Annotated in this window: 44 protein-coding genes and 1 tRNA gene (1 of these 45 running past the window's edge); 20 read left to right on the plus strand and 25 right to left on the minus strand. The window is 45.9% G+C overall.

Translation table 11 applies throughout. The annotated features are described in order from the left end of the window. Window positions 1-149: 149 nt before the first annotated feature. Window positions 150-1,052 (minus strand): LysR family transcriptional regulator, encoded by a 903-nt coding sequence (locus H8K36_RS17465; protein WP_186917814.1) that lies wholly within the window; start codon window positions 1,050-1,052, stop codon window positions 150-152. Window positions 1,053-1,485: 433 nt separating this feature from the next. On the opposite strand from H8K36_RS17465, the gene aceB reads away from it, so the two are divergent. The 3 genes from aceB (at window position 1,486) to H8K36_RS19655 (ending at window position 5,883) form a co-directional block, all read left to right on the plus strand. Then, window positions 1,486-3,072 (plus strand): malate synthase A, encoded by a 1,587-nt coding sequence (gene aceB / locus H8K36_RS17470; protein WP_186917815.1) that lies wholly within the window; start codon window positions 1,486-1,488, stop codon window positions 3,070-3,072. A 247-nt stretch (window positions 3,073-3,319) separates the two neighbouring features. After that, window positions 3,320-3,961, plus strand: a complete 642-nt coding sequence (locus tag H8K36_RS17475; RefSeq protein WP_186917816.1) for a hypothetical protein — start codon at window positions 3,320-3,322, stop codon at window positions 3,959-3,961. A gap of 305 nt (window positions 3,962-4,266) precedes the next feature. Further along, window positions 4,267-5,883 carry a methyl-accepting chemotaxis protein gene (locus H8K36_RS19655; protein WP_186917817.1) on the plus strand — a complete coding sequence of 539 codons (1,617 nt, stop codon included), beginning with the start codon at window positions 4,267-4,269 and terminating at the stop codon, window positions 5,881-5,883. Between the two features lie 68 nt (window positions 5,884-5,951). Here H8K36_RS19655 and H8K36_RS17485 read toward each other — a convergent pair whose 3' ends face one another. Together H8K36_RS17485 and argA are read right to left on the minus strand one after the other, a co-directional pair. Beyond that, window positions 5,952-6,224 carry an oxidative damage protection protein gene (locus H8K36_RS17485; protein ID WP_186917818.1) on the minus strand — a complete coding sequence of 91 codons (273 nt, stop codon included), beginning with the start codon at window positions 6,222-6,224 and terminating at the stop codon, window positions 5,952-5,954. An 86-nt stretch (window positions 6,225-6,310) separates the two neighbouring features. Beyond that, complete coding sequence (gene argA, locus H8K36_RS17490) at window positions 6,311-7,621, minus strand: amino-acid N-acetyltransferase (RefSeq protein ID WP_186917819.1); 1,311 nt, start codon at window positions 7,619-7,621, stop codon at window positions 6,311-6,313. Between the two features lie 230 nt (window positions 7,622-7,851). Here argA and hrpA point away from each other — a divergent pair, with 230 nt between their 5' ends. Beyond that, on the plus strand, window positions 7,852-11,790 hold the full coding sequence (hrpA, locus tag H8K36_RS17495; protein ID WP_186917871.1) for an ATP-dependent RNA helicase HrpA: 3,939 nt from the start codon (window positions 7,852-7,854) through the stop codon (window positions 11,788-11,790). Between the two features lie 66 nt (window positions 11,791-11,856). On the opposite strand, the gene H8K36_RS17500 is transcribed toward hrpA, so the two are convergent. The 5 genes from H8K36_RS17500 to H8K36_RS17520 all read right to left on the minus strand — a co-directional run bounded on the left by H8K36_RS17500 (window position 11,857) and on the right by H8K36_RS17520 (window position 16,290). After that, a complete protein-coding gene (locus H8K36_RS17500; protein ID WP_186917820.1) occupies window positions 11,857-12,522 on the minus strand; it encodes a TetR/AcrR family transcriptional regulator in 666 nt (221 codons plus the stop codon). Window positions 12,523-12,547: 25 nt separating this feature from the next. Next, entirely contained in the window at window positions 12,548-13,198 is a 651-nt protein-coding gene (locus tag H8K36_RS17505; protein WP_186917821.1) for an NAD(P)H-binding protein, read from the minus strand. Window positions 13,199-13,213: 15 nt separating this feature from the next. Continuing rightward, window positions 13,214-13,999, minus strand: a complete 786-nt coding sequence (locus tag H8K36_RS17510; RefSeq protein WP_186917822.1) for an SDR family NAD(P)-dependent oxidoreductase — start codon at window positions 13,997-13,999, stop codon at window positions 13,214-13,216. A gap of 260 nt (window positions 14,000-14,259) precedes the next feature. Beyond that, entirely contained in the window at window positions 14,260-14,742 is a 483-nt protein-coding gene (locus H8K36_RS17515; RefSeq protein ID WP_186917823.1) for a DUF6882 domain-containing protein, read from the minus strand. A 339-nt stretch (window positions 14,743-15,081) separates the two neighbouring features. Then, a complete protein-coding gene (locus H8K36_RS17520; protein ID WP_186917824.1) occupies window positions 15,082-16,290 on the minus strand; it encodes a DUF5009 domain-containing protein in 1,209 nt (402 codons plus the stop codon). Window positions 16,291-16,595: 305 nt separating this feature from the next. On the opposite strand from H8K36_RS17520, the gene H8K36_RS17525 reads away from it, so the two are divergent. Continuing rightward, window positions 16,596-17,834: a sugar ABC transporter substrate-binding protein gene (locus H8K36_RS17525; RefSeq protein ID WP_186917825.1), complete on the plus strand. Its 1,239-nt coding sequence runs from the start codon at window positions 16,596-16,598 to the stop codon at window positions 17,832-17,834. Here H8K36_RS17525 and H8K36_RS17530 read toward each other — a convergent pair. The 5 genes from H8K36_RS17530 to hpnD form a co-directional block, all read right to left on the minus strand. Further along, complete coding sequence (locus tag H8K36_RS17530; protein WP_222611264.1) at window positions 17,831-18,502, minus strand: response regulator transcription factor; 672 nt, start codon at window positions 18,500-18,502, stop codon at window positions 17,831-17,833. The two genes, H8K36_RS17525 and H8K36_RS17530, sit on opposite strands and share 4 nt — an antisense overlap. Before the next feature lie 7 nt (window positions 18,503-18,509). Next, on the minus strand, window positions 18,510-20,153 hold the full coding sequence (locus tag H8K36_RS17535) for a sensor histidine kinase (protein WP_186917826.1): 1,644 nt from the start codon (window positions 20,151-20,153) through the stop codon (window positions 18,510-18,512). 352 nt (window positions 20,154-20,505) lie between these two features. Then, window positions 20,506-23,178 (minus strand): TonB-dependent receptor, encoded by a 2,673-nt coding sequence (locus H8K36_RS17540; RefSeq protein ID WP_230404788.1) that lies wholly within the window; start codon window positions 23,176-23,178, stop codon window positions 20,506-20,508. A 214-nt stretch (window positions 23,179-23,392) separates the two neighbouring features. Then, the gene (gene hpnE, locus H8K36_RS17545; protein ID WP_186917827.1) at window positions 23,393-24,793 is read right to left on the minus strand and encodes a hydroxysqualene dehydroxylase HpnE; all 1,401 of its coding nucleotides are present in this window, start codon (window positions 24,791-24,793) and stop codon (window positions 23,393-23,395) included. An 18-nt stretch (window positions 24,794-24,811) separates the two neighbouring features. Further along, window positions 24,812-25,645 (minus strand): presqualene diphosphate synthase HpnD, encoded by an 834-nt coding sequence (gene hpnD / locus H8K36_RS17550; protein ID WP_186917828.1) that lies wholly within the window; start codon window positions 25,643-25,645, stop codon window positions 24,812-24,814. Between the two features lie 308 nt (window positions 25,646-25,953). On the opposite strand from hpnD, the gene H8K36_RS17555 reads away from it, so the two are divergent. Further along, window positions 25,954-26,796 (plus strand): hypothetical protein, encoded by an 843-nt coding sequence (locus tag H8K36_RS17555; protein WP_186917829.1) that lies wholly within the window; start codon window positions 25,954-25,956, stop codon window positions 26,794-26,796. A 57-nt stretch (window positions 26,797-26,853) separates the two neighbouring features. Here H8K36_RS17555 and H8K36_RS17560 read toward each other — a convergent pair whose 3' ends face one another. Together H8K36_RS17560 and hpnC are read right to left on the minus strand one after the other, a co-directional pair. After that, window positions 26,854-27,561 (minus strand): M24 family metallopeptidase, encoded by a 708-nt coding sequence (locus H8K36_RS17560; RefSeq protein WP_186917830.1) that lies wholly within the window; start codon window positions 27,559-27,561, stop codon window positions 26,854-26,856. Between the two features lie 18 nt (window positions 27,562-27,579). Further along, window positions 27,580-28,389 (minus strand): squalene synthase HpnC, encoded by an 810-nt coding sequence (gene hpnC / locus H8K36_RS17565; RefSeq protein WP_186917831.1) that lies wholly within the window; start codon window positions 28,387-28,389, stop codon window positions 27,580-27,582. A 278-nt stretch (window positions 28,390-28,667) separates the two neighbouring features. Between hpnC and H8K36_RS17570 the strand changes: the two genes are divergently transcribed. From H8K36_RS17570 to lon, 7 genes are all read left to right on the plus strand, one after another. Next, complete coding sequence (locus tag H8K36_RS17570) at window positions 28,668-29,840, plus strand: efflux RND transporter periplasmic adaptor subunit (protein WP_329604241.1); 1,173 nt, start codon at window positions 28,668-28,670, stop codon at window positions 29,838-29,840. Continuing rightward, the gene (locus tag H8K36_RS17575) at window positions 29,837-32,941 is read left to right on the plus strand and encodes an efflux RND transporter permease subunit (RefSeq protein ID WP_186917832.1); all 3,105 of its coding nucleotides are present in this window, start codon (window positions 29,837-29,839) and stop codon (window positions 32,939-32,941) included. The genes H8K36_RS17570 and H8K36_RS17575 overlap by 4 nt, the downstream gene beginning before the upstream one ends. A gap of 259 nt (window positions 32,942-33,200) precedes the next feature. Then, window positions 33,201-33,287 (plus strand) — tRNA-Leu (locus H8K36_RS17580). A 26-nt stretch (window positions 33,288-33,313) separates the two neighbouring features. Further along, window positions 33,314-34,657: a trigger factor gene (gene tig / locus H8K36_RS17585; RefSeq protein WP_186917833.1), complete on the plus strand. Its 1,344-nt coding sequence runs from the start codon at window positions 33,314-33,316 to the stop codon at window positions 34,655-34,657. Between the two features lie 9 nt (window positions 34,658-34,666). Continuing rightward, entirely contained in the window at window positions 34,667-35,293 is a 627-nt protein-coding gene (gene clpP / locus H8K36_RS17590) for an ATP-dependent Clp endopeptidase proteolytic subunit ClpP (RefSeq protein WP_304941540.1), read from the plus strand. Window positions 35,294-35,480: 187 nt separating this feature from the next. Beyond that, window positions 35,481-36,746 (plus strand): ATP-dependent Clp protease ATP-binding subunit ClpX, encoded by a 1,266-nt coding sequence (gene clpX / locus H8K36_RS17595; RefSeq protein ID WP_186917834.1) that lies wholly within the window; start codon window positions 35,481-35,483, stop codon window positions 36,744-36,746. Window positions 36,747-36,999: 253 nt separating this feature from the next. Then, entirely contained in the window at window positions 37,000-39,408 is a 2,409-nt protein-coding gene (gene lon / locus H8K36_RS17600; protein ID WP_186917835.1) for an endopeptidase La, read from the plus strand. Between the two features lie 149 nt (window positions 39,409-39,557). Here lon and lexA read toward each other — a convergent pair whose 3' ends face one another. Next, the gene (gene lexA / locus H8K36_RS17605; RefSeq protein WP_186917836.1) at window positions 39,558-40,211 is read right to left on the minus strand and encodes a transcriptional repressor LexA; all 654 of its coding nucleotides are present in this window, start codon (window positions 40,209-40,211) and stop codon (window positions 39,558-39,560) included. Window positions 40,212-40,490: 279 nt separating this feature from the next. On the opposite strand from lexA, the gene rpsF reads away from it, so the two are divergent. From rpsF to H8K36_RS17640, 7 genes are all read left to right on the plus strand, one after another. Then, window positions 40,491-40,859 carry a 30S ribosomal protein S6 gene (gene rpsF / locus H8K36_RS17610; RefSeq protein ID WP_186917837.1) on the plus strand — a complete coding sequence of 123 codons (369 nt, stop codon included), beginning with the start codon at window positions 40,491-40,493 and terminating at the stop codon, window positions 40,857-40,859. A gap of 48 nt (window positions 40,860-40,907) precedes the next feature. Beyond that, window positions 40,908-41,222, plus strand: coding sequence for a primosomal replication protein N (priB, locus tag H8K36_RS17615; RefSeq protein ID WP_186917838.1), 315 nt, complete (start codon window positions 40,908-40,910; stop codon window positions 41,220-41,222). Between the two features lie 9 nt (window positions 41,223-41,231). Further along, entirely contained in the window at window positions 41,232-41,516 is a 285-nt protein-coding gene (gene rpsR / locus H8K36_RS17620) for a 30S ribosomal protein S18 (RefSeq protein ID WP_186889822.1), read from the plus strand. Window positions 41,517-41,553: 37 nt separating this feature from the next. Further along, window positions 41,554-42,006 carry a 50S ribosomal protein L9 gene (gene rplI / locus H8K36_RS17625; protein WP_186917839.1) on the plus strand — a complete coding sequence of 151 codons (453 nt, stop codon included), beginning with the start codon at window positions 41,554-41,556 and terminating at the stop codon, window positions 42,004-42,006. A 177-nt stretch (window positions 42,007-42,183) separates the two neighbouring features. Continuing rightward, window positions 42,184-43,572 carry a replicative DNA helicase gene (locus H8K36_RS17630; protein WP_186917840.1) on the plus strand — a complete coding sequence of 463 codons (1,389 nt, stop codon included), beginning with the start codon at window positions 42,184-42,186 and terminating at the stop codon, window positions 43,570-43,572. Window positions 43,573-43,680: 108 nt separating this feature from the next. Then, entirely contained in the window at window positions 43,681-44,307 is a 627-nt protein-coding gene (locus H8K36_RS17635; RefSeq protein WP_186917841.1) for a DUF47 domain-containing protein, read from the plus strand. Window positions 44,308-44,373: 66 nt separating this feature from the next. Then, entirely contained in the window at window positions 44,374-45,375 is a 1,002-nt protein-coding gene (locus H8K36_RS17640) for an inorganic phosphate transporter (protein ID WP_186917842.1), read from the plus strand. Window positions 45,376-45,457: 82 nt separating this feature from the next. Here H8K36_RS17640 and H8K36_RS17645 read toward each other — a convergent pair whose 3' ends face one another. From H8K36_RS17645 to H8K36_RS17685, 9 genes are all read right to left on the minus strand, one after another. Further along, window positions 45,458-46,042 (minus strand): hypothetical protein, encoded by a 585-nt coding sequence (locus H8K36_RS17645; RefSeq protein ID WP_186917843.1) that lies wholly within the window; start codon window positions 46,040-46,042, stop codon window positions 45,458-45,460. A 12-nt stretch (window positions 46,043-46,054) separates the two neighbouring features. Further along, window positions 46,055-48,643 carry a YHYH protein gene (locus tag H8K36_RS17650; protein WP_186917844.1) on the minus strand — a complete coding sequence of 863 codons (2,589 nt, stop codon included), beginning with the start codon at window positions 48,641-48,643 and terminating at the stop codon, window positions 46,055-46,057. A 55-nt stretch (window positions 48,644-48,698) separates the two neighbouring features. Continuing rightward, window positions 48,699-51,203, minus strand: a complete 2,505-nt coding sequence (locus tag H8K36_RS17655) for a DUF4214 domain-containing protein (RefSeq protein WP_186917845.1) — start codon at window positions 51,201-51,203, stop codon at window positions 48,699-48,701. A 27-nt stretch (window positions 51,204-51,230) separates the two neighbouring features. Then, complete coding sequence (locus H8K36_RS17660; RefSeq protein ID WP_186917846.1) at window positions 51,231-53,459, minus strand: DUF4214 domain-containing protein; 2,229 nt, start codon at window positions 53,457-53,459, stop codon at window positions 51,231-51,233. After that, window positions 53,456-53,659: a hypothetical protein gene (locus H8K36_RS17665; RefSeq protein WP_186917847.1), complete on the minus strand. Its 204-nt coding sequence runs from the start codon at window positions 53,657-53,659 to the stop codon at window positions 53,456-53,458. Before H8K36_RS17665 ends, H8K36_RS17660 begins: the two co-directional genes overlap by 4 nt. Window positions 53,660-53,738: 79 nt before the next feature. After that, complete coding sequence (locus tag H8K36_RS17670; RefSeq protein ID WP_186917848.1) at window positions 53,739-55,010, minus strand: ATP-binding protein; 1,272 nt, start codon at window positions 55,008-55,010, stop codon at window positions 53,739-53,741. A 128-nt stretch (window positions 55,011-55,138) separates the two neighbouring features. Beyond that, complete coding sequence (locus H8K36_RS17675) at window positions 55,139-55,834, minus strand: response regulator transcription factor (RefSeq protein WP_186917849.1); 696 nt, start codon at window positions 55,832-55,834, stop codon at window positions 55,139-55,141. A 328-nt stretch (window positions 55,835-56,162) separates the two neighbouring features. Beyond that, on the minus strand, window positions 56,163-56,921 hold the full coding sequence (locus H8K36_RS17680) for a LytR/AlgR family response regulator transcription factor (protein WP_186917850.1): 759 nt from the start codon (window positions 56,919-56,921) through the stop codon (window positions 56,163-56,165). A 55-nt stretch (window positions 56,922-56,976) separates the two neighbouring features. Continuing rightward, window positions 56,977-57,671, minus strand: partial view of a sensor histidine kinase gene (locus H8K36_RS17685; RefSeq protein ID WP_186917851.1) — the 3' portion only. The gene runs 634 nt beyond the window's last position; the window shows 695 of its 1,329 coding nt (coding positions 635-1,329); the start codon falls outside the window, past its right edge — the gene reads right to left on this strand; its stop codon occupies window positions 56,977-56,979.

The raw sequence follows: 57,671 nt of genomic DNA on the forward strand, positions 1-57,671 counted from the left end.
TACCCAAGGCGACATATCCCATCGGGCCCTCTAAATATTCTTGCACTACACGGTACTTAAATTCTTCTGCATGTTTCGTCATTAAAAAACCCCAAAAGTTGGTGTCCAACTTTTGGGGTTCAGTTCAATTTGCCCTTTTTTCTTTCATTTTACGGTTGCCAGTAATTTGGTTTGCTATAGGCTGCGCGCAAATAATCAACAAAGGCGCGAATACGTAATGGCAGATGGCGACGTTGAGCAAAGATGGCGTAAATATCGTTACCTGGCGCATTGTATTCATCAAGTACCGTGATTAGCTTTCCTTGTTCAATTTCACTTCCGACTTCCCACATCGAGCGCCAAGCGAGTCCTTTGCCAGAGAGTGCCCAATCATGCAGTACGGCGCCATCGTTGCACACCATGTTGCCTTCGACTTTGAGCAAAATATTCTTACCATTATCTCGGAAAGTCCAACCTCGTTGACTACCATCGCTACTGAACGTCAGACAGTTGTGCTTGCTTAAGTCGTGCAGATTCATCGGCTTGCCGTGTTTTCGAATGTAGTCTGGGGAGGCTACCACCACACGCTTATTGTCTGCAAGCTTAACGCCAATAAGATTAGAGTCGGTCAGGGTCGCAATACGAATCGCAACGTCAACGCCTTCACCGATGAGGTCCACCACTCGGTCATTCAAATTCAGGGTCAGTTTGACTTCTTGATGTTCTGCGAGAAAGGCGGGAATCAACGGCGCCACGTGTTGTCGACCAAATCCTGCTGGCGCAGAGATCGTTAATTGACCACTTGCTTTAGCACTTCGCTCGGAAACTGAGGTTTCGGCTTCTTCGAGTTCCGTCAAAATGCGTTGGCAGTCCTCCAGAAAGGCGGCGCCTTCTATCGTAAGCGCGATTTTTCGCGTGGTACGTTGTAAAAGTTTAACGTTGAGTCTTTCCTCTAAAGCATCGAGCCGACGGCCGATCATCGCAGGTGCGACCCCTTCGGCGCGCGCCGCGGCCGACAAGCTGCCGCGAGTAGCGACCTCAGCAAAAGTAGAAATTTGTTTGAATTGATCCACCGCTTCTCTCCTAATTCTTTGGGAATTGCCCTTGTTCTGACAGGGCAAGCGCCAAGGGTCTCTTTTTTTATTGGATTTCCATGCTCGATTTACCGCTCGTGAGTAGCGAAAACGATTAAAGAGCTTTAGTTTTTTAACTAAAGTCTTTTTACAAAAAACACTTATATATTTGCATAGTAAAGCTCATTTGCAACTAAAATGCAAAAATACTGTGATATTTCGACGTATTATGTACACGGAAATGTTGAATATACTGTGTTTCAACAGTTCAATTTATTCTTTATGTGACGTGTTTTTTTGTTTTTTTTAAATAATTTTTAGTTTTATGAATGATTTAGTCATTTATCCAGCTAAATATCGTTACAGATAAAAATATGTTGCGGTGCGATGAATAAATCCGAAACGGCGGTTTTTCTTTGATAGTGAGGTCAGCATGACACAATTACATTTACCAAACGGTTTGCAAATCACGGGCGATATCAAGCCCGGCTTCGAACAGATTTTGACGAGAGATGCGCTGAACTTAGTCGTCAAACTCAGTCGTCATTTCGAGAACCGCCGACAAGAACTCCTTGGACTGCGGGTAGAACGAGCCAAGCGTATGGATGCAGGCGAACGCCCAGATTTCCTTCCTGAAACCGCACACATTCGTACAGGTGATTGGACAATTGCGCCGATTCCTAAAGCTTTGGAATGCCGTCGTGTCGAAATTACGGGGCCAGTCGAACGTAAAATGATTATCAATGCGCTCAATTCTGGTGCGGATAGTTACATGACAGATTTCGAAGATTCCAATACTCCTAACTGGGATAATCAAATATCGGGACAAATTAATTTGCGCGATGCTGTGCGTCGCACGATTAACTTGGAGCAGAACGGTAAGAGTTACCAGCTCAATGACAAAATCGCGACACTGGTGGTGCGTCCACGTGGTTGGCATCTCGATGAGAAGCATGTGCTGGTCGATGGCAAGCGTGTGTCAGGCGGTATTTTTGATTTTGCTCTCTTTATGTTTCATAACGCGAAAGAACAAATCGCACGCGGCGCTGGGCCGTTTTTCTATTTGCCCAAAATGGAATCGCATTTGGAAGCGCGATTATGGAACGACATTTTTGTGATGACACAAAATGAACTGGGTCTTCCACAAGGCACGATCAAGGCAACGGTTCTGATCGAAACCATCGTTGCTGCTTTTGAAATGGATGAGATTTTGTATGAGCTGCGCGAACATAGTTCCGGCTTGAATGCTGGACGTTGGGATTACATCTTCTCGTGTATCAAAAAGTTTAAGAATGATGGGGATTTCTGTTTAGCAGATCGTGCGAAAGTGACGATGACTTCACCGTTTATGCGCTCTTATGCGTTGTTGTTGTTGAAGACCTGCCACAAGCGTAGTGCTCCCGCAATCGGCGGAATGGCAGCATTAATTCCGATTAAGAATGATCCGGAGAAAAATGAAGTGGCGATGGCTGGTGTTCGCAATGATAAAGCGCGTGATGCAACCGATGGTTATGATGGGGGATGGGTTGCTCATCCAGGATTAGTAGATTTGGCGATGGCAGAATTCAAGAAGGTATTAGGTGATGCTCCAAATCAAATTCACAAACAACGCCCAGACGTGAACGTGACAGCGCAAGATTTGTTGAACTTTCAGCCAGAGACACCAATTACAGAAGCTGGTCTGCGTTATAACATTAACGTTGGCATCCATTACCTTGGTGCATGGCTTGCAGGTAATGGTTGCGTGCCTATCCATAATTTAATGGAGGATGCTGCAACGGCGGAAATTAGCCGTTCTCAAGTATGGCAATGGATACGTTCTGCAAAAGGTTTGCTGGAAGATGGTCGTAAGATAACTGCTGACATGGTCAAGGCAATGATCATTGAGGAATTGGTGAAAGTGAAGCAATCGGTAGGCGAAGGAACGACCTACGATCGTGCGGCGAATATTTTTGAAGAAATGTCGACGTCTTCCGCATTCGCAGAATTTTTGACATTACCTTTGTATGAAGAGATTTAAGTCGCATTTCTGCGCTAGTGGTCAAATCGAGTGGGAACGAGGAGATACGTCACTATCTGAATCATCGGGAAGATAGACGTAAAATCGAAGAGAGTGAGATCAAAAGTCTCACTCTTTTTTTTTCGCGGAAAGCGGGTGTTTACTCTACAATGAGCTTCGTAGGAATTATTCTTGTGATAGTAAAAACTATGTCAATCGCGCCAGCATTTGGCAAACCCATATTAAACGGCGACCGGAAAGATAAGCGATGAAGAAAATTAGTGTGGTACTCATGATGTTTTTTTGCGTACTTAACGTTGCATACGCAGAAAAGAAGAAACCTGAAACAACAACTGTCGATCAAATTACTTTCACCAACGAGATGTTTGATTTCAGCATCAAGAAGCCAGAAACGTGGGTCGCACAGAATACGACTGATTTGTTAGCCTTGCAGCAAAAAGGTTCGGCCCTTATGGCAGGCGATAACAAAACAATGAAAGCCGCACTCGATAGAGCCTTGGATACATCATTGCCCTTGTTTTCTTTTCTGAGTCATCCCTTAGGTACGAAAGGTCAAGCGATCATTAGTGTGGTATCTGCGGCTGAAAATGTGAAAGCGGCGCCAGTGTCATTGACTGCGTGTGATTACCTTGAACATGTGAAAACGCTCATGGCAAAAGCAGCGGTGAAATCGACAATGTCGGATAAATGCCAAGTGCTAGATACTGGAAATGCGAAATTATCCTATTTTGATTCGAAAATGGAGGTCAATGGTGTAGTCATCCAACAGCGTTTCCATGCTTGTCGCAAGAGTGGATATATGGTGAACGTTGTGCAATCTTTTTTGGATGAGAGTGGTCGACAACAAACTACAGATATCGTGAAAACCTTGAAAATTCGTTGTGATTAATCTCAATGATCGTTTTTGTTCGTAACGCAGGCCGTCAACTTTCCATGTACTTTTAAAGTTTGTGATTTTTAATTCTTAAATTATTAATGCTGTCGATTGCAATGCACTTGCTATGTGCGGTATTCGCATCGTTGTTCAATCTTTATCGGCGTGCGCGCTTCCCATCCGTATTAAACGTAGTAGACTAGGAGCAACTATCTCTCCAGTTCATCCACTTTTATTTTCTATTTTCACGACATCTGTCATCGCTAACGCGAACACGTAGTCAGTCATACTCGCTAGTTTTGTGAATTCATGGGGGCTTTATGCTACAGAATCTTTCGATCAAGAGCAGCTTGTACTTTGTATTGTCTATCCTGTTGATCATGCTGACGACGAATGGAATTGTCAGTATCGTCGGGCTTAACTCTGTTAATGAATCATTACGAACGGTGTACGATGATCGATTAGTGGCAATGGGGCAACTTGATCAAGTGATTCGCCTAGAAAGCGAGAATCATTTTTTAGTGGCAAAAGCGTTGAGTGATGATCCTGCACAAATAAAACAAGTGATCGATCAAATTGAAAAGAATAAAACGACTGCAGCTAAAGTTTGGGCCGAGTATTTGGCGACTTATTTGACCCCGGAAGAGAAGCAACTTGCCGCGGTGTTTTCTATGGCTTTTAAGACGTTTAATGATGATGCTCTTAGTGCTGCCGTCACGGCGCTGAAAGCGCAAGATATAGAACAAACATCTAAGCTTTTGAGTGGTAAGTTGGCACAACAATATGCAAAATTGATTGAGCCTATGAATGCGCTCATTCAGTTGCAACTCAATGTCGGGAAAGCGGAATATGAGCAATCACAGAGCTTCTTTGGGAAGTTCAAGATTTTCTCGATTGTTCTCATCTTGTTAGGAATTTTGGTTGGGGCAGTCATCGGCTATTGGTTGATCTCCCGAATTACACAGCCTTTAAATTATGCTGTAGAGATTGCACAAACGGTCGCCGCAGGTGACTTGCGCCAAAAAATAAACGTAGATAGCGAAAACGAAACCGGCCAGCTTTTAATCGCACTGAAAGGCATGAATGAAAGTTTGATTCAAACTGTGTCGCAGGTACGTTTTGGTACCGATACAATTGCCGCTGCTTCAAAGGAAATTGCAACAGGAAATATGGACTTATCTTCGCGGACCGAGTCGCAGTCGTCTAGCCTCGAGCAAACAGCGTCAGCCATGGAAGAGTTGACCTCTACAGTGCAGCAAAATGCTGATAATGCACGACAAGCAAATCAATTGGTTTCTCGCGCTTCGGATTATGCAACCAAGGGCGGGGATGTGGTTGATCAAGTAGTAATGACAATGGGATCAATTAAAGAGAGTTCACGAAAAATTGTCGATATTATTGGCGTGATCGATGGAATCGCTTTTCAGACAAACATTTTGGCGCTCAATGCTGCAGTGGAAGCGGCAAGGGCGGGGGAACAAGGACGAGGCTTTGCTGTTGTCGCGAGCGAGGTACGTAGTCTCGCTCAACGTTCTGCAAGCGCTGCAAAAGAAATTAAGGAGTTAATTGGTGACTCGGTTGAGAAAGTGGAGGCCGGTGGTCGTCTTGTAGACGAAGCTGGCGTTACGATGGGACATATTGTTACCTCAGTAAAACAAGTAGCGGACATCATGGCAGAGATTGCAGCAGCGAGTGGCGAGCAAAGTGACGGAATCGCGCAGGTCAATCAGGCTGTAATTCAAATGGATACGACGACCCAACAAAATGCAGCCTTAGTTGAACAGGCTGCCGCTACGGCTGCTAGTCTAGAAGAGCAGGCGGCTAATTTGGCCGAAACGGTAGGAGTTTTTAAGCTAGATCTAAATCATACGGTGCATGTTGTAAAGAATGTAGTCTCATCGAGGAGAAGATCCGACTCGTATCAACTTTCTGCTTAAACGAGGCTTCACAATGTAAAAAGCGAGCTCGAAGCTCGCTTTTTTTATTCACAAATGACCTTTAAGCTTTAGGCGCTTGGTGGCACATAACCTTGAGCAGCATCCGCGCCGTCGCCAAAGAAATGCTTTTCCATTTGTGTTGCCAGATATTTGCGTGCACGTACATCGGCCAAGTTCAAACGATTTTCATTAACCAACATGGTTTGGTGTTTGAGCCAAGCAGCCCAAGCTTCTTTGGACACGCCTTCGAAAATCTTTTTGCCGAGTTCGCCAGGATACGGTGGAAAGTCTAAACCTTCAGCTTCTTTATCTAATTTAATGCAGTGGACCATGCGGGCCATAATCGGTACTCCCTTATATCATTTGTCATTCAAAATGCAGGCTGGATTATACGTTTGATTCTTAAATTCCGTTGAACATTGGTGATTTAGAGTTGCTTGATCAAAACCAAAGACTTACGCTGCCAGTTGTACATCTTTTGACGATCTTTGGGTAAATCGTCGACTGTAGCTTGAACGAAACCTCGTTTCAAGAACCAATGTGCAGTGCGAGTCGTGAGTACGAACAAAGAATGGAAGCCAGCGCGACGTGCGCGTTTTTCGATGTGCTTCAAAATACGTTCGCCATCACCCTGGCTTTGCACTTCTGGATTCACCGTCAAGCATGCCATTTCCCCCATTTTGTCGAAGGGGAAGGGATACAATGCCGCGCAACCGAAGATCACGCCATCATGTTCGATGACTGAGAAGTAGTTAATCTCGCGCTCGATCAGTTCACGACCGCGTTTGACGAGCGTACCATCGGCTTCGAGTGGCTCGATCAATTTAATAATACCGCCGACATCTTCAATGGTTGCTTCGCGCAAGCTTTCGAGATTTTCTGTTGATACCATGGTACCAACGCCATCATGGGTAAATAATTCGAGTAAGGCGGATCCGTCGATTTTATAGGGCACGATGTGGATACGTGGCACACCACCGCGGGATGCTTTCACTGCATGTTCGAGGTAGAAGCTCGCATCAGCAGGTAAGTATTTTTTCTCGAGTTCGATTTCTGCTTGCTTGTAGGAGAGCTCGCGAATTTCGTCGCCATCTTGATCCATCATCATCGGTGTTTCAGAAATGATGATGAGCTTGTCAGCGCGTAATGCACTCGCCGCAGAAACCGCTACGTCTTCCATGGTTAAGTTGAACGCCTCGCCTGTTGGCGAGAAACCGAGCGGTGACAATAATACTAAGCTACCAGCATCGAGAATACGACCGATGGTGTCATAAGCAATTTTGCGCGTGACTCCGGTCAATTGGAAGTCAACACCATCAACGATACCGATCGGTTTGGCCGTAATGAAATTGCCGGAAATGATGCGAATCGCGGAGTGGGCCATTGGTGTGTTAGGCAAACCTTGGCTAAACGCTGCTTCAATATCTAAACGTAATTCACCTGCTGCTTCTTTCGAACACTCAAGCGCTGCTGTATCGGTAATACGTACGCCGTTGTGGAAGCGGCCTTCGACATTACGCAGAGCCAGCTGCTCAGCGACCTGCGGGCGTGAACCGTGGACAATGACAATTTTGATGCCCAGTGCATGTAAAAGCGATAAATCCTGTGCCAAAACGGGCAGGGCGCCAGCCACCACTAACTCCCCCGGAAAGGCAACCACAAAGGTTTTCCCACGGAAGGCATGAATATACGGCGCGACGGAGCGCAGCCATTGAACGAATTGAACAGAATTTTCCATAGACGAATTATAATCGCAGGACTATGTCATCTAACAAAACTACGAAAAATTCTCCGGAAAAAGTCGCTTCCGATCTGCGTCAACTACGCGATAAGCTGCGCCAGACCGCTCAAGAGGCCGTAAAACCCAATAAATTCCATAGCAAGGCAAAGCCAGCTGCGGTCAAAGATAGTCGAGATCTTGATAAAAATAATGCGGAAAAAGCAATAAAATCGAGCGCACAGAGCCCGATGAATAAGCAGAATCCTCAGCCTGAGTCGCAAAAGCGGACTGCAAAGCCTTTGCCCAATGAGCGCAAGCAAGAGCCCGCAACCACCTTTCGTAACCCGATTCCCACAATAACTTATCCGGAAGAGTTACCGGTTTCTGGGCGTCGACAAGAAATTGCGACTGCCTTGCAAGAAAATCAGGTCGTGATTGTGTGTGGTGAAACGGGCTCAGGAAAAACGACCCAATTGCCGAAAATTTGCCTCGAACTCGGACGAGGGCAAAAAGGGTTGATTGGGCACACGCAGCCACGTAGGATCGCCGCTTCATCAACGGCCAAGCGTATCGCGCAGGAGCTTAATTCTCCACTCGGGGAACATGTCGGTTTTAAAGTACGCTTTACTGATACCTTGAGCAAAGGTGCCTCAGTCAAATTGATGACCGATGGTATTTTGCTGGCGGAGACGCAGAATGATCCTTTGCTGCGTCAGTATGACACCATCATCATCGACGAGGCACATGAACGTAGTCTAAACATCGATTTCTTGCTGGGATATCTCAAGCAAATCTTACCGAAACGTCGTGATCTGAAAGTGATCATTACTTCAGCGACCATCGATGCGCAACGCTTCGCCAATCATTTTGCTGATGGCGGTAAAGCCGCACCCATCATTGAAGTGTCAGGGCGCTTGTATCCGGTAGAAGTTCGTTACCGCCCCGTACAAGAAGGTGAAAAAGACAAAGAGCGCGATTTGATGGTGGCGATCACCGATGCAGTTGACGAGTTGTGCCGTTTAGGATCCGGCGATGTCTTGGTGTTTCTGCCAGGTGAACGTGAAATTCGCGATGCCGCGGAAGCCTTACGTAAGCATCATCCACCGCATGTAGAAATTTTACCTTTGTTTGCTCGTCTTTCTGCGCAAGAGCAAGAACGGGTGTTCAAAACTTCGAATGCGCGACGCATTGTGCTGGCGACCAACGTTGCAGAAACATCTCTGACAGTGCCAGGAATTCGTTACGTGGTCGATGCGGGATTGGCTCGTGTGAAGCGCTACAGCTATCGCAATAAAGTCGAACAATTACAGATCGAGCCAGTTGCACAGTCGGCGGCTAACCAACGCGCAGGTCGTTGCGGTCGTGTGGCAGCAGGTGTTTGCATACGGCTTTATGACGAACAAGAATTTAAACAGCGCCCGCCGTTTACTGAGCCAGAGATTTTACGCTCGTCTTTAGCGGCGGTTATCTTGCGCATGAAGTCTTTGCGTTTGACTGATGTAGAAACTTTCCCCTTTATCGAACCACCGATGGGGCGTGCCATCGCAGACGGTTACCAACTCTTACAAGAGTTAGGCGCCATGGATGACAGCAATCAGTTGACGGCTGTCGGTCGCGAACTCGCTAAGCTTCCGCTTGATCCTAGAGTGGGTCGCATGATCTTGGCTGCGCGCGACAACCAAGCATTAAGCGAAGTGCTGATCATTGCTGCGGCTTTATCGGTGCAAGACCCGCGCGATAGACCGATGGATGCGCAGAGTGCAGCAGATCTCGCGCATAAAAAATTCGCAGATGAAAAATCTGAGTTTTCTTCTTACCTAAAAATATGGAAGTGGTTTGAAGATGCTGTGGAACACAAGAAAACCAATCGCCAATTGCAAGAAAATTGCCGCAGTAATTTCTTAAGCCAAATGCGCTTGCGCGAATGGCGTGAAGTTCATTCGCAATTGCTGACGATCGTGAAGGAACAAGGCTGGCGTTTAAACGAAGCTCCCGCGACCTACGAGCAATTACATCTCGCTTTGTTGACTGGTTTGCTCGGTAATATTGGATTCAAATCTGAAGAAGATTCTCACTATCTTGGCGCGCGTGGCATCAAATTTTATGTGTGGCCCGGTTCTTATCTGGCGAAGAAAGCTGGTAAGTGGATTATGGCAGCGGAGTTGGTTGATACCACACGTTTGTATGGACGCTGCCTAGCACAAATTCAACCTGAATGGTTAGAAAAGGTCGGCGGTCATCTTCTGAAAAAATCATATGGTGAGCCGCGATGGGAAAAGCGTACAGGGCAGGTCTCAGGCTTTGAACGGGCAACGCTATACGGTTTGGTGGTGTATAGCCAACGGCGCATTCAATATGGATTGACCCATCCAGCAGAAGCACGAGAAATCTTCATTCGTGAAGCCTTGGTTGAAGGGGATTTTGACACACGTGCACCATTCCTCGCCTATAACCAGAAACTGGTACGTGAAATCGAAAACATTGAACATAAATCACGACGCCAAGACGTCTTGGTCGATGATCATTTGATTGCGGCATTCTACGACAAGCACCTGCCTGCGGATGTATATAACGCTGTCTTGTTCGAGCAATGGCATAAAGAAGCGACGAAGAATAATCCGAAATTACTCTATCTAAATAAAGACGAATTGATGCGGCATGAGGCGGCTGGTATCACCACTGATGTCTTTCCTAAGACTATGCAGGTGTCGGGTGTTGCTTTGCAGTTGTCCTATCATTTTGAACCGGGTAGTCCACGTGATGGCGTCACTTTGTGGGTGCCTTTATTCTCCTTGAATCAAGTGTCGAACGAGCGTTGTGAGTGGTTAGTGCCGGGTATGGTTAAAGAGAAAGTACAACTCTTGCTGAAATCTTTGCCACAAAAGATTCGTCGTCATTGCGTTCCTTTGCCAGACTACGCTGCTGGATTTTGTGAGCGCAATGATTTCGGTAAAGGGAACTTTCTTGATACGCTTATCGCCGATATACGTGATCAAAAAGGCTTGCAGTGTTTGACGACAGACTTCAAGTTCGAATTGCTACCGCCCCACTTGACGATGAACTTCAAAGTAATCGATGAGCATGGACGTCAGTTAGAAATGGGGCGCAATCTGGCGAGCTTGCGCGCCGAGTTTGGCGCACAAGCGCGAGAAAGTTTTCAAAAAATTGCGAGCGCTGATAAATTGGCTTTATTGGAGGGTGGAAAGCTCCTTGCGAATAAAGATACAACGAGCCATGCATCTAGCCCAGCAAATAAGTCAGCAAATAAGCTAGAGCATAAGCATGCGGCATCTTCGCCGCGATCAGACGCGCTCACTGCACAGCCAGCCGCTATGGCGCAGGAGAACATCACCGCCTGGACTTTCGATGAATTACCTGAGTTACTTGAGGTTCAGCAGGGAAAACAGACTCTAATTGGTTACCCAGCATTGGTCGACAAACAAACGCATTGCGTGATTGAGGTATTTGATGATCCTGATGAAGCAGCTCGGATACATCACATAGGCTTGCGCCGTTTGTTTGCATTGCAAATGCGTGAACAATTGAAATTCCTAGAAAAAAATGTTCCTGGCCTGCAGCAAATGGGGATGCAATTTATGTCCTTGGGTTCGCAGGAAGAATTGCGCGAGCAAATTATTACGACTGCTTTAGACCGCGCGTTTATGCAGTCGCCATTGCCTAAGAATTCTGGGGAGTTCAATCGACGCCGTGAAGAAGGTAAGGCAAGGTTGAATCTGTTAGCCAACGAAATTGCACGGCTCGCGGGATTAATCTTGGCCGAATATTACAGCCTGCCGAAAAAGCTGCAAGGACTAAAAGCCCATGTGCAAGCTGCCGCAGATATGCAACAACAGCTACAACAACTAGTGACCAAACGATTTATTGCAGAAGTCGATTTTGTGCAGTTAGCCCATTATCCGCGTTATTTGAAAGCGATCACGGTGCGCATGGATAAATTACGCGCTGATCCAGCGCGCGATTCAAAGTTGATGACAGAGTGGAATACGGTTGCCGCTCCATGGCAAAGAACACCACGCCGATCAGGTGCTGATGCCGATCCAAAATTAGTTGAGTTTCGCTGGTTGTTGGAAGAGTTGCGCGTGTCCTTGTTCGCACAAGAGTTGAGGACGCCGATGCCGGTATCGGTGAAGCGCTTGCAGAAGGTGTGGGAGAGTTTGTTGCGTTAAATATTGACCACTGGACGGGCTGCTTGCAGCATCGTCGTTAGTTTTTACCTATGTAGGTTACTAAAGCTAAGTCAATGCACCAGACCAATACTCGCCCAATGCCGCTCGCAGTTCGGTATGAAATTCTGGACGAATCGGTTCGAACATTTTATGTGCCAACAACTGCTGTAGATGGTCGGGATAGTCGAGTGATTGCCATAGACCTCGCATGAGTGCGTAGGTGCGCATTAGTAGCGTGACGCCACGGCCCGCTTCGAGGGCGAAGATTAGATCGACTTGCTTTCCGGTGTCGACCAGAGCGCGCGTGAGTTCAAACTTAAAGGCATACAAAAAATCATCGCTGAGATTCTGCTCCAAAACGCTGTAGGACATCGCGTCTAGCCTAAGAAACTCCGGATGAGACTGTACATAATTCGTCACCGTGGCAATCAGTTCTTTGGCGAGTTCCTGCTTTAGTTTTTTGTTCGGTTTTTTGGTCGAGCTCAGTAGGCTTAGGCACCGGTGAATACTCGATAGTAATCCGGAAAATTCTTCCGCTAGCAGTGCCAAGAAAATCTCTTCTTTGGTACTGAAATACAGATAAACAGTACCTTTTGCAAGGCCTGCTTGGGTCGCGATCGTGGCGACTGCTGGAAGTTGTCGGTCATCTGCGAGAAATAAGTCGCGAGCCGCACTGAGAATGAGGCTGCGTTTGATCTGCTTTTCGTCACTGCTGATAGCGCGTGTTTTCATGTTTGATGGAAGTTGTGTTGTAGTCTTATTTTAGCTTTGTTTGCGTATAGATTGCGTCGGATTCAATCACAACTTTTCCTTTCACATCAGACTTAGCTAGTGCCCACATCATGCTCGCCACTTTGGTGGTACTCACCGCACGATAACGCAGGGGCAAGAGTGGTGCAAGCATCTTGGCCAAGAAAATGGCGATCGCTTCGCCTTGTCGTTTTTCGGGGCGAGGTCCGCCATCAAGAAAAGAAGGGCGGACAATACCGAGTTTGGCAAAACCTAGGTTTTCTAAATCCGCCTCAACTTTGCCTTTCACTTGCAAATAGAAGGAACCTGAAGTTGCATCGGCACCCAGCGATGAGTTGTACACAAATGTTGATACCCCCGCGTCTTTGGTGATACTTGCTGCCCGTAGGACATAGTCGTGATCAATGGTCCAAAATGCCTCGCGAGTTCCTGCGATCTTCATCGTGGTGCCGAGCGCACAGAGGGCAACATTTGCCTGCCACCACGACGCGTCTAGGGGAAGATTGTCGAAATCGACGATAGGGTTCCTTAACTTCGCGTGAGGCGGCAATGGTTTTCTCGTTGGTGCGATCACTTCGCTGATCGTAGTATCTTCTAGCGCTTGTTGCAGCAACTGTTGCCCGACAAGTCCTGTCGCGCCAAGTATTAGGCATTTCATATCGCCACTCCTTCTTTAGTTTTTCATTAAGAGATAAGCTAATTTGGTTTGAATGCTGCGCGATGCAAAACGATTTGAGAAGATCGTCAACTTATTGATTAAGCCTGGTACTACACTCGCTTTTCCTGCAAAAAGGGCTTTCAAGCCTATCGCTGCAACGGGTTTGGATTGCATCATCACCATGCGTTGATAGAGCGTTGCTTTTTGTCCTGAGACTTGTAAGAAACTGGTTGCCGTAATACCAGGAGATAACACACTTACTTTGATGTTGTGCTTGGCTAACTCATGATGTAGCGCTTCGCCAAACAACAGCACATAGGCTTTGGAAGCCGAATAGGCCGCATAAGTAGGCGTGGCTTGGTAGGCACCGATACTGGCGACTAGCAAAATGTTCCCACCTCCATGTTGTTTCATATCTTGGGCGAATACGTGGGTAAGGGCTGTTAAGGAGAACATGTTGAGCTTGAGCATCTCTTCCGTTTTACTCAAGGCTTGATCGAGAAACTCACCAAATAAGCCAAAGCCGGCATTGTTGATGAGCGTCGTAATTCGTATTCCTTGTGCATCGAGGGTTTGCTTTAGTTCCGATGCTGCTTCCGTGGTGCTCAAGTCTCGCCCCAGTACTTTTACTTTCACAGCATATCGATGTTCGAGTTGTGCCGCGAGTTCTTGCATCGGTTCGATGCGGCGCGCAACCAATACTAAATTTGAACCGCGTTCAGCCAGTAAATGGGCGAAATCGATACCGAATCCGCTTGAAGCTCCAGTGACTAATGCCCAGGTGTTTGTTAAGTCTTTCATTTTACTATCCTCACTTCATTGAATTTTAAATGACTGATGGTCATTTGTGTTTGAAAATTAAATGACCAGAGGTCATTTTTCTTGTAAAAAGAAATGACCGTTGGTCATTTACTCGTTATCATAGAAAAACATGAACTCACGGTCAAGCGAGTTCTTTAGAAAATACTTTCTAAAGATTGTCATTTAGTTCTTATTTGGAAACTCACGATGGCGTAGGAAAGTCCTTGTGATTCGAAAAGTGATGTAGTACCTGTCGATACTTACCAAGAAGGTTTGCGTCTGCCTTTTGCCCAGTCCGTATGAGTCGGGCTCGCGTCGATTTGCAAATCATCGGTGGTCATGAACAGATACTTGCTGCCCACACGCCCACGATAGATGCTCTTGGCCTCCGATACGGTTCGAGTTACGGCTGCTAAATTCCAAGCATCGGCCATGCTGCACTTCACAGTGCCTGTGAGGAATAAGGGGTGACGGTGGAAACGTCCCCAATTGCGTGCCTGTTTTGCGTGAATCTGTTGATTTTTGCTGAGACTTTTTTGCGCCCATGCCCAAGTGAAGCTGCCGCTAGTCTCATCATATATGCCAACACTTTGAAAGTGGCAGGTCGCCGTTCGGTCTCCTGCGAACTTGAAAACGATGACCCCAGCGTCGAGATCTGCGGTCCAACCAGTCTCCTTACCATACTGCCAGTTTGCCGCATGCTGACGATTGTGCTCAAGCATCTCGTTGAATGCGGTTTGCATGAACAAGCGTGCGCCTTCATCTGGTGAAGATGAAGTTCCCTTAGAGAGAAAAGATAGTAGGAAATTAGTAAATTTGAGCATAATCACGAGCGAAAGCCGTCAACGTACCACGGTCACTATAAACTCATGTGCTAGGCATTGATACGACAAATACAAACAAGATTTCACATGAATTTGCGAAATGAGTGTTGCATTATATCATTATTTTTAGCATTGCCTAATTTGTAGGCACTGCAAGCCATTGGCATATACTCGTTTGCGTTGTGTTCTTTTGCAAAAAATTCTTGATAGTACGTCGAATCGTGAGATCGAAATTTTATTAAAAGAGAAAGATAGGCCTTAAAAACGCATTTTGAAATTAAACCGGTTAAGTACAGCAACTAGGGTAAAGATGAATGCAGCATATAGCACGCATGCCAATATTCCTATCGCCCCAGTCAATTGATGAAGTGGAGAGTGCCATCCCGTCATCCCATAAATTGCTTCAACGATGAAAGGGATCAGATAGCAAACTAAGGGATTGACTGCCGCAGGTTCAAAAAGGGATATCCAACTGTGAAGTTTTTTGAGATCAATCAAATAATACAAGACCGAAAAAAAACCGACGCAGATAGCAGCCGAATAAAAACACCAGCTTGGTGTTGCATAGATTTTCGAAATAGCGAAATAGGGACGCAGAAGCGCTGCCGAGAGGGCTAAGGAACATGCGAACGATACGGCCTTAATAAAACGTCCTTGGATAGTAGTGGAGATGGCGCCATCAAAAAAGATCATGCTACAAACGAGCCCCGATAGTACGATCGTGGTATGGGCTGCATGTGCATCTTGACTCAGCAGGAAGCGAAATCCCAGATGCAGCGTACTAAAAGTAGAGTGACTGAGGGCATAGTAGACGGTGCAAATGAGAATCGCGATTAGCAAAGGAAAAATTCGCGTTGGGTTCAATAGAAAGATTAAGCTACTCAGCAAGTAGGCCCAGCCGATTAAACCAAGAATTCCCCACCATTGAACGCTCATCCAAGAGTTATTCTGGTCACCTCGATAGCAAGCCGCTAATATCAACAGCAAAAGCATGCCTGCGAGTTTGCCAGTTCGATTCCAAACCGGATTGTCGAAACGATATACACCCCATATCATCATAAACGCGAGGTATGAAAGCATGGACCAGGTTGCGATCGGTATCAGCATTTTACTTTCATCGAAGCCCGATTCCGCATTAACCATGAAGAGTCCCATCGTGATCAGGGCGAGGGCTCTAGCGAAGATGTGTTGAATGATTTGCCTAGAAGTTTCTCCTCGGCTGATTCTAGTTTTGATGCCGAATGGAATTGACATTCCTACGATGAATAAGAAGGCTGGGAATACCACATCGGGAAAACTCATAGCATCAACCTCTGCAGGCATGTGTTTGAGCCATGCGGAGATTCCACTGATACCATGTAGCTCATTGACAATAACCATTAGAAAAAAGGTGATGCCTCGAAACGCGTCGATCGATAAAATACGAGCTGATTTGATCGGCGAATCGCTAGATTGGGTTGTTATCATTGAGTATGCTTTCTCAACATGAGTGATTGATGTTAAGGCTTACTTTAATGGAACGGCTGCAGTTTGACTATGCTGAGATCTACTTTCCAGGATAAGGGAATTTACCTATTATCTAAATCTACTCGGCAGTGTTCAATCACATCACTTGTTAGACATTTTCTATATTCGGAAAGCATCGCGCTAATATGATCTTTACTTTTGGTTCCGCTTTTAGGTTTTACATCCTCCTTGTGAGAATGTTTCTTGGGCTAGCTATCCTTGGCGCGCATACCTGCGCCCAAGCGAACGAATTAAATGTATGGGTAATGTCGACTACTGCGCAGCCGCAACAAGATATGAAAGATATCTTGCGTCCTTATTTGCAGGCCAATCCATCACTACGAGTCAATGTAACGGTGCTAAATTGGGAGTCAGCGTGGGCGCGTATCAATGCTGCAGCGGAGTCTGGACAAGGCCCCGATTTGCTTGAATTGGGTAGTACTTGGGTTACAGCGATTTCGGCAAAAGGTGCGTTAGAACCTGTGCCAAGTACCGTTCAAGGCCTAGTCGGTGGTGCTAAACAATTTTTCCCAGCTCTATGGGGGAGCACGCATCGTTTGAACGATAGCCAGATCTATGCAATCCCTTGGTATGCTGGTGCGCGAGTAGCTTTTTATCGTAGCGACTTGTTTCAACACGCGGGAATTCGCCCCAATGAAGCTTTTGCCAATTGGGGAAGTTTCAAACAAGCGATGCAGAAACTCAAGGGAATTAAGCTAGATGGAAAACTTGTTGGCGCGTTTGGCTATCCTGGTAAGAATGACTGGGATATTCTGCATAATTTAGCACCGTGGATTTGGAATGCTGGCGGTGATTTCCTGAACGCAGATCAAACGAAAGCGATTATAAACTCTCCAGAAGCGATGCAAGCAATACGCTATTTCAAAAGTTTTGCCGATGAAGGAATCGTACCTGCATCGGCATTGGAGAGGGATTCTGCGCAAATTGAAGCAGGCTTCTTCAAGGGAGAATATGCAGTGATTTTTAGCGGTCCTTGGGTCTTGAAAATGTTGAGCACAGATAAGGCAAAAGGCGGTCAGCGGGAGTCAGTAACGGCGAGGAACTTCGGCGTCGCTTCGTACCCTGCAGGTATTAAGGGAAATCAAACTTTTTTCTCTGGCTCTAACTTAGCGGTAATGAAGTCTTCTAAAAACAAAGAACAGGCTTGGAAGCTATTGCAATTTTTAGTGTCGCGCGAAGCACAAATTAAGTACAGTACATTGTCAGGTATGTTACCAGCACGATTGGATGCTCTGGATGACCCTATACTTCAACAAATGCCACATTATGCGGATTTCATAGCACAAGTGAAATTGGGACGCCATTATCCAGTGCTACCTGCTTGGGGTAAATTAGAAACGGTGTTCCGCACCCATATCGCACAGGCGGTAAGTATGAAAACAAATGATGGCAGTGATTCAAACAAATTAGGTGCATTATCTCTTAAGCGAGTTTTAGACCAAGCGGCAAATGAGGCAGATCGTATTTTGAAGGAAAATCCTTAGAACGATTGCCATAGACTAGGCGGGATATCTCTCAGTTTTGCCGCCAACTCCATACTAGTTCTGACATTAAGCTTTTGGCAGATATGTAAGCGATGAGCCTCCACTGTTTTGGGGCTGATATTGAGATGGTCAGCGATCTGTTTGCCGAGATAACCTGCCACGACCTCCGTGAGTACCATGCGTTCACGTTGGGTTAGCTCTGCAATCTCTTTCAAAATCGCTGCTTGGCTCTGGAAATTTTCTCTTTCTCTTGCATCCGTTTGTAAGGCGCGGCTTATCGCATCCAAGAGACTGCGATGGTCGGCAGGTTTCTCAAGAAAATCGACTGCACCTTGCTTTAGTACCCGCACAACTAAGGGGATATCACCATGCCCACTCAGAAAAATTACAGGTGGCAGATATTGATGCTGTTGTTTACTACGGCGTAAAAGCTCGTCAAATAGTTCTAGTCCGTTCATCTCAGGAATGCGTACGTCGACCACTAAGCAATTAAAGTCTGTAAGCTTGGCATTTGATAAGAAGTCGTGGGCTCGTTCGAATTCTACACTGTGCCATTGCTTAGTTTCGAGGAGCATGGCGAGTGAGTTTCTGACGCTGCTATCATCGTCGATGATGGCGACACATGCTTGACTGCTTTGACTCTCTAAAGTTGCAGGATTCATGGACATATTCATTTCAATTAGAGATGGCGACTGATAGCACACCTGACGGTACTAATGGGGCGGTCGTTTTCGGAAGGCGAATCGTAAAGCTGGCGCCCGTATTTTCTTTGGTATTGTCAAGCGTCGGATCGGTGTAATTGTTAGCGGTGATACGTCCGCCATGGTTTTCGACGACTGTACGGCAGATCGCGAGACCTAAGCCCATACCATCAGCCTTGCTGGTGTAAAACGCCTGAAATAGTTTATCAGGCTCAGACAATCCTGGGCCACTGTCGAGTATTTGGATGATATAGGCTGTTTCGTCTTCTTGGAGGACGCAAGTGATATTACCTCCCAATCCGATTCCTGCCATAGCTTCGATTGCATTGCGCAATAAGTTGAAGAATACTTGTTTCAGCATTTCTGGGTCACATTCAATTGGCATCGCGGCACATTCTTGCTTGATTTCGATGCCGATATGGTTTCTGCGCGCGAGATCTTGTACGAGTTCGATCGCATCGATTAGGAGATGATGGAGCTCACGTAGTTCAAATGGTGCGCTATGCTTGTGAATGAAATTTCGCATACTATGCATAATTTTCCCTGCACGACGTGATTCCTCACCCATTTTTTTTAAAGCATGTTCAATCTTTGGCCAAGGTGGTTCTGGTGTATTCATGAAGCTTTCGATGGCAGCTGAATAATTCGCAATTGCTGCCAAAGGTTGATTCAGTTCATGTGCGATACCAGATGCAAATTCCGCCAAACTCGACAGGCGCGCAGTATGTTGAAGTAACTCGTCGCGTTCACGTAGTGCTTGTCGCGCACGACTGCGTTCCTGAAACCACCTTCGCAGCACGTGCAATAACCATGCAATCAATGCCCCAAATACGACGACTGCTAAACCTAAACTAGGCAAGAGCCACTCAGCAAAACGTTTTTCGCGCACACTGGTTTTTAAACTAAGTCCGCTATGAATCCCACCAAAATCAAGACGATTCACATCGCCTTGATGTTCTACGGTGCCGCTATCGCTAGGTGAAAGTTGTTTGTTCTCTTTGTCGACTAAATTTAAGTTGTAACGCTGGACAAACCACCAGGGAACTTCTTGGGTAAGTAACTTATCGAGGTCGTAGGTAATGATGACGTCGCCTAAGAGGCGACTTTCACTGTAGAGTGGAACGACAAGTACCCATAACGGCGCAAATTGTTCTATGACGTTACTATAGCTCGCTTGTTTTAAACCATGTGCTTTGCTCAAGGCTTCTTGAATTAAGGGGTCGTTCAAGGGGGGGAGTTGTACGGGACGCTGTTCATATATGGGTAGTCCGAGCACGCGTCGCTGGTCTCGATCGATATATTCAATAGCAAGAATCGCGCGATTTTCTTTAATTAAAGCGTCGATGCGTCGTAAAAATTCGGCATGACTTTGATCGTTGTGTGACTGAATGTCTTCGCCCCAATTCTGCAGAATACTTCGATGGGTTTCAAGTTTGTTGGTAATGGTTTGTTCAATCCAAAGCAGATCTAGTGAAGACTGCCTAGCATTGGAGGCTTGTTGGTCAGCATACCAATTCCACCCAATCGTGCTGAGTACGAAAAGACCTGTTGTAAGAAACAGCGCCAAACTGGCCCAAAGCCAACGACTATTCAAAGAGCGGGATGGTAGAAATCGCATAGAGCTTGGCGTGACCCGGATGGTTTGCGAATGTGAAAGTGTTGATGATGTTAAATCATCTGTTAATTTAACATTGGCAGCTAGGCTTGGTAAAGCAATCGATTGGCGAATTGAATGCATCTTAGTAAAGGTGATTGAACCCGCGATTTGTGTTACTTTTATTAAACAAAAAAGCGGCAAACTTGCTGAGCAGTTTGCCGCGAAAGCCAGTACCAAGCCTCTTGGATTGCAAGGGCGATAAAGCGGACCTCGATCAACTAAGGTGTAGCTTGCGTCCTTTGAGAACAAACCATGGGGGGATGATCTGTCATTGCTCAAACGGAGGAAGGTCCTGGGGGAAGATCTACTCTCATTAATAGTCTATGCCCAAGCGGATACCGAACATGCGTGGATCATTCCAAGTGGCTTTGATAAACCCACCTGCATCGCCCGCGCTGTTTTTAGTCATCGTGTTCGCAAGGTTGAGCACGTAGGCTTCTGCATACCAGCGACGATCAGGAGAGGTTAGTCGTACACTTGCATCAATCTTGCTATAGGCTTTTTGTGCGTCCGATAAATGTGGGTTATCGAAATTACGAAGCGTGAAATACATCTTGTCCTGCCATTTCAAGGCAAGCCATGGTGTTAAGGTATAGCCATTCTCTAATCCAAATTCCTGCGAGAAATTGAAACCAAATGTGAACTTAGGCGATAGCGGCAGATGATTGCCTGTGATGTCATAAATCCGACGACCTGCCAAAGTGCGATCTGTGCCGCTATAAAAATCAGGACATGAAACAGCGCCAAATTCTTCGCGTACACCGCAGCCCCAGCCATCACTGAAAGACGGATAGTCTTTCATTTTCGTGTTGAGGTATGAGAAGAATCCCATTAGGCGTGCTCCGCCCCAAGGTTTATAGTCGAGCTCCAATTCAAGTCCTGAAATATCGACCACACCAACATTCGTTGTCTGCCATTTGCTGACGATGTCGCAGTTGGGATTGTCCTCAGGACAAGGACCGTTATGCTTGACTTTAGCAGAGAAGAAATCACCAGTAACTTGCATGTCTTTGTACTGACTATAGAAGCCTGTCATCCGCACGTTCATTCGGTTATCGAGCATTTTTGTTTTGTAGCCGAGCTCAAAATTGGTGACGGTCTCCGGTTTATAAGCGAAGAAGCTATACTGTGGTCCACTCGGTCCATCGATGCATTCTTTGCCACCGCAACGATCGTCTTTATCGCCAAAGCCGCCCGATTTGTACCCTGTGGAAAGAGAGGTGTAGATCATTTCATTCGGGCTGATATCTTTCATCAGTCCAATGCGATAGGTGAGTTTCTTCCAACTCTGTGCATGATCATTTTGGGCCGGTGGGCCGTATTCATTATAGGCATCAGGTCCAGCGAAGGCTCCCATTTGATTGTTCAAGTTGGCACTGTTGTGGGCTTTAAACCCGATGGCGCCTGGTGTGCCAGGATGAAATAGTCCGTTGTAGTAAGCAGGTAAAGTGGCGTCCCATCCACCATATACTTTCCCGCCTTGATCATCTTTGCTATCACGACTAAAACGGGCACCTAAAGTGGCAGTCCAAGTCGGTATGAATTGCCAATCTGTTTGGGCGTAAATGGCTTTGGCATCAATTTGACGATTCGGCTGCTGGTAATACTGGCTGATCGGGAAACCAAAAGGTGCATTGACCAGAAACTCTTGCGCATAGTTGATCTGGTTTTTCTCATGCATCCAAAAAGCACCGAACACGTATTTGAGATCGTTGTCGCTGTGCTTAAACTGCACATCGTGTACCGTCGATACGTATTTCGAATCGAGCGTAAGTGAAGAATTATCGATTACAGGCCATACGCCCCAGTCCCCATCAGCTGAAAGCGGTAGAGTCGCTGTGTCGTGACTAACGATAGGGTGGTAGCCCGAGTCATCGTCGCTCTGTTGTTTGCGCCTTTGATCAGCATACGCGAAACCGTATTCGATCGTATTTTTGCTGTCGAGATTCCAAGTGAGGCCAGAACGCACGGTATCAATTGACATATCGATTTTACCTGGCACATTGATTTTAATGTCCCATTTGCCGCCAGTACAGGCGAACCGTGTGCCGGCCGCTTGCTCGCAATCCTTTAAACCAATATCGCCCGCGCCATTGTTTTGAAATTTTTCATATGATAATTGCCATTGCAAGTCTGGACTGAGTTTGAGACGAGCTGCAAGACGAGCGGCCCATTCATTTTTATTATTGTAAAAGTCTTTGCGCTGAACTTTTTGATTGTGTCGTTGGTCGACGTCGGGAATACCATCGGCGAAGAAGCCATGGTCGGGGATGTTCACATCGGTAAAATCTTGTGCCTGATTGATCCACCCATCGCGCTTTACGTTCATTAATGTTGCTCGTAACGCCAGAGTATCATTGACCGCTATATTTTGGATGATGTTGACTTGACGTTGGCGATAGTTTCCTAGCTCGACATTGGTGCTCCCGTAGGTACCACCGAAATCTGGTTTTGCTGGAATTAAGTTGATGCTGCCAGCAGTCGAGTTGCGCCCGAAGAGTGTGCCCTGTGGACCTCGCAGGACTTCGACTTGATCAAGGTCAAACATGAGGGCCATAGCGCCTTGTGGGCGAGGTGAATACAAACCTGCAACGTGCAAGCCAACGGCTGGGTCACCGATTTCAGTGAAGTTGTTGGAGCTCACGCCGCGGATACTGATCTGCACACCTGAGTCTGCACCCGTTGATAATTGTAGGTTCGGAATTATTCCAGATAGCCCACGTACATCAGTAATGCCTTCGCGGCTGAGGCTCTCTTGTGTTATCGCAGATACGGCAACAGGCGTTTTGAGTAGTGAGCTAGCTTGCCGTGTGGCTGTAACAATCACTTCCTGCAAGCTATCTTTATCTTGTTTTTTTATTTTTTCGTTACCGGTATTGTTCGCACTCTCTTGTGCTAACAAAGGTAATGAAAATGCGCACAAGGTGCTACTAATCGCTAGGTGCATTAGAGTCTTACGGCTTGGAATACTGAAACGTCGGGGCATAATCGCTCTCTTCAAGAAGTGTCAATACAATTTGAATCGAGCAAAAAGAGTGTTAAAGCGCTCGATTCTGAATGAAATGACTAAGCGTATTGATGTCTCCCTTTGACGCAACAATAAGCTAGTCGGAGCTTAGTGTTCACTTTTTGGTCAGGACGAGCAATGCAGAAATTTACCGCTCGTTATCAGGGAAATTACTGAGTTCTGAAAAGTAATTTCAGAGCAGTAGTTGAGCTGCAGCAATACCACTACGTGCTGCAGATTCTAGAGTGGCTGGGTAATCGCAGGCGGTGTAATCTCCGGCAAGCACCAGACCAGCACGTGTGGTTAGGTTGGTGGGACGCTGCAAGTTTGGTGTGCAACTAAATGTGGCGCGTTTTTCACTGATCACTTGATGCCACACTGGATGTGCCAATTCTGGCAGTTGCAAGACTTGCGCAAGCTGAGCGGCAATTTGAGTGGCTAAGGTTTCTCGCTCAATGTTGACTGCTTCCGCCGCAGCACTGACAACAACGGCCAACATACCTTGTTGGTCTCGATGCAGTTGGCCACGATCAAAAACAAATTGCCCCCAATGTTGTTGCATGGGATTGTCAACTAAAGCAAAGAAAGGGCGTTCAAGCCTGAGCGTTGGTCCGTACTGCAAATAACACGTTGTAATGGCCTCGTAATTGAAGTCCTGCGGAAACTCAATTGGTCGAGGAACACCGAAAGCTTGATCGGTCGATTCGAGACTTGGCACATCTTGCTTTGAAGCTTTGTTTGCTAACTTTATTAAGAAGCGTTTGCTGATTTCAGCTGGTGTTGCTAGCACGATGCCATCAAATGCCATGGCATTAAGTTCTGGTGAGGTTGATACTAGGCGCCACTGCCCATCGTCTGCGCCATCAAGATCTTGAACAGCAGTACCGAGATGCACTTGTCCGCCGTGAGTAAGAAGATATTGGGCAGCTGCTTGCGGCATTAATGAGGTCAGGTCTGACGTTGGTAGCAGCATGTCTGAGGCACTACGTTTGGCACCTAAACTGTCACGCAACACAGCAAGAAAAACACGCGCTGAGGCGCGTTCTGGTGGCGTGTTAAGCGCCGCGATACAAAGCGGATTCCACATTAATTGAATAAGACGATCAGTTTGCTCATAGCGCTGTAAAAGCTCCGAAACGCTGCAATCCACATTCAATTGCCAATCCATCCAACGAGCAGTCGTCGAGAAACGAGCTAATACCATTTTGTCGGCGCGAGTCAAGCCTTGCGCTCTAAACAAAGCGAGCGCCAGATGAAGCGGGGCAGGGAGCCTTGGAGCCACAAAATGCATACCGCTTTGTTTGGGGTAGACCATTTGCAAAGGAAGACGTAGAAAATTGTCTTCGAGCTTAATGCCGAGTATCTTGAATAATGCAAGGCAAGAGCTATACGCACCCAAAAGGATATGTTGGCCGTTATCCAGTATGTTGCCATTATGTTCGATTGCACGCGCACGACCACCCAGTTGGCGGCTTGACTCTATCCAATGAACTTCATGGTTTTTTTTCGCCAAACTGACCGCAGCAGCTGCACCCGCCCATCCGCCACCTACGACAGCGATTATTTTTCGTGATGCCGACTTACTTTTTGCCATAGCCTGCTTTTGTTTCGGTTAGCCCCGAATATACGTGATCCACGCAAGCCAGAGCTTGCGTATGGGGGTGAGAGAAATTCTTTGCTTGAGTACTTGAAACTGATCTGCTTTGATTTCTTCTAGTAGAGCCCGGTAGATTGCAGCCATGATGAGGCCAGTGCGTTGTGCGCGTCTATCCTCTGCAGGCAAAAGGGCAAAGGCCTCTTCATAAGTCTTTTGAGCGCGTTCGTATTGAAACTGCATCAGCGCTTCAAATGCCGGCGTGTGACGGGCGTTCAAAATATCACTGGCTGGTACGAAAAACTGTTGAAGCTCATTGACCGGAAGGTAGATTCTTCCTTTACGTGCATCCTCTCCAACATCGCGAATGATATTCGTGAGCTGAAACGCTAAGCCGAGTCTCTCTGCAAATTGTTTGGTCTGGGGTTTCTTAATGCCAAAGATACTAGCGGAGAGGATGCCAACCACGCCTGCAGCATGCCAACAATATTTTTGAAGGCCGATAAAATCTAAATACCTGTTTTGATTCAGATCCATCTCCATGCCGTCGATAATAGCAATCAGGTGGGCATGATCTAATTGATAGATCTGCATATGTGGTAAAAGTGCTGTTGTGACAGGGTGTGTCGGCGCATTCTGCTGCATTGCTTGTACTTCTTTGCGCCACCAAGCGAGTTTCGTTCTCGCTACCTGTTCGTCGCTGCAATCGTCGACGATATCATCAACTTCGCGGCAGAAGGCGTAAAGAGCGGTGATCGCCCGACGCTTTTCATTGGGGAGAAAGAGGAAGCTGTAATAAAAGCTAGAGCCGCTCGCAGCAGCCTTCTGTTGGCAGTATTCGTCTGGTGACATGCTGAAAATTGATTTTGTGCAATGAATTAAGGCGTTATGCTAACTGGTTCGGCCCCAGAGTACAAATTTGATTGCGAAGTTGTCGGTCCTTAATCCCTGTACTATGGTTCCGCTGGTCCTCTAATCGGCTACATTTCATTACAAGAAAATGCATGAATGTTGAGCGCTGCTTGTTGTACAATGCGGGCTCTGCAGTGATTGCGGAACGGCCAATCATCACATGAGATTCTTTGTAATCAAATTTTATTGAGCCGCACTACTGTCGGCTTTTGGCGTTCGACTCGTACTTTTAAGGTAGGTATATCTTGATGAAATTGAATAAAAAAACAGGTTTGCTTGGTGCTCTAGTCGGGCTAGTTTTGGTTGGCTGCGGTGGTTTCGTCTATACCACGGTCGGTGGAAAAGTGACTGGTTTGACGACAGGAAGTACGATAGTTTTGAAGAATGAAACTAACTATACAAAAACTTTGTCTGCCGATGGCGAGTTTTCATTTCGTGTTGCGAGCAACGGCACTTACAGTATTTCTGTGGCGACGCAGCCCAATCCAGTGAACTGTACAGTAGCGAATGGAAGCGGGACAATGAGAGGTGAGACTCCAGTCACGAACATCGATGTGAAATGTGTACCAAATGTGCAATTGGGCGGGACATTGACGAATTTGCCAAGCTCAGCGAGCTTGATTTTGGCCGTAAATGGAGATACTAGCTATCGTACGACCTTGACGGCGAATGGTCCATTTAGCTTGGCACGATATGTAGTCGACGGCCAGACATATAAAGTCGAAGTCGCTTCACCACCAGCTGGACAGGTTTGTGCGGTGACGAATGGCAGTGGCACAGCGAGTCTTGCGAGTCCTGCCACTAATGTGGGAGTGAACTGCTTTGCTGGTGTTCCTATCGGCGGAACTTTGAGTGGACTGAAGGCAAACACCTTGTTGACCCTTACAAACAATACAAACGACACTTATAATTTATTGGCTGATGGCGTCTTTACTTTCTTGTTTAGCCTAGCCGATGGCCAATCCTATGACGTTCAAGTGGCTACGCAGCCAACGGGACAAAAATGTACTGTGAATAACGGTAAAGGTATTGCATCTTTAGCCAATCCAACACCAGCTTCTGCGATTTCCGTTACTTGCGTTGCAGGGTAATCGTATTGATCCATCAAAAAAAGCCAGGTCTAGTGCCTGGCTTTTTCATTGCTGGGGCTAGAGTAACTGCAGGCAGTCACTATCATCGAAGTAGTAGATGTCTTCATGTTTAAACCCCCAATGACCGCCTTTTACTCTGACGAATGGCTCGAAGCTAAAAAAGGCAATGTCACCGAGAGCAGTGTGGTCGTCGGCTTGTATGAAATGTCGTTCATCACGAGAATTCGCTAGACTATGCCCAACATTGCCGCGGAAGTCTAAATTCACAAATCCTTTTTCGCGTATCTTTACATTCGCCCATTCAAACAGTTGATGCAAAGTGTGATGTGGTTTCAACCAATGCATCAGTTCTTGATGAATGTGCTGTTGGAATTGAAATCCATTTTGGTATTCGCGGGTTTTGGGGTGCTCAACCCAAGCACCTAATTCAAAAGCAAAAGTGCGAGAGTAGTCGCCCCAAACCTCGCCTTTTCTAGGGCTCAGGTCAATGCTGACGAGATTGGTACCGCCCATAATTTCATTATGGGGTAAATAGGATTTGCCTGAAATTGACAGGCAACTTCTGCTTCCAAGTAATACTTGTGCTGGGCATTCATAATACCAAGTGTCAGGATAGCCCGCTGCGGCGAGCATTTGCGCTGCTTTCACGGCGATAGTCGCTTCGGTATCTTCTAAACTCAGTTGCGACGGCAGATCTCTTAATACTGCTTTCGCTGCAGCTTGGACCTTTTGATACTCTTGAATGGTGTGCTTACTTGGTTTCACGTGTTTCTTTAATTTGAGTTACATCTTGAGACTGCGCCACATCAAACGGGCTGCGTCGATTTTTTTGATAGTCGGTCGCTTATTGAAAACATCGAAATCGATCTTCTCTAATTTGTCGAGAATGAGCAATCCGCCTTGAACGATCATTCTTAGCTCAAAGCCAAATCGTCCAGGCAGTTCTAACGCTAGGCTCGATCCATTTATCATCATCTGCCGCGCGCGATCGACTTCAAACTGCATTAACGCTCGCCATGCGTCGCGATTGTAATTGAGATCGAGTTTTTTTTCGTCGATGTCAAACTTCCGCATGTCTTCCTGAGGCAGATAAATTCTTGATTTGTCGAGATCGATTGCTACATCCTGCCAGAAGTTGATTAGTTGTAGTGAGGTACAAATCAGATCTGAACGTACTAGTTGTGAGGCGCTATCTTGCGAAAATAAGCGCAACATGATTCTGCCAACGGGGTTGGCAGATCGACGGCAATAATCGAGTAGAGTTTCAAAGTCCGTATAACGCTTGGTAACGACATCCTGTTTGAACGCTGAAAGTAAATCTCGAAATAGTTGCAAAGGAATCTCGTATTGTTCAACCACCTTCGCTAAGTCTTGAAATAAAGGCGAAGTGATTGGACGCTGCTCCTGAATGGCGTCTAATTCATACTCATATTGGTTCAAAAGCTCAAGCCTTTGCTCGTCACTGATATTCCCTTCGTCAGCAAAGTCATCCGCGCTGCGTGCGAACGCATACACCGTTCGTACAGCGGGTCTGACATGCGCTGGCATCAACCAAGATGCGACAGGAAAATTTTCGTAGTGACTAATTGTCATAAAAGCACTTAAAAATAAATGACTCAAAAGTCATTGGCAAATAAAACTTTCGTCATTATAATTACTTACCCGCGAGTCAGTTATTAATTTGCCTGAGTTTTGTATCAATCAAGGCGAAACTTTTGACATACAGAAATAAACGCGTGATATATATTCGGGATCTAAGCAGCGAACGATAGTGACTGGTGTTCTTTTTTGTCTGGTCGGCTTCAATACCGCTATCGATGGTTCCTCCGCTTGGCTTTCACTGTTGTGCCGCATTAGTAAAGGAAATCTTCGTGTTAATTTTAAATCAATCTCCAGTTATGCGTTCGGTCAAAGCATCGACACGCTCTCAATACCTACTTCCGACTTTGCTATTGAACCTATCTATGGCACTAGCTGCTTGCAGTAAGCCAGCTGAGAAAACAGAAGACATTCGTCCAGTGCGCGTGATGACCGCAGCCTTGGAAGGCGGTGAAGTTCAAGCGGAGTTCTCAGGTGAAATTCGTGCGAAAGTAGAATCACGCCTTGGCTTCCGCGTGCCGGGGAAAATTATCGCTCGAAAAGTGGATGTTGGCACGATAGTAAAGCGCGGACAGGTATTGATGCAGCTCGACCCTCAAGATCTCATGTTAGGTCAGGCGCAAGCGAAAGCTGGGTTGATGGCGGCAGAGAGTAATCGTGATTTGACGAAAGCGGAGTACAAGCGTTACCAAGAATTGCGTGAGAAAAATTTTGTGGCGCAAGCTGTGCTTGATGCCAAAGAGACGGCGTATAAAGCGGCGCAGGCCAGTTATGAACAAGCTAAAGCCGGTTTGTCGAATCAATCGAATCAAACTTCTTACAGCACGCTAGTCTCTGATGTGGATGGTGTGGTAACAGGAATCGACGCCGAGGTTGGTCAAGTCGTTGCCGCAGGCACTCCCGTTGTGCGCGTGGCAAAAGCAGGCGAGTTGGACATGGTCATTGGTATCCCAGAAGATAGAATTAACTCTATTCGCCAAATGAAAGATGTGAACGTACGTTTGTGGGCGAATAAAGGCGAAGTGATCGTTGCAAAGTTGCGTGAGTTGTCGCCAATTGCAGATCCGGTGACGCGAACTTTTACCGCTAAGTTGGCTCTTCCAGCAAGCGCTAAAGGCATTCAGTTGGGAATGACGGCAAATGCATCCTTTGGTATGAAAAATCCTCACGCTATGATCCGCCTACCTCTAACCGCCTTGTTTCAAGATAAAGCGGCGAGCTCAGTCTGGGTGGTTGAAAACTGTGCTGTACGCTTAGCACCTGTTCAAGTTGGTTCCACTGTTGATGAAGACTTGTTGATTGCTACTGGCTTAACTCCAGGTCAGTCTGTGGTAACTGCTGGTGTGAATTTGTTGAAGCCAGGACAGAAAGTGACAATTCTTGGTTCTGAACAGTGCACAAAAGCGAGTGGAGCAGCTAGCGCATCTGCTGGAGCTGCCAAATGAGCGATCAATCCAAAGAAAAATCAGGGGGATTTAATCTCTCACGGTGGGCGCTGGAGCATATCCCGCTGACTCGTTATCTGATCGTCGCCTTGCTATTGGGCGGAATTTTTAGCTTTAATCGTCTAGGTCAAGATGAAGATCCGCCATTTACTTTCCGTGCGATGGTCGTGCGTGCAGTGTGGCCAGGTGCAACAGCTTTGCAAATGGCAGATCAAGTTACTGATAAGTTAGAAAAGAAGCTACAAGAAACGCCTTATATCGATAAGATTCGCAGTTACTCTAAGCCGGGCGAAACCCTGATTATTTTGCAGTTGCGTGAATCCACTCCGCCGAAAGAAACTGCACAAACTTGGTATCAAGTTCGCAAGAAAATTGGTGATATGAGAGGCACGCTGCCTGCGGGCGTGGTTGGGCCGTTTTTCAACGATGAATTTGGTGACACTTATGGTTCGATTTTCGCTATTTCTGGCGAAGGCTTCAACTACGAAGAAGTGCGCCAATATGCTGATTTCGTTCGTCAGCAATTGTTGCGTATTTCTAAGGTCTCGAAGGTGGAGATGTTCGGTGTGCAGGATGAAAAAATCAACATTGAATTTTCCCAGAAAAAGTTTTCCCAACTAGGTGTGTCATTTGAAACGATCGTAGCCCAAATTGCTGCACAAAATAGCGTCGAGGGGACGGGCGTACTGACGACGTCGAGTAGTAATCTTCAAGTGCGAGTATCGGGTGCTTTGATGACGGTCAAAGACCTTGAAAATCTACAATTACGCGTAAATGGTACGAGCTTCCGACTTGGTGATTTCGCAAAGATTAAGCGTGAATACAAAGATCCACCGGGTGACAAGATGCGTTTCAATGGCAAAGAAGTGATTGGCCTAGGCATCTCGATGGAGAAGGGTGGCAACATTATCGACCTCGGTAAGAATCTTGAAAAAACGGTTGGCTCGATCAAGTCACAACTTCCTGTAGGCATTCAATTGGAGCGTGTGTCTGATCAACCTAAGATCGTGGCTTCATCTGTGGGTGAGTTTGTTAACACTTTGATTGAAGCGGTGGTGATTGTTTTGGCCGTGAGTTTCCTGTCGCTAGGTTTGCATACCAAACCATGGCGCTTGGATGTGTGGCCAGGTCTCGTGGTTGGTTTGACGATTCCATTGGTGCTAGCAGTGACATTCTTGTTTATGCGCATCTTGAATATCGATTTGCACAAGATTTCACTTGGGGCCTTGATTATCGCTCTCGGGCTGCTGGTTGATGATGCCATTATTGCGGTTGAGATGATGGTGCGAAAGATGGAGGAGGGCTTCTCGCGCTTTGATGCAGCGACTTTCGCCTACACGTCAACGGCGATGCCAATGTTGACAGGTACCTTGATTACTGCCGCTGGTTTCTTGCCGATTGGCCTCGCTGAGTCAGCCGCGGGTGAATACACTTTCTCTATGTTTTCAGTAAATGCTTTGGCGTTGCTGATTTCTTGGTTGGCAGCGGTATTGTTCACGCCGTATTTGGGCTATTTACTCTTGAAGGTAAAGCCACATGCTGGCGCTGATGGTCATCATGAATTGTTCGATACGCCTTTCTACACGCGTTTCCGTGCATTAGTGAATTGGTGCGTCGAATGGCGTAAGACGACGATTGCGATCACTTTGTTCGTATTTGGCCTCGGCGTTTTCGGCTTTAAATTCATTGAGCAACAGTTCTTCCCAGATTCAAGTCGTCCGGAATTAATGGTCGAGTTGTGGTTGCCAGAGGGTTCCTCATTTAAGGCTACCGAAGCGCAGGCGAAGAAATTTGAGGCGTTTATCCAGAAGCAGCCGGGTGTGCAAAGTGTTACGAGTTACGTCGGCACTGGTAGTCCACGTTTCTATTTGCCTCTTGATCAAATTTTCCCGCAAACCAACGTCACTCAAATCGTGGTCTTGCCAAAAGATTTGAAGGCACGCGAGAGCCTGCGCCTAGCCATCAATAAAGCGTTCAAGGAAGATTTTCCAGAAGTTCGCGGCCGCGTGAAGTTGCTCCCGAACGGACCACCAGTACCTTATCCAGTGCAGTTCCGTGTGACAGGATTGGAAGTGGCAAAGGTGCGTGAAGTCGCTGACCGCGTTAAAGAAGTGATGCGCGCGAATCCAAACGCCTTGGGTGTCAACGATAACTGGAACGAGTCTGTTAAGGTGGTTCGTATCGATATGGATCAAGACAAGTTGCGTGCTTTGGGAATTACATCGCAAAGCGTAATGCGTGCAGCGAACACGATTTTGACGGGAACGTCGGTAGGGCAATTCCGCGAATCGAATCGATTGATTGATATCGTGGTACGTCAGCCAGTCGATGAACGGTCTACGGTTCAAGCTCTGGCGAGTGCGAATGTGCCGACGGCGAGCGGTAAGACTGTACCTTTATCACAAGTGGCGACGATTGCTTTGGCGTGGGAGCCTGGTGTTGTTTGGCGCGAAGGGCGCGAATGGGCAGTCACGGTTCAGTGTGATGTGGTCGATGGTATTCAGGGGCCAACAGTATCCTCGCAAATTAATCCAAAATTAGATGCAATACGCGCGACTTTATTGCCGGGCTATAAGATCGAATTGGCAGGTGCGGCTGCGGATAGCGGTAAAGCACAAGAATCGATCGCTGCAAACGTGCCTTTGGTGATCTTTATAATTTTCACCTTGTTGATGTTGCAGTTACATAGTTTCTCACGTGCTGTGCTGGTATTTTTGACCGGCCCATTGGGTGTGGCAGGTGCTGCGATGGCGCTCTTGATTTTGCAAAGACCATTTGGTTTTGTGGCACAGTTAGGTGTGATCGCTTTGTTCGGAATGATTATCCGGAACTCTGTGATTTTGATTGATCAAATTGAGCAAGATCGTGAGGCTGGTGTCGATCCTTGGACTGCGATCGTCGAAGCTGCAGTGCGCCGATTCCGTCCGATTATTCTGACAGCGGCTGCAGCAGTGTTGGCGATGATTCCTTTGTCGCGTTCTGTTTTCTGGGGGCCAATGGCGGTCGCGATTATGGGTGGTTTGATCATTGCGACAGCGCTAACCTTATTGTTCCTGCCAGCTTTGTATGCTGCTTGGTTCAGAATTAAGAAAGCGGCCTAGTTACAATCAATAAACCATGGAAATGTGGTGCTTATAAAGTTCTCGCAGGAAAATTTGCTAGTCTTTAAGCAACACATTTCTCGTTTGATCGCATCTTCTTTCAATTTCAACATAAAAATGCGAGACAAGAGAAAGTAAAATCTAGTAGAATAGTTGGTTGAAGTTGAAATGCCACATGCAATAGTTAGGGGCGACACTTGAAATTTAGGTCGCCCTTTGCTTTTGTACCGGTTTTTCTACCGGTAAGTGTTTTCATCCCGCGAGGATGGCGAAATTGGTAGACGCACCAGGTTTAGGTCCTGACGCCAGCAATGGTGTGGGGGTTCGAGTCCCCCTCCTCGCACCACAGATTATTTTATTTGGACGATTTTCATGGCAACTGCAGTCGAAACTTTAGAAAAATTAGAACGCCGTATTACGATTTCATTTCCAATCGCTGATATGCAGCCGGAAATTGAAAAACGTTTGAAAGTACGTGCACGTACAGCAAAAGCACCTGGCTTCCGTCCAGGTAAAGTGCCGATGAAAATGGTCGCGGCACAATACGGTTACCAAGTTGAGAACGAAGTTCTGAACGAAAAAGTTGGTATCGCGTTCAATCAAGCAGTGCAAGAAAATAATTTGCGCGTTGCTGGTTATCCACGTATCGAACCAAAGAAAAGCTATTCCGATAATTACCTGACTTTCGATGCAACTTTCGAAGTGTATCCAGAGTTGACAGTAGGTGATTTGTCTGGCGTTGAAGTTGTTCAAGTTAAAACGGATGTTACTGACGCTGAGATCGAAAAAACGATCGATATCTTGCGTAAGCAACGCGTCCACTTCCACGTTAAGGGCGAACAAGGTGCGCACGGTGACGGTGGCGCAGATCAATCTGCACAAAAAGGCGATCGCGCAACAGTAGATTTCGTTGGCACAATTGACGGTGTTGAATTTGCGGGCGGTAAGGCGGAAGGCTTTGCGTTTGTTTTGGGCGAAGGTCGCATGTTGCCTGAGTTTGAGGCTGCAACTTTGGGCTTAAAAGTCGGTGAATCTAAAGTGTTCCCGTTGGCATTCCCAGAAGATTACCATAGCAAAGATGTTGCTGGTAAAACTGCAGAATTCACAGTAACAGTGACGAAGATCGAATGGGCGCACTTGCCAGAAGTTGATGCTGAATTTGCGAAGATGTTGGGTGTTGAAGATGGTGACCTCAGCAAAATGCGCAATGACATCAAGGAAAACTTGGAACGTGAAGTTAAGGGCCGAGTAAAAGCCAAGACTAAAGACAGCGTCATGGATGCCTTGGTGAAAGCGGTTGAATTCGATGCTCCAAACGCGTTGATCGAACAAGATGCACAACGTTTGGCTGAAATGACACGTCAAGATATGGCGCAGCGTGGGATGAACGTGAAAGACGTTCCATTCCCGACTGAATTGTTCAATGCGCAAGCAGAGCGTCGTGTGCGTTTAGGTCTGATCTTGGCTGAATTAGTTAAAGCGAATAATTTGCAAGCAACAACTGAACAGGTTAAAGCGCAAGTAGAAGATTTCGCACAAAGCTACGAAGATCCACAGCAAGTTGTGAAGTACTATTTCAGTGATCGTAATCGTTTGGCAGAAGTAGAAGCCCTTGTATTAGAAGAAAACGTCGTTAACTATGTCTTAGGTAAAGCAAAAGTCACTGACTCTGTTTTGCCATTCGACGAACTGATGGGTAATAATCAAGCACAATAAGGATATTCTATGACAGGCATCATCCATAATTCAGCGTTAGATACAAATATGCTAGGCATGGTGCCGATGGTGGTAGAGCAAAGTGGGCGCGGTGAGCGCGCCTACGACATCTACTCCCGTTTGCTCAAAGAACGTGTAATTTTTTTGGTCGGTCCTGTGACAGACCAAGCTGCGAACTTGATCGTAGCGCAATTGTTGTTTTTGGAAAGTGAAAATCCTGAGAAGGACATTTCTCTCTACATCAACTCACCAGGTGGTTCGGTCTCTGCTGGTATGGCAATTTTTGATACCATGCAGTTCATTAAGCCGGATGTCTCTACATTGTGCACAGGTTTGGCAGCGTCGATGGGTGCTTTCTTGTTGGCTGCTGGTGCGAAAGGCAAACGCTTTTCACTGCCGAATTCTCGCATCATGATCCATCAGCCATTGGGTGGTGCTCAGGGACAAGCTTCGGATATCGAAATTCAAGCGCGTGAAATTTTATATTTACGCGAACGCTTGAACGGTATTTTGGCTGAAAAAACGGGGCAATCAATTGATCAGATTGCCAAAGATACTGATCGAGATAACTTTATGTCAGCTGAAGCGGCTGCTCAATACGGTTTAATTGATCAAGTACTCACCCACCGTAGCTAAGATTCAACAAAATCATAGACGCCCGCATCATTGTCGATGCGGGCGTTTTTTTATGTCTCACTTTGATGTTCATATTCGTATTTCCCTCACAAAACCCCTGAAATAGTGCAGACTACTCCGCAAGTTTGATGGTTTTTGCAGTAATATAACGTTCATCAAATACTTCGTTTATAAAATAATTAGTTCTATGTCTGAAAAGAAAAGCTCCTCCGGCGAAAAATTACTGTATTGCTCTTTTTGCGGTAAAAGCCAACACGAAGTGAAGAAACTGATTGCGGGTCCATCCGTCTTCATTTGCGACGAATGTATCGACCTCTGTAATGACATTATTCGCGACGAGATTAATTCTCTCGAACCAATTACATCTTCGAAAACCGATTTGCCGACCCCAGTGGAAATTACTGAATTGTTGGATCAATATGTAATTGGTCAGGAAAAGGCAAAGCGTATTCTTGCGGTGGCCGTGTATAACCACTACAAGCGTTTAAAGCACTTAGGCAAGAAAGATGACATTGAACTTGCTAAGAGTAATATTTTGCTGGTAGGTCCAACAGGTTCAGGTAAAACATTATTGGCGCAAACCTTAGCGCGTATGTTGAACGTGCCGTTCGTGATCGCTGATGCGACAACGCTGACTGAAGCAGGTTATGTTGGTGAAGACGTCGAAAATATCATTCAAAAATTGCTGCAGAACTGCAACTACGAAGTTGAGCGTGCGCAAAAGGGTATCGTGTATATCGACGAAATCGATAAAATTTCTCGTAAGGCAGAAAACCCATCGATTACACGTGACGTTTCCGGTGAAGGTGTGCAACAGGCTTTGTTGAAGTTGATCGAAGGAACTATGGCTTCTGTTCCACCACAAGGTGGCCGTAAGCACCCGAATCAAGATTTCATTCAAATTGACACTACGAACATTATGTTTATTTGTGGTGGTGCGTTTGATGGTTTAGCAAAGATCATTTCAGATCGCTCCGAGAAGAGTGGTATCGGTTTTTCAGCAAGTGTGAAGAGCCAAACTGAAAAAACAGCAAGCCAAGTGATGCTTGATGCGGAACCGCAGGATTTGATTAAGTTCGGCATTATTCCTGAACTGGTTGGCCGTTTGCCAGTCATAGCAACGCTAAGTGAGTTGGATGAAGCTGCTTTGATTCAAATCTTGGTTGAACCAAAGAATGCGCTGATTAAGCAATACGCAAAACTATTAGATATGGAGGGCACTGAGCTCGAAATTCGTCCTTCAGCTTTGCAAGCGATTGCGAAGAAGGCGATTGCTCGCAAGACTGGTGCACGTGGTTTGCGTAGCATTCTTGAGCATGCTTTACTCGATGTGATGTACGAATTACCAAGCGAGAAAAATGTCGCCAAAGTCGTTATTGATGAGAATACGATAACGAATGGTGCCAAACCATTGTTGATCTATAATGAGCAACCAAAAGTGGCAGGCGCCTAAAAAACGATAAAAATCGTCGGATTTTGATCAAAAAATGACGAAATCTGACTTTTTTGTTGTACCTGACTCATTTGCCTGTGCAATTGCAAAATTAGCGGTACAATTAAATCAAACAATAGAAACCGGCTTCAATCGGAAAGCTACCCGGAGACCACTCTGAGTAGCTTTTTTTTATTGTTTTTTTTCGGATGACGGGCTTGAGTTTTAGCCTAGTGCGCCAATCTATTAACTGAAATTTTTTAAAAGGTGCGCCATGACAACTTCCATCATTAAAGAACGTACAGAGTTACCATTATTGCCATTACGCGATGTCGTGGTATTCCCACATATGGTAATCCCCTTGTTTGTCGGTCGTCCTAAGTCTATTAAAGCCCTAGAAGCTGCAATGGAGCAGGGTAAGTGCATCATGCTCGCTGCGCAAAAAGCAGCGGCAAAAGATGAACCCTCGGCAGAAGATATTTACGAAATTGGATGTATCGCGAATATTCTGCAGATGTTAAAGCTGCCTGATGGCACTGTTAAGGTCCTTGTTGAGGGCGCACAGCGTGCTCGCATTCATAAAATTCAAGATGGTGAGTCACATTTTGTTGCTGATTTGACTCCTATTGCACCCGAAGAAGGTGATGATTCAGAGGTCGAGGCTATGCGCCGTGCGATCGTTCAGCAGTTTGATCAATATGTGAAGCTGAATAAGAAGATTCCACCTGAGATCTTGGCTTCTTTGTCCGGTATCGATGATGCAGGTCGTTTGGCAGATACGATTGCCGCACATTTGCCGTTGAAGTTAGAGCAAAAGCAAGTGATTCTGGAAATTTTCAGTGTTGCTAAGCGCCTTGAGCATTTACTCGGCCAACTCGAGGGTGAGCTCGATATTCTCCAAGTTGAGAAACGTATCCGCGGTCGCGTTAAGCGCCAGATGGAGAAGTCCCAACGTGAGTACTATCTGAACGAGCAAGTTAAAGCGATCCAGAAAGAACTCGGTGAGGGCGAAGAGGGCGCTGATATCGACGAACTCGAGAAGAAAATCACAGCGGCGAAGATGCCAAAAGAGGCGCGTGATAAGGCAATGAATGAGTTGAAGAAGCTCAAAATGATGTCGCCAATGTCTGCAGAAGCCACGGTCGTTCGTAATTACATCGATACTATCGTTAATTTGCCTTGGAAGAAAAAATCCAAGGTCAATAATGACTTGAGTAATGCTGAAAAAGTATTGAGTGACGATCACTATGGGCTTGATAAAGTCAAAGAACGCATTCTTGAATATTTGGCGGTTCAGCAACGTGTCGACAAACTGAAGGCACCGATTCTGTGCTTGGTTGGCCCTCCAGGCGTGGGTAAAACGTCCTTAGGTCAATCGATCGCGAAAGCGACCAACCGCAAGTTTGTGCGTATGGCTTTAGGTGGCGTGCGTGATGAGGCTGAGATTCGAGGCCATCGTCGTACCTACATCGGTTCTATGCCTGGCAAGATCTTGCAAAGTTTGTCTAAGGTCGGCGTACGTAATCCGCTGTTTTTGTTGGATGAGGTTGATAAGATGGGCGCGGACTTCCGCGGTGATCCATCTTCTGCTTTGTTGGAAGTTTTAGATCCTGAGCAAAATCATACCTTTTCTGATCACTATATCGAGGTCGATTTTGATTTGTCAGATGTGATGTTTGTGGCGACATCAAACTCCTACAATATTCCAGCACCATTGCTGGATCGTATGGAAGTGATTCGTCTCTCTGGTTATACAGAAGATGAAAAAGCAAGCATCGCACAGCGTTATTTGTTGCCTAAGCAGATTAAAAATAACGGTTTGAAAGAGGAGGAGATTAATGTCTCTGAATCCGCAATCCGTGACATCATCCGTTACTACACACGTGAAGCTGGTGTGCGTTCTTTAGAGCGTGAAGTATCGAAAATCTGCCGTAAGGTAGTGAAGATGCTTCTTCTCAAGAAGAATGAGAAGAAAGCGACTATTACAGCGAAAAACTTGGATAAATATTTGGGTGTGCGTCGTTACGATTTTGGCGTGGCCACAAAAGAAAACCAAGTTGGACAAGTGGTAGGATTGGCTTGGACAGAGGTCGGTGGCGATTTGTTGACGATCGAAGCAGTATCAATGCCAGGTAAGGGTGGAACGATTCGTACAGGTACGCTCGGCGATGTGATGAAAGAATCGATTGAGGCTGCTCGTACAGTTGTTCGTAGTCGTGCTGCACGTTTGGGTATCAAGGCAGACGTCTTCGAGAAGACAGATGTGCATATTCATGTACCTGAAGGTGCGACTCCAAAAGATGGTCCATCTGCCGGTATTGCGATGACGACCGCACTGGTTTCTATTTTTACGGGAATCCCAGTGCGTGCCGATGTCGCGATGACAGGTGAGATTACTTTGCGAGGAGAAGTTTTGCCTATCGGTGGATTGAAGGAGAAGTTGTTGGCAGCTCACCGCGGTGGTATCAAGACCGTGTTAATCCCAGAGGAAAATGCGAAAGATTTGGCGGATATTCCTGATAACGTGAAGAACAAGCTGGAAATCATCCCAGTACGTTGGATTGACAAGGTTTTGGAAATTGCTTTGGAGCGTCAGCCTGTTGCGCTGACTGAAGAAGAAATGGCGGTGCCCGCCGTAGCAAAGGCGGAAGCCTCAACTGATACTTCCACAATTAAGCATTAATGTTTTTGGTGTTAGTTTGGAAAGGCTCTTGCAAAAGAGTCTTCGAGACTTTCATCGAGGCCTCTCCTGATATCTGTAATTCGAGTCGAAAAAAAGCCCGATTAATTCGGGCTTTTTTTATTTGACGGTTGAAGTTGATTTTGTGGTGATTACCAGCTGCGCAATAATCCAACTGCTAGTCCCTCTAATGCAAATTCTTGCTCGCTCTCGTTGACGATGATTGGTGAGAAATCTGGGTTTTCTGGTAGTAATTCAATCCCTTGCGACGTCTTCATATAGCGTTTCACCGTGACTTCTTCGCCGATACGAGCTACTACAATTTGGCCATTTCGGGCGCTGTCCGTCTTTTTCACTGCCAGCAAATCGCCATCCATGATGCCGATATCGCGCATCGACAAGCCACGGACTTTTAACAGGAAATCAGGCTTGGCCGAAAACAGTGACGGGTCGACGTTATATGTGGCCTCTACATGTTCGGTGGCCAAGATCGGCGAGCCTGCAGCAACACGCCCAACCAATGGCAAACTCAATTGCATGAGTGCAGGGTGAGGCAAAGCCATTTGCATGCTGGGCATATGGTTCGATAACTCGGAGTCCAAGAGGCGAATGCCACGGGAAGTTCCCGCTGAGATTTCAATAACGCCTTTGCGAGCTAAAGCTTGTAAATGTTCTTCAGCGGCATTGGTTGAGCGAAATCCTAATTCGTTGGCAATTTCGGCACGAGTTGGCGGAAACCCAGTGTTTTGTATTGCATCTTTGATCAGAGTTAATATTTGTTCTTGGCGAGCGGTGAGCTTTAGCATGATGTCGTGGCCTTTTATTAAATAGGCTGTATATATAAGCAGACTGTATTTTTATACAGTGCATGCATAAATGCAAGTAAACATCGCTATTTTCCTTATATTTGTCGCATTTATTTCAGATTTAGCTCTGTTTTTCTTGATGTGGAAGTTTGCACGTAGTTGAATTTGCCATAAGTGATTGATTAAATTATGAAAACCAGTTATCATCGTGGGCTGTCCTCTTCCTGCACTCGTCTTGACGCCGAGGCAGGCTATATTTTTTGTCCACAAGGAGAAATTATGCGTCATTATGAAATCGTATTTATCGTACATCCCGATCAAAGCGAGCAAGTGCCTGCAATGATCGAACGTTACAAAGCTACTGTAACAACACGTGGTGGCCAAGTTCACCGCGTTGAAGATTGGGGCCGTCGTCAATTGGCTTACATGATTCAAAAATTGGCTAAAGCTCATTATGTTTGCATGAACATTGAGTGCGACGCTGAAACTTTGCTTGAGTTGGAAACAGCATTCAAATTTAATGATGCCGTTTTGCGTCACCTCACAGTGAAAATGAAAAAAGCAGAAACAGCTCCTTCTCCAATGATGAAGTCTGTGCAGAAAGAAGATTCTGCTAAGGCACAACGCGTTGAAGCGCCAGCAGCTTAATAATTTTGACTAAGAGCGTGTAAGGACTGTAAAAGCATATAAGAGCTTGTGAATCAATTTAAAGTCGTTGCCACCGTGGTAGAGAAATCGGTGTTGCGTTATACCCCAGCGGGAATACCTATCGCGACAGCTACGTTGGTACATGATTCTAAGCAAGAACAAGCAGGCGGCCAGCGCCAAGTTGAGTTTGAAATACCTGCGATAGCCGCAGGTGAAATTTCAAAACGATTCTTGGATATAGAGCTTGGAGCGCCGATGTGTTTTACAGGATTCTTAGCACGTAAGAACCGCAACAGCAAAAGTATCGTTTTTCATGTGACTGAGTTTGAAGTCGCGGAAAACGAAACAAATTTACTAGATTAGGAGCCAAAAATGGCATTCGGTAAAAAATTTGATAAAAGCAAATTGAAACAAAAGCGTCAGCAACAAAATCCTTTGTTCAAGCGTAAAAAATTCTGCCGCTTCTCAGCGGGTCATGTAGCTGCAGTTGACTACAAAGACATCGATACATTGAAAGATTTCATCCAAGAAAACGGCAAAATTATGCCTGCACGTTTGACTGGTACTAAAGCTTTGTATCAACGTCAAGTTGACACAGCAGTGAAGCGCGCACGCTACTTAGCGTTGTTGCCATACACTGATTTGCACACAGCGTAATTCATCGAATAACGCAGACAGAAATTAGGAGAAAAAAATGCAAGTTATTTTGATGGATAAAGTCGTTAATCTCGGCAACTTGGGTGATGTAGTTCGTGTTAAAGATGGTTACGCTCGTAACTTCTTGATCCCACAACGTATCGCTCGTCGTGCAACTGCAGCAGCGATCGCTGAGTTCGAAGCGAAACGCGCTGAGTTGGAAAAAGCAGCTGCAGCTAAATTGGCTGAAGCTCAAGCACAAGGCGAAAAATTGAACGGTTTGACAGTTCAAATTTCTCAAAAAGCAGGTGTTGATGGTCGTTTGTTCGGTTCCGTAACAAACTTCGACATCGCTGAAGCGTTGACAAAACAAGGCTTCGCAGTTGAGAAAGCACAAGTTCGTTTGCCGCAAGGTCCTTTGAAAACAACCGGTGACCATTCTGTTTCTGTGGCATTGCACACAGACGTGGTAGTGGACGTTGTTGTTGCAGTATTGGGCGAACAAGCGTAATACTGGTTCTTCATCGAATCAAAAAAGCCGGGTACTCCCGGCTTTTTTTACGCCCTTCATGATGTTATAAAAATAACTTGTGAATTCATTATCTACTCTAAAGCTCTAGGCTTTGGATGCTTCGTTTGCGACACTTCTTCTGCTTTTGCGAGCGAATAAAAAGGTATAATGCGCACCATGAAACCATCTTCAGATCCTCAGTTAGATTCCATCCGAGTTCCTCCACATTCCATCGAAGCTGAACAGTCAGTTTTGGGTGGATTGTTGCTCGATAATGCCGCTTGGGACCGCATTGCCGACTTCATTAGCGAAGATGATTTTTATCGCTTTGATCATCGCTTAATCTTTCAGGCAATCGTTAAGCTCATCAACTCCTCGCGCCCAGCCGACGTAATCACTGTATTCGATTACCTCAGTGCTTCGGCTAAAGCAGACGACGCTGGTGGTTTGAGTTACTTGAATGCTCTGGCTCAAAACACTCCATCCGCAGCGAATATTCGTCGCTATGCGGAAATCGTGCGTGATCGTGGCATCCTGCGTAAATTGATTACGGTAGCCGATGAGATAGCCGGACAAGCTTTAAATCCCCAGGGTAAAGAAGTCAAGCAAATGCTGGATGATGCCGAGTCCAAGATCTTTGCAATTGCCGAAGAGGGCGCTCGTGGTGCTCAAGGTTTCCAGGCTATTCAACCTCTGTTGACGCAAGTTGTTGAGCGTATTGATGAGCTTTATAATCGCGACCACACTAGTGACATCACCGGTGTACCAACTGGTTTTATCGATTTGGATCGCATGACGTCTGGTTTGCAACCAGGCGATTTGATTATTGTCGCTGGTCGTCCCTCCATGGGAAAAACAGCGTTCTCAATCAATATTGGCGAAAACGTGGCGATCGATAGCGGCTTGCCGGTGGCTGTGTTTTCGATGGAGATGGGCGGTGCGCAGTTAGCGATGCGTATGTTGGGTTCGGTGGGTAAGCTCGATCAACATCGTTTGCGTACGGGTCGTTTGATTGATGAGGACTGGCCGCGCTTGACGCATGCTATCCAAAAAATGAATGAAGCACAGTTTTACATCGACGAGACTCCAGCATTGAGCTCGATTGAATTGCGTGCTCGTTCACGTCGTTTGTCGCGTCAATGTGGCAAGCTTGGTTTGATCATTATCGATTACTTGCAGCTGATGGCCGGCAACTCTGGCGGTGAAAATCGCGCAACAGAGATTTCTGAGATTTCACGAAGCATGAAAGGTTTGGCGAAAGAACTGGGTTGCCCGGTGATCGCTTTATCGCAGCTAAATCGCTCCTTGGAGCAACGCCCTAATAAACGTCCTGTGATGTCAGATTTACGTGAGTCTGGTGCTATTGAGCAGGATGCTGACGTTATCTTGTTTATCTATCGTGACCAGGTTTATAACCCAGATTCACCTGACAAAGGTACGGCGGAAATCATTATCGGTAAGCAGCGTAATGGCCCGATTGGTAGCGTGCGTTTGAGTTTCTTAGGTGAATATACGAAGTTTGATAATTACGTTGGCTCCTTGAGCGTATACGGTGACAACGAATAGTTTTTGTAGTTTTGTTTTTTGTTTTACCACTAAGTCAGATGATCTCTCACTCAGCTTGCATACAGTGAGAGAGCAATTATAAAAATTTTCTAATTCAGGGAAATAAACATGTTCGGACGATTAATGCCCACAGAGGGTAAGTTTTTTGATCTTTTCAATCAACACGCTGAATTGTGCGTGAAGGGTTCAAAAGAAATGGTCGCGTTGATGACAAATTTCGATGATCTCGAAATTCGTGTGCACGCAATCGAAGGCGTTGAAAAACAAGCTGATGCAGTCACTTACAACACCATTGAACTGTTGCATAAGACTTTCATTACACCACTAGATCGTGATGATATCCATAAATTGATCACCAAGATGGATGACATTTTGGATCTGTTGGAAGATGCTGCACAAACAATCTCTTTATACGACATCCGTGAAATCACACCTGAAGCAAAACGCTTAGCTGAATTGTGCTTGGCATGTTCAGAAAAAGTAAAAGCGGCGGTAGCTTTGTTGCCGAATATGGATAACTCTCGCCAGATTTTGACTATCTGTGAAGAAATCGATCGTTTGGAATCCGATGCAGATCACGTCATGCGTGCAGCAATGTCTAAATTGTTCCGTGATGAACCAGACGTACGTAATTTGATCAAGCTGAAAGCCATTTACGAAATTCTCGAAACAGTGACAGATCGTTGTGAAGACGTGGCAAATATCATTGAGGGTATTGTGGTTGAAAATGCTTAAAGCATTTCAATTGCATGCTTCCTAATTTTTGTTTGCGTTCAACGCAGATCAACGAGAGAATTTATTATGCAAACTAGCTTGTATGTCATCATTTTGTTGGTGACTTTAGCCTTATTGTTCGACTTCATGAATGGATTTCATGATGCAGCGAATGCAATTGCGACAGTCGTTTCGACCGGTGTTTTGCGCCCTGGTCAAGCGGTTGCGTTGGCAGCTATTTTTAATGTATTGGCCTTTTTTGTTTTCAATTTGTCGGTGGCGAAAACAATTGGTAAAGGTACGATTGATCCAGCAGTGATCGATCATTATGTGGTTTTTGGTGCTTTGGTTGGCGCTATCTTTTGGAATCTGGTCACTTGGTATTTTGGTATTCCATCTTCATCTTCACATGCGTTAATTGGTGGTTTGATTGGTGCTGCGGTTGCAAAAGAAGGAACCAGCGCGTTGATTTCCGCTGGCCTGATCAAGATCATCACATTTATCGTGCTTTCTCCCCTTATCGGTTTCTTACTTGGTTCACTATTAATGTTATTGGTATCGTGGATTTTTGTGAAATCGACTCCGTTGAAAGTAGATAAATGGTTCCGTCGCTTGCAGTTGGTTTCTGCTTCTGCATTTAGCTTGGGGCATGGCGGTAATGACGCTCAGAAGACGATGGCGATCATTTGGATGTTATTGATTGCTGCAGGCTACTGCAGTAAAAATGATCCGCTTCCTCCAATGTGGGTTGTTTACTCATGCTACGCTGCGATCGGTTTTGGTACATTGTTTGGCGGGTGGCGTATCGTAAAAACGATGGGTCAAAAGATCACTAAACTGAAGCCAGTAGGTGGATTTTGCGCTGAAGGTGCCGGCGCCTTAACATTATTGTTTGCAAATCTGTCTGGCATTCCAGTTTCGACGACGCACACTATTACTGGCGCGATTGTCGGTGTAGGTTCTGCTCAGAAAATGTCTGCTGTTCGTTGGGGTGTTGCCGGTAATATTGTATGGGCATGGGTTCTGACTATTCCAGCTTCTGCGTTTGTTGCGGCGATCTCTTGGTGGGTCGGTACCAAGATCATGTAAGCATCGGAAAATACAGCGAAAAAACCCGAGCTGTGATGTTCGGGTTTTTTTATGTGCATTTGTTTTCGTTAGTACTTAAGAATTAGAACATTAATTGAGTTTTCTTTTGTTCAAATTGATACCATTGCTGATTTGCTTTGTAATTTACGATCAGCATTGTCGTCAAAGCTTGCGGTAGGCTAATTGTGCAGTTGGAGATATGTTCTTCGCTGATCGCATCCGCTTGGATCTCAAAAAAAACCATGTGTATATCCGCGCTTGGATCGACAATAAGCTGCATCGCATGTTCTCTCAGCGTTTGATGAAGCGATGAAGTCGATGGCCATTTCCAATGTTGAATATTGAGATTGGCACCATTCGATTTGATTAACTTGGTTTCTGTCAACAAATGTGCATTTGCCTTGGTAGACAGTGAATCGAAATCTGAATCAGACAAAGCTGCAAAACGTAAGATGAAGTCTTTCTGGCTCAACTCTTTTGCGTAAAGTTGATGAAGAAATTCCAAGTAATTCAAGCGAAAAATTAAGTTGAGATGAATGTCATCCCGTAACACGATGGTGACCCGATTTGATTCTAATTCGTGCGCGTTTGCGTTTGCGTTTGGCAGACAGTAGCATGCGCCGACCAAGATGCAACTAGATAGCCATTGTGAGTAGCGTAACCACATTTAAGTTATCCTTTATCTACAGTAGCTGATAGACGGCTGCGTTGTCGTGCCACTAGAGTTAATGAATTGAAAATTCCAACACATGGTCTTTCCGCTGTTCTTACTCTGTGCAAGTGCGGTACTCAGCTCAGTTCCACTTAAAGCTTTATAGCGTATCTTGTACGTGCCGGCTGTGTTTGTGTAGGAATCTGAACCTATCTCATTAGTGATAAACGTTTTTGCTGAAGTGAATTGTAGAACCTGATAACCGTCTGTGCTATCTGTACTGAGTGTCATCGCACTTACGTTGAACGGGGTAACCGGTGGTTGGCGCATGGGGCTGTATTTACTCGATTGGTTGGCTAAGTCAGGGCTTGGCGTGCCGCGGAAGCATGACAGTACATATGGAGATGCATCGGTCACGTGATAAGCGTAGCCAGCAGGACCATTGCTGACGGGGTCAGTATTGCCACCACAGGTACTGTCGCGTGGAGCTACTTTGCCGTCAGCGTTGTTGTAACCATAGATGGCAAAGCCGTCGAGAGCCCAACCAATCGGATGAGTGTCCCAATAGCTGCTTGGTTTTGCCGACATTACACAGCTCGGCGCAGCATGATAATGATAGTCATCGGCGCGACCCGCGTGACCGTTACATATATCGAGTTCACCTAAGACTTTGGTATCGCCATTTTGGCAACCACCTTGTTTGCATGGATTGAAGATCGGTACGCCATTGATTGCAATACCGATCGGGCCATCAACTGCCGAGGTTGTCGTTGCGGCGATTGCTGGTGCGAGAGGAATCTTCCAGCCATTAGCACCGTTGAATTTTTGGACCGTTGGCACTTGAAGATTAGTTGCAGTGATACCGTTCATCATTGCATGTGTGGTGATTCCAAGGGAGCTGACATAGGCATAGTTTGCATCGCAACTCACCACAGCATAACCAGTGTTTGATGCGTTCATCGAATTGCGAACATTTACGCAGGCTGCGCTTGAACCCGTCATCGTCGTTCGGGTGAAGTTTAAATTGAGCGAACTAGACCCGAGCGTAATGTTGGCGATGGCATCACGTATGATTGAGCCGGTGATAGCTCCAGAAGTGGGTAGGCTAGGGGATGCTGAAAGAGCATAGATTGTGAAGGTATAGATCTTTGCGCCAGGGCCTTGCGAGCAAGGCGGCTGATATGCCGCCATTGGACCATCACTGCCGACACCGAGAGTGCCGACGCCAAAGCTATCTTTTGCAAGGCTCGTCGTGGTGGCGGGAATGCTGTATAACACCCAATTCCATTTGGTACTCCCATCTCCTGGGAGTGTTGTCATCAATAAAGCAAATTCCTTTGTTCCTGCAGGTGCATTTGTCCAGCTAAGAGGTATCGTTGAACCAGTGCCGTCGCAGGTGTAATCCGCGGTCATTGCACTACCATCTGCGCCAGCACTGCTGCTTAATTTGAAACCGCTACTAGATACTTGTGGCGTCGCGGAGATGATGGATGAACTGTCACCGTCTCCGATTGCGTTGCTGGTTTTGACCGAGCATCGATAGGTCGTGCCATTATTGAGCCCACTCACGAGAAGTGGACTTGCTGCGCCGACTTTCTGTATCGTGGTTGAGTTATTGGTGCATGTAGCGGTGTACGAAGTAATGGTGCTTCCTCCATTTCGAGAGGGAGCGGTAAAGCTCAAAGAAATAGTGCCATCCGCTGCCGTTGCGTTGAGATTTGTTGGTGCTGGAGGTGTGGTCTTTGCGAGGTTAAAATTAGTATCAATCAAGCCAAGTGTCGCGATAGCTTGATCCGTGTCTTCAGCAGTCACTAAGCTGGCAATCGAAATTGATTTGCTGATGTTGTCGGCGACATTGAGGTAGCTTAATCCCTGCTCAATGCTTATGTATCTGCCTACGCTAATCTTGTTATTTAATAGGCGTGTGACCCAACCTACATTCGGATCATTGGCTAGGGAGCGAGCGGACACGAGCATGGCGATCACAACACTACTCCGCGTTTGATTGCCTGAAGCGATATCATTGCTCCAATAATTGACTTCCGTATCTGTTGGTGCGCTTGTACCTGTTCGACCCAACACATTCTTATAAAGTATTTTGACGAAGTCGGCGTTACTCATATTTGCAGTGTAGCCTGTTAGATCAGGATAGAGTAAACCAGCCGCATAGAAGCTATCTGCAATTTGCGAGACGCTCTTACCTGCAAGCAGTTGTCTAATCCAATAATTCATCCCTTCAGCGTCTGGAACTCGGTTGAAGAAGGCAATGTATAACTCAATCAGAGAACGAAGTTGAGTTTCTGAAATTTGTGGAACTAGTGTCCCAAGACTGAGATCGACGCTGAAATCGGTAAAGCTCAGTTTGCTTGACATCGATACGGTGCGCGCACTCTCTTGTCCGGTAGCGTCTACGATGGTCGCATCACTCGCATTCGTGGTGATGCGATAGTTACTGCGCTTTCCAATTAACTGGATAGCTTGTGTAGCGGCTGGTGTTGGCTTCATTGCAGTGCTCTGCATTGCATTATTCTCTTGATTACCCCCACATCCGTTCAACATTCCAAGCAGAATTGGTATGGCGATGATGGAAGGCTTGAGTTTTACGAGAAACATCATTTTCTCCGTTGGGCAAAGTAGAAAGAGCAAAAAAGAATATCTTTAAAAATGTTCGCTATTGGGCTGGTGTCACCGTCCAGGTATCGTCAACTTGCCGATTCTTTCGCGTTGATGTCTCACTTCCAGGTAACCAAGAACGAATATATTCGCCTTTAACGCCTTGGGCTGACACTGTTACCTTTAAGTGCCCTGAGCTACTTTGAATTACGCCTGAATCGTAGTGGTATTCTTTCGCGAGGTTGGCACCACTTGTGTTGTTGGCCGCGCTCGGTTGCGGTACTTCTTGATAAATAACACCATCTAGAATTTGTCTAGCGTAAACATGATCGTGTCCATGAAACACTGCAGTCACTCTGTTGTTGACTAGTAGTTTGTGGATAGGCATGCTCCAACCGGGACGTTTGACGTCAAAGCCATAGCTACCATCTGTGTTCTTTCCACCCCATTCATAAAATGATGCGGCTTCAATTCCTCCACGCATTTGGCCATCGAGCCCTCCCACGAGATTGTGTAAAAAGACGAATTTGTATTTTGCGGAACTTTTACTTAAGGTATCTGATAGCCATTGATATTGAGTGCTTCCCAAAGTCATATTCCAAGCATCCTTACTTGCTTGTGCTTTTGTATTCCAATAAGGGTCGAGAACAATGAAAAGCGCATCGCCCCATTGCCACGCATACCAAGACGCACGTTGTCCAGTTAATTGATTCAGCTCGGGATCGCCACTGTAGAATTTATTCGGCAGAGGATTCGCGTAATATTTTTGTCTCGCGAGGCTTGCCCAAACAGCGATATTGTTTGCAGAGCCGTTATAGAGCCAACCTAATTCGCCTTCATGATTCCCATTGGCAAGGAATAAGGGGGTTGAATGAGTGATGCGACCAAAATGCTGGCGTTCATAAACATAACGGTCATTCACCATGCTCTGACTGGTTGCCATCGCCACGACAGCGTCAAACGGCCCCATATGTTTCTCCGTCATAAAAGTATCGCCAAGATCGATGTGAAAATCTGGCTTGTCGAGGAGGATATTGTCGAGTGTTCGCTGGTACTGAGATAAATTTGAGTTTTCATCAAGATGGGAGTCCGCTTGAATCGTAAAACTAAACGTGTCTCCAAACGATCTTGAGGTATGAAAGTCGTAGATTTTTGAGCTGGTCGCTGTGTTGGTCGCGGTACTTTGATAATTCACCATGTAATAAATAGAAGTGTTTGCAATTAAATTATCAAGTTGAAATTCGAGAGGGACGCCAGCGAGCAAAGCTTTCGTGGGCGTTTGATTAGATAACGCGTTCGGGCTTGTTCCGTAGTTGATAGAAACGAAACCTGCTTGTGAACTCGAAAGCAACTTGATTCTGACGCTTGAATCAGTCGGTGCACCCAACACAATATCGCCGCTGTATGGTGGGGATGCAATTCCTGTTCCAGTCACAATATTTAAAGTTGTTGAAGGCGAACTCTGCCCGAAACTATTGCTTGCGGTGAGTGAACACAGATAACTTTGATTGGCGCTTAAGCTGCCGATTACCAATGGACTTGTAGTGCCTTTGACATTAAGAGTAGACGTGCCGCTAGAACAACTTGCACTGTATTCAAGAATTGGGCTGCCGCCATCGCTGAGCGGCAAATCAAAGCTAAATGAAATGCTGGAACTAGTGTTTGTACTGGTGATATTGCGGGGTGACTCTGGCGCGGTCACACTTAAATCGAAAGTGAGATCTTTGATGCCGATGAGTGACATCGCTCTGGTCGTGTCGTTGGGCGTAATCGCATTGGCAATTGCGATCGTGCGGGTAATGTTGTCGCTAGGATTCGAATAGCTAATGCCTTGAGCTACGGCGAAAAATTGAGCAACTTGTATCTTATTGTTGAGTAAAGTATTGACCCAGCCGACACTGGGGTCATTTGCTAGACTTCTTGCCGAGGCCAACATCGCAATCACAAGTGATGTTCTCGTTTGTCGACCACTTGCAATATCACTTGTCCAATAGGTGACTTCAGCGTCCGAAGGCGCAGTGCTGCCACTCCGACCGAGCACATTCTTATATACAATCCTCACAAAGTCAGCGTTGCTCATGTCTTTGCTGTAACCAGTCAGTTCCGGATAAAGCAGTCCCGCTTGATAAAAGCTGTCGGCGATCTGAGAAATAGATTTTCCATTGATCAGTTGGTCCATCCAATAAGCTAGACCTTCGGAGTCTGGAATGCGGTTGAAATAGGCGACATATAATTCGATCAATGCTTGTGTCTGCGCTTTTGAAACCTTTTGTAACTGATTCGCGATCCCAAGATTAACCCGCAGGTCGCTAAAAACCAATGTACTTGCGTTACTAACGTCACTAAGCCCTTCATTGCCGATCGCATCATTCAGTGTAGTATTGTTTTGTTTGCGCGTGATCGTAAAATTATTCCGACCTCCTGTCAGCGTTATGGTGTTGTTGATTACCGGAGGAGGTGCAATCAGCACATCCGATTGAGTGACATTGTTCTGAGACCCACCGCATCCTGTGAGGCCGATGCAGATCATGAAAATGGATTGTAATGTAGCAGTGATCTTCACGAATGTGCTCCGTTGTCTCAAGAAGGGTTAAGGTATTGTGTAACTAAAGACGGGTGTTCCATTGACCTTGCCTGGGCCTTCGTCCTTAGGTAAGTAAGTTCGCACATATTCGACCTTGACGCCCGTTGGCTCTACTCGAACACGTGTATATCCGGTGCTTGGAAAGCGTTCCCCAGTTAGGTATGCATCTGAATTCCACAATGCGTAATTTGGATCAGCTGGTTCTGAGAGGCTTTGGTAGGTGACACCATCCAATTGTTGATGAACCCAAATGTGGTCATGACCTTGGAAAAAAATGGTGACTTTGTTCGCCACCATCAGTTGGTGAATGGGAAGGTTCCATTTCGGACGTAGCGCAGCAAACTCACTCACGCCTTTCGCATTTTTTCCACCCCATTCCCAGAGCCCCGCGAGCTCGACACCGCCACGCCCAGTTCCCATTACATGGTGGGCAAAAACAAATTTATATTTTGATTTACTCTTTTCGAGCGTTTCTTTTAGCCATAGATACTGCTCATCACCATGTGTGACATCCCACATGTTCGTACGCTTGGGATCGCCACCAAAGACATTGTCAACCGCAACCGGTGAAGCCCAATAAGGATCGATTACCACAAATAAAGCATCCCCCCAAGTCCAGGCATAGTAGTTTCTGAGTAGACCTATAAAGGGCACAATTTCCTTATTACCTGAATAGAAGTAATCTGGAGCAGGTTGTGAGTAATGGCTGTTACGTGCATTCTGTGCCCACACAGCGATATTCTCAGGTGTGCCGTTTAGGTTGAAACGCGCTGCTTGCTCATGATTACCGTTCACAAGAAAAACAGGTGAAGAGGTGCCGATAAGCCCGAGATAGGGGCGCTGAATCGTATAGCGTTCAGTCACTTTCGTCGCGTTGATGGTCTTGGGATCAAGTGTATCGACACTGAAATCATCGCCAAGTAAAAGATAGAAATCTGGTTTGTCCGCTGCCACCGTTTGTAGCGTGCGGGTATACAAGGCGCTGTCAAATTGAGATTTTTCTCGTTCTGGATGAGAGTCGCCCTGTAAGGCAAATGTAAATGCTTGACCGGGGGATCTCGCTGACTGAAATGAATATTCGATTGTTGGGCCCGAGCCAATATTGTTTGAAGCCTGGAAGTCGAGTCGATAGAAGTAACGCGTATCCGCGTTGAGACCTGTCAGTATTAGTTCGACTGGTGTATTCGCACTCAAATTTACGCGTTCGGTTTGCTTTTCGTATTGCCCTGGATTGCGGCCATAACGTATTGATACTGTGCCTGTCTGTGAAGTGGAGAAAATATTTGCTTTAATCGATGTATCGGTTGGGGAGCCGAGAACGATATTCCCTGAGAAATTTCCCAGTGCTACTTCGGCGGCTGGATTGATGGTCACGTTAGTAGACGCATTACTGCTAGCAAAAGCGGTGTTGGTATAGACTTGGCAAGTGTAGCTCTTCCCATTGCTTAGACCGTTGATCGATATAGGACTCGTGCTACCGACACTAGATAAATTCTCGGTGCCAGCATTGCACTTGATCGTGTAATTGAGAATGGAAAGTCCACCGGAATTTGTAGGAGCATTAAAGTAAACGCCACCACCATTATTATTTGAGAATGTACTGATTACTTGCGGTGCCGCTGGCACCGTTGCGAGCAGATTGAAATTTGCGTCTTTTACGTTGAAAGAATCGATAGCTTGAGTGATGTCGCTTGAACTAATTAGCGCCGAGATTGTGCTGAAGCGGCTGATATTATCGGTCGAATTGAGGTAGCTGACGCCTTGTTCGAGCGCAGCGTAGCGTCCCATCTTTACTTTATTATTGAGTAGTTGCGCCACCCATCCGAAATTGGCGTCACCTGCAAACGTCTTCGCAGAGGCAAGCATGCTGGCCACAAGTGAACTTTTCGTTTGACGTCCCGATGTTAGATCATTGACCCAATATTGAATTTCTTCAATGCTCGGTGCTGTACTGCCGGTTCTCCCTAATACGTTTTTATAAATAATGCGGACGAAATCTGCCGAGCTGAGTGTACTAGAGTAGCCAGTGAGTTCCGGAAATAAGGCACCAGCAGAGTAGAAACTGTCCGCGATCTGAGGAATCGTTTTTCCAGATTTGAGTTCTCCAATCCAATATGCCATTCCGTCTGAATCTGGTAGTCGGTTGAAGAAAGCAATATATAGTTCAACGAGGTTGTCGATGTCGGCACCGGAGACGGTAGGTACGAGGGCAGCGATTGTTAAGTTGACGCTCAAGTCGCTAAACACCAATTTGCTCGCATTGCTAGCGTCAGTGCTTCCATCACCGCCAACCAAGTCAATGACTTGGATTGAGTTGGTAGCTCGGTTGATTTGATAGTTTTGGCGTGGGCCATTAAATCAAATAACACCATTTTCAATTGGCGGAGCAGAAAGTGCAATTTTTGCAGGTGTGCTGGCATTCTGTCTGTCGTCATTGCCGCATCCAAACAATAGAATGCTTAGATACATTGACAGGGTGATTGTAATTAGTCGTTTTATCATCGGAAGTGCCATTCAATTGATTGTTGTGTTCAGAGGCAAGGTTAGATGCAGTTGGACAACATCCAACGAGCTCTCTTCGAGGCGTAGCAGTCCTTTGTGAGCCCTTGCAATTTCAAGCGCCACATTTAGGCCAAGGCCCGTACCATCAATATGTCGCGTGCGGGCAGGGTCACCACGATAGAAGCTATCGAAGAATCGTGATCGCTGGTTAAGATCGATGGGACTGCAAATGTTGGTAATGCGCAGTTCGAATTGGTGCTTGTCAACTTTGACGAAAAGATCGATCACCGTACCCTCGATAGCATATTTCACGGCATTGCTTAAAAGATTTGTGAGCAGCTGCCGAATTAACACTTCATCCGCGTTGATTAAGATATGTTGGGGAGATCTTAAGTGGATGTGCTTTTTTGCGGCTAACATTTCCATATCGCCTGTTAATTCTTTGAGCATGTCGCTGATATCGAATTCCGATCTTTCGAGGATGAGATTTCCGCTTTCTGCCTGCGCCAAGAAAAGCAGGCGTTTCGTGATGTGCGTCAAACGTGTGACCTCATCAAGCATCTGAGATTGTTCCTGTTGAACGATACTGTTAGTGGTTTGGTTGAGCGATTTCTCTAGCTTTCCCTGAAGGATTGTGAGCGGTGTTCGCAACTCATGTGCGGCATTAGAGGCGAAGCGAGATGCCTGATGAAAACTTCGCTCAAGCCTTTCGAGCATGTCGTTGTACGAATCAATAAATCCTCTAAATTCAATATATTCATTTTCAGGATTGAGCCGTAAATGAAGTTCATTTTTGTCTATTCTGTTCATCGCCTCAGTGATGGTGTAGAGCGGTTGAGTGACAAGCTTGGTTAGTGCCCATGCTGCCAACACACTACAGAATAGATAAACAGGAATTAAAATTTTGAAGGCGCGTCGCAGTGAAGCATTAATTTCGTTAAGTGCGGAATTTTTCTTGACAATGAGCGCTGCGACAAATCGATCGTTTGCGAGTTGAGCACGGACCCATAGCTCATTCGATGTGCTCAAAGTATCGAGCTGGCAGCGATCCTTCTGCGCTGAAGCTGACGCTTCAGGTTGCTTGGAAATACGATTGAGCAGACTGAACTCGTTAGGCCAGTTTGACGTTCGAATTTGGTTTTTTGAAGGTTCTGAGTTGATGTCGTTGACGGTGAATGCGAGATCGCTCTTTTCTGCTAAGTGCAGTTTTTGTGCCATATCGCTCCAAATTTTCAAACTTTGATCGTAATCAATTGGGTTTTTTGTCAGTCGTTTGATTTCCATACACATACGATTTTCTACACGGCCAGATTCATACTGAGTCAGACTCTGTGTACCAACAACCAAAGCTAGAATGAGAAGTAACGATGCTCCGAGAATCGCACTAATGAATATCTTAACTCGATAACTCTTCATAAATTTTCCCCTCTCGGTGGACGAAAGCGGTAGCCCGCGCCTCGTACCGCTTCGATGATGGAAAAATTGGATTCGGAATCGATGCTGGCGATTTTGTCGCGAATACGCTTTACACAGACATCGACAATATTGGTGCTGGGATCGAAGTCGTATCCCCAAACATGCTCTAATATCTGTCCACGCGTAAAAATTTTTCCAGGGGAGCGCATTAAATACTCAAGTAAGTTGAATTCTCGGCTACTGAGATCGATTTTGACGGTATTGGCAAAGGCCTGACGGTTAATCCTATCAAGTTTGAAATCACCAACGCTAATGATGTATTCCCTTTCGCCAGATATGCGGCGAGCGATAGCCTTTATACGGGCATCCAATTCTTCAACAAAAAATGGCTTTGCTAAGTAGTCATCGGCGCCTAAGTTCAGACCATCGACTCGATCCTTAAGTTGATTGCGGGCAGTGAGCAGGATTGTTGGAGTTGAGTTTCCAGCATTCCTCAATTCTTGAAGTATGCTGAGCCCATCTTTCCCAGGTAGCATAATGTCAAAGATGTGGAGGTCGAAAGTGCTTCGAAGCGCTGTCGTTAGGGCTTCTAAACCGTCTGCGATATGAGTTACCACATAGCCACGTTCCGTTAGTCCTGACGTGACGATATCTGCGATCTTTATTTCATCTTCAACAAGTAGTATTTGCACGATTTGCCCCTTGTGTTCAAACTGAATTTTAGGTGGTATCGCAGAGGTGCAAAATGACATTTCTGTCATTCATGTGACTAAATGTAAGTGTTCTGGCTAGGTCCTTTCGTGAAACTTACAGATCAACAAAGATGACTGTTGACTGGATCACGAGAGAATTGAAGTTATTTTTTTACAATCGAACTTCCAAGGTGCACACAATACGGTGCTCTTTTGTGAAATTCAAAACCGATGATGGGAGTTTGAGAAATGCAGGAATAATGGTATTGCTATACCCCCATTTGACTGCGTTCTTAATTGAAGCCAAATGGGAAATTGTCACAAACACTTACATTTGTTTAAAAAGGTGGACGAAGCTTCGACTCACTTCTAATTTCTCAGTTAACCCTTTGATTTGAACTAGGTGGCGCCCGCGCATATCGCGGACGACGCCAGAAATGGCTTTTGAATTGACTAATGTCGAACGGTGAATCTGCCAAAAAAGGTGTGGATCTAACTCGTCAGCGAGATCTCGAACGGGCTTGCGAATTAATGCTTCATAAGTGGCTGTTTGCACGCGCGTATATTTCTCATCAGATTGAAAGAAAAGAATATCCTCAACTGGGATAAGGCGCAGCTCTTGTCCGATCGAAGCCTGAATCCATTGTAAATAATTAGGTTTCGGCGCAATACCAAGCTGTTTTGCAAGTTGAGCGAGCATATTGCTCATATCGTTGGGCTCTGTAGCACTTTGCAGTCGCGCCTTTAGGCGTTCAACAGTTTTGCCAAGTCTCTCAGGATCTGCTGGTTTCAACACGTAGTCGACTGCTCCTTGATCGAACGCTTCGACAGCATATTGGTCGTAGGCCGTGATGAAGACAATATGTGCTTTACTGCCAATGTCTCTGGCGGCTTCGAGACCGGTCTTTGCCGGCATTCTGATATCTAGGAATGCCAGGTCAGGTTTATGTTGTTCGACCATTTGCACTGCTTCTTCTCCATTTTTTGCTTCATCGAGAATTTGTAATTCGGGCCAGACTTGTTCGAGACGAGATCTTAATTGATCTCGCATTAGTCTTTCGTCGTCAGCGATAATTGCGGTTGGCATATTCTTCCTTTAATCGTCTTGTTGATATTTTGAAATGATCTTAACTTTCTTTTTTTTATTTGGCAATTTCGAAAGGAATTTCGATTGCAACACATACGCCTGACGGTTGGTTTGCTGTAATGATCAATTGTGCGTTATCTTTGTAAATTAGCTTTAGCCGTTCTTTGATGTTTTGCAAACCTAAACCCGTCCCATTACTCGGCACCGCACCGAAGCCTAAGCCATCGTCCTTGACAGTAACACGCAATTTTTCCCCCAGAATTTCAGCTCTAAATTGCAGTGTTCCACCTTCTGCCTTTACCTCTAGCCCATGTTTAATCGCATTCTCAACAACAGATTGCAGCATCATTGGGGGGAACGATGCAGACCGTAAATTTTCCGGCATGATGAAGTCGATATTTAAACGTTCTTCCATTCGCATCTTGATTAATTGCAGATAGGACTTCACGATATCAGCTTCACGCCCTAAATTTGTCTTTGCAGCGTTCTCACGCATTTGTGGAAGTACGGCTCTTAGATATGAAATGAGACTGCGCTGCATCGCTGCAGCCCTCGGAGGATCTGTTTCAATCAAATACTCAACGGATGCTAAAGTATTGAACAGAAAATGCGGCTCAACTTGTGCTTGCATCATCTGCATTTGAGCTTCGCTCACTTGACGCAACAGTGCTTCACGTTCAGCAGCGGCATTCGCGACTTTGGCTTGTTCTTCTGCACGTACTTTTCCGCCCATCAGTGCTTTCATGCCAA

The organism is Affinundibacterium nitidum (assembly GCF_014284155.1).
Lineage (GTDB): Bacteria > Pseudomonadota > Gammaproteobacteria > Burkholderiales > Burkholderiaceae_D > Undibacterium > Undibacterium nitidum.

Coding starts and splice junctions, on each gene's coding strand:
- aceB (WP_186917815.1), top strand. CDS start 1,486: ATGACACAATTACATTTACCAAACGGTTTGCAAATCACGGGCGATATC.
- H8K36_RS17475 (WP_186917816.1), top strand. CDS start 3,320: ATGAAGAAAATTAGTGTGGTACTCATGATGTTTTTTTGCGTACTTAAC.
- H8K36_RS19655 (WP_186917817.1), top strand. CDS start 4,267: ATGCTACAGAATCTTTCGATCAAGAGCAGCTTGTACTTTGTATTGTCT.
- H8K36_RS17485 (WP_186917818.1), bottom strand. CDS start 6,224: ATGGCCCGCATGGTCCACTGCATTAAATTAGATAAAGAAGCTGAAGGT.
- argA (WP_186917819.1), bottom strand. CDS start 7,621: ATGGAAAATTCTGTTCAATTCGTTCAATGGCTGCGCTCCGTCGCGCCG.
- hrpA (WP_186917871.1), top strand. CDS start 7,852: ATGAATAAGCAGAATCCTCAGCCTGAGTCGCAAAAGCGGACTGCAAAG.
- H8K36_RS17500 (WP_186917820.1), bottom strand. CDS start 12,522: ATGAAAACACGCGCTATCAGCAGTGACGAAAAGCAGATCAAACGCAGC.
- H8K36_RS17505 (WP_186917821.1), bottom strand. CDS start 13,198: ATGAAATGCCTAATACTTGGCGCGACAGGACTTGTCGGGCAACAGTTG.
- H8K36_RS17510 (WP_186917822.1), bottom strand. CDS start 13,999: ATGAAAGACTTAACAAACACCTGGGCATTAGTCACTGGAGCTTCAAGC.
- H8K36_RS17515 (WP_186917823.1), bottom strand. CDS start 14,742: ATGCAAACCGCATTCAACGAGATGCTTGAGCACAATCGTCAGCATGCG.
- H8K36_RS17520 (WP_186917824.1), bottom strand. CDS start 16,290: ATGATAACAACCCAATCTAGCGATTCGCCGATCAAATCAGCTCGTATT.
- H8K36_RS17525 (WP_186917825.1), top strand. CDS start 16,596: ATGTCGACTACTGCGCAGCCGCAACAAGATATGAAAGATATCTTGCGT.
- H8K36_RS17530 (WP_222611264.1), bottom strand. CDS start 18,502: ATGTCCATGAATCCTGCAACTTTAGAGAGTCAAAGCAGTCAAGCATGT.
- H8K36_RS17535 (WP_186917826.1), bottom strand. CDS start 20,153: ATGCGATTTCTACCATCCCGCTCTTTGAATAGTCGTTGGCTTTGGGCC.
- H8K36_RS17540 (WP_230404788.1), bottom strand. CDS start 23,178: ATGCCCCGACGTTTCAGTATTCCAAGCCGTAAGACTCTAATGCACCTA.
- hpnE (WP_186917827.1), bottom strand. CDS start 24,793: ATGGCAAAAAGTAAGTCGGCATCACGAAAAATAATCGCTGTCGTAGGT.
- hpnD (WP_186917828.1), bottom strand. CDS start 25,645: ATGTCACCAGACGAATACTGCCAACAGAAGGCTGCTGCGAGCGGCTCT.
- H8K36_RS17555 (WP_186917829.1), top strand. CDS start 25,954: ATGAAATTGAATAAAAAAACAGGTTTGCTTGGTGCTCTAGTCGGGCTA.
- hpnC (WP_186917831.1), bottom strand. CDS start 28,389: ATGACAATTAGTCACTACGAAAATTTTCCTGTCGCATCTTGGTTGATG.
- H8K36_RS17575 (WP_186917832.1), top strand. CDS start 29,837: ATGAGCGATCAATCCAAAGAAAAATCAGGGGGATTTAATCTCTCACGG.
- tig (WP_186917833.1), top strand. CDS start 33,314: ATGGCAACTGCAGTCGAAACTTTAGAAAAATTAGAACGCCGTATTACG.
- clpP (WP_304941540.1), top strand. CDS start 34,667: ATGACAGGCATCATCCATAATTCAGCGTTAGATACAAATATGCTAGGC.
- clpX (WP_186917834.1), top strand. CDS start 35,481: ATGTCTGAAAAGAAAAGCTCCTCCGGCGAAAAATTACTGTATTGCTCT.
- lon (WP_186917835.1), top strand. CDS start 37,000: ATGACAACTTCCATCATTAAAGAACGTACAGAGTTACCATTATTGCCA.
- lexA (WP_186917836.1), bottom strand. CDS start 40,211: ATGCTAAAGCTCACCGCTCGCCAAGAACAAATATTAACTCTGATCAAA.
- rpsF (WP_186917837.1), top strand. CDS start 40,491: ATGCGTCATTATGAAATCGTATTTATCGTACATCCCGATCAAAGCGAG.
- rpsR (WP_186889822.1), top strand. CDS start 41,232: ATGGCATTCGGTAAAAAATTTGATAAAAGCAAATTGAAACAAAAGCGT.
- rplI (WP_186917839.1), top strand. CDS start 41,554: ATGCAAGTTATTTTGATGGATAAAGTCGTTAATCTCGGCAACTTGGGT.
- H8K36_RS17630 (WP_186917840.1), top strand. CDS start 42,184: ATGAAACCATCTTCAGATCCTCAGTTAGATTCCATCCGAGTTCCTCCA.
- H8K36_RS17635 (WP_186917841.1), top strand. CDS start 43,681: ATGTTCGGACGATTAATGCCCACAGAGGGTAAGTTTTTTGATCTTTTC.
- H8K36_RS17640 (WP_186917842.1), top strand. CDS start 44,374: ATGCAAACTAGCTTGTATGTCATCATTTTGTTGGTGACTTTAGCCTTA.
- H8K36_RS17645 (WP_186917843.1), bottom strand. CDS start 46,042: ATGTGGTTACGCTACTCACAATGGCTATCTAGTTGCATCTTGGTCGGC.
- H8K36_RS17650 (WP_186917844.1), bottom strand. CDS start 48,643: ATGATGTTTCTCGTAAAACTCAAGCCTTCCATCATCGCCATACCAATT.
- H8K36_RS17665 (WP_186917847.1), bottom strand. CDS start 53,659: ATGACGACAGACAGAATGCCAGCACACCTGCAAAAATTGCACTTTCTG.
- H8K36_RS17670 (WP_186917848.1), bottom strand. CDS start 55,010: ATGGAAATCAAACGACTGACAAAAAACCCAATTGATTACGATCAAAGT.
- H8K36_RS17680 (WP_186917850.1), bottom strand. CDS start 56,921: ATGCCAACCGCAATTATCGCTGACGACGAAAGACTAATGCGAGATCAA.